The 57671-nt window shown below is 70.8% G+C and carries 53 protein-coding genes and 1 tRNA gene (1 of these 54 only partly in view); 31 read left to right on the forward strand and 23 right to left on the reverse strand.

The features are described 5' to 3' along the window. The 4 genes from EAO72_RS32900 to EAO72_RS32915 form a co-directional block, all read right to left on the reverse strand. Window positions 1-1323, reverse strand: a 1323-nt coding sequence (locus EAO72_RS32900) for a protein kinase domain-containing protein (protein WP_148022177.1), incomplete at its 3' end; no start/stop codon positions are given. A gap of 83 nt (window positions 1324-1406) precedes the next feature. Beyond that, entirely contained in the window at window positions 1407-1673 is a 267-nt protein-coding gene (locus tag EAO72_RS32905) for a hypothetical protein (RefSeq protein WP_148020706.1), read from the reverse strand. Window positions 1674-1690: 17 nt separating this feature from the next. After that, a complete protein-coding gene (locus EAO72_RS32910) occupies window positions 1691-2443 on the reverse strand; it encodes a TetR/AcrR family transcriptional regulator (protein ID WP_148020707.1) in 753 nt (250 codons plus the stop codon). Between the two features lie 26 nt (window positions 2444-2469). Then, window positions 2470-3405 (reverse strand): AurF N-oxygenase family protein, encoded by a 936-nt coding sequence (locus EAO72_RS32915; protein WP_148020708.1) that lies wholly within the window; start codon window positions 3403-3405, stop codon window positions 2470-2472. 179 nt (window positions 3406-3584) lie between these two features. Between EAO72_RS32915 and EAO72_RS32920 the strand changes: the two genes are divergently transcribed. After that, complete coding sequence (locus tag EAO72_RS32920) at window positions 3585-4694, forward strand: ferritin-like domain-containing protein (RefSeq protein ID WP_148020709.1); 1110 nt, start codon at window positions 3585-3587, stop codon at window positions 4692-4694. Window positions 4695-4742: 48 nt separating this feature from the next. Here the strand turns inward: EAO72_RS32920 and EAO72_RS32930 are convergent, their stop codons facing one another. The 3 genes from EAO72_RS32930 to EAO72_RS32940 form a co-directional block, all read right to left on the reverse strand. After that, a complete protein-coding gene (locus EAO72_RS32930; RefSeq protein WP_148022178.1) occupies window positions 4743-5213 on the reverse strand; it encodes a DinB family protein in 471 nt (156 codons plus the stop codon). 62 nt (window positions 5214-5275) lie between these two features. Next, on the reverse strand, window positions 5276-5677 hold the full coding sequence (locus EAO72_RS32935) for a VOC family protein (protein ID WP_187285300.1): 402 nt from the start codon (window positions 5675-5677) through the stop codon (window positions 5276-5278). Between the two features lie 12 nt (window positions 5678-5689). Further along, entirely contained in the window at window positions 5690-6226 is a 537-nt protein-coding gene (locus EAO72_RS32940) for a GNAT family N-acetyltransferase (RefSeq protein ID WP_148020710.1), read from the reverse strand. Between the two features lie 196 nt (window positions 6227-6422). On the opposite strand from EAO72_RS32940, the gene EAO72_RS32945 reads away from it, so the two are divergent. Next, window positions 6423-7331: a hypothetical protein gene (locus EAO72_RS32945; RefSeq protein WP_148022180.1), complete on the forward strand. Its 909-nt coding sequence runs from the start codon at window positions 6423-6425 to the stop codon at window positions 7329-7331. Between the two features lie 23 nt (window positions 7332-7354). Here EAO72_RS32945 and EAO72_RS32950 read toward each other — a convergent pair whose 3' ends face one another. The 8 genes from EAO72_RS32950 to ligD form a co-directional block, all read right to left on the reverse strand. Next, a complete protein-coding gene (locus tag EAO72_RS32950) occupies window positions 7355-8422 on the reverse strand; it encodes an amidase family protein (RefSeq protein WP_148020711.1) in 1068 nt (355 codons plus the stop codon). A gap of 4 nt (window positions 8423-8426) precedes the next feature. Beyond that, entirely contained in the window at window positions 8427-9884 is a 1458-nt protein-coding gene (locus tag EAO72_RS32955) for a peptidoglycan D,D-transpeptidase FtsI family protein (protein ID WP_148020712.1), read from the reverse strand. 34 nt (window positions 9885-9918) lie between these two features. Beyond that, window positions 9919-11298, reverse strand: a complete 1380-nt coding sequence (locus EAO72_RS32960) for an FtsW/RodA/SpoVE family cell cycle protein (protein WP_148020713.1) — start codon at window positions 11296-11298, stop codon at window positions 9919-9921. A gap of 155 nt (window positions 11299-11453) precedes the next feature. Beyond that, window positions 11454-12800, reverse strand: a complete 1347-nt coding sequence (locus EAO72_RS32965; RefSeq protein WP_148020714.1) for a sensor histidine kinase — start codon at window positions 12798-12800, stop codon at window positions 11454-11456. Next, window positions 12797-13600 carry a hypothetical protein gene (locus tag EAO72_RS32970; protein WP_148020715.1) on the reverse strand — a complete coding sequence of 268 codons (804 nt, stop codon included), beginning with the start codon at window positions 13598-13600 and terminating at the stop codon, window positions 12797-12799. Before EAO72_RS32970 ends, EAO72_RS32965 begins: the two co-directional genes overlap by 4 nt. A gap of 97 nt (window positions 13601-13697) precedes the next feature. Further along, on the reverse strand, window positions 13698-14033 hold the full coding sequence (locus EAO72_RS32975) for a zinc ribbon domain-containing protein (protein ID WP_148020716.1): 336 nt from the start codon (window positions 14031-14033) through the stop codon (window positions 13698-13700). Further along, entirely contained in the window at window positions 14030-16162 is a 2133-nt protein-coding gene (locus EAO72_RS32980) for a HEAT repeat domain-containing protein (protein ID WP_148020717.1), read from the reverse strand. Before EAO72_RS32980 ends, EAO72_RS32975 begins: the two co-directional genes overlap by 4 nt. 147 nt (window positions 16163-16309) lie before the next feature. After that, on the reverse strand, window positions 16310-17206 hold the full coding sequence (gene ligD, locus EAO72_RS32985) for a non-homologous end-joining DNA ligase (protein ID WP_148020718.1): 897 nt from the start codon (window positions 17204-17206) through the stop codon (window positions 16310-16312). 60 nt (window positions 17207-17266) lie between these two features. Between ligD and ku the strand changes: the two genes are divergently transcribed. Further along, on the forward strand, window positions 17267-18436 hold the full coding sequence (gene ku / locus EAO72_RS32990; protein ID WP_148020719.1) for a non-homologous end joining protein Ku: 1170 nt from the start codon (window positions 17267-17269) through the stop codon (window positions 18434-18436). A 210-nt stretch (window positions 18437-18646) separates the two neighbouring features. On the opposite strand, the gene EAO72_RS32995 is transcribed toward ku, so the two are convergent. Further along, entirely contained in the window at window positions 18647-20557 is a 1911-nt protein-coding gene (locus EAO72_RS32995) for a S53 family peptidase (RefSeq protein ID WP_187285411.1), read from the reverse strand. A gap of 485 nt (window positions 20558-21042) precedes the next feature. Between EAO72_RS32995 and EAO72_RS33000 the strand changes: the two genes are divergently transcribed. Then, window positions 21043-22338: a serine hydroxymethyltransferase gene (locus EAO72_RS33000; RefSeq protein ID WP_261991706.1), complete on the forward strand. Its 1296-nt coding sequence runs from the start codon at window positions 21043-21045 to the stop codon at window positions 22336-22338. Between the two features lie 42 nt (window positions 22339-22380). Here EAO72_RS33000 and EAO72_RS33005 read toward each other — a convergent pair whose 3' ends face one another. Then, window positions 22381-22584, reverse strand: a complete 204-nt coding sequence (locus tag EAO72_RS33005) for a DUF397 domain-containing protein (protein ID WP_148020721.1) — start codon at window positions 22582-22584, stop codon at window positions 22381-22383. Beyond that, window positions 22581-23375, reverse strand: coding sequence for a helix-turn-helix domain-containing protein (locus EAO72_RS33010; protein ID WP_148022182.1), 795 nt, complete (start codon window positions 23373-23375; stop codon window positions 22581-22583). The genes EAO72_RS33005 and EAO72_RS33010 overlap by 4 nt, the downstream gene beginning before the upstream one ends. A 384-nt stretch (window positions 23376-23759) precedes the next feature. Between EAO72_RS33010 and EAO72_RS33020 the strand changes: the two genes are divergently transcribed. Further along, window positions 23760-24140: a type II toxin-antitoxin system VapC family toxin gene (locus EAO72_RS33020; protein WP_148020722.1), complete on the forward strand. Its 381-nt coding sequence runs from the start codon at window positions 23760-23762 to the stop codon at window positions 24138-24140. 213 nt (window positions 24141-24353) lie between these two features. Here EAO72_RS33020 and EAO72_RS33025 read toward each other — a convergent pair whose 3' ends face one another. Beyond that, a complete protein-coding gene (locus EAO72_RS33025) occupies window positions 24354-26468 on the reverse strand; it encodes a LamG domain-containing protein (protein ID WP_187285301.1) in 2115 nt (704 codons plus the stop codon). 520 nt (window positions 26469-26988) lie between these two features. Further along, window positions 26989-27060: transfer RNA gene (locus EAO72_RS33035), tRNA-Arg, on the reverse strand. A 227-nt stretch (window positions 27061-27287) separates the two neighbouring features. On the opposite strand from EAO72_RS33035, the gene EAO72_RS33040 reads away from it, so the two are divergent. The 25 genes from EAO72_RS33040 to EAO72_RS33160 all read left to right on the forward strand — a co-directional run bounded on the left by EAO72_RS33040 (window position 27288) and on the right by EAO72_RS33160 (window position 53451). Continuing rightward, window positions 27288-27701 carry a response regulator gene (locus EAO72_RS33040; RefSeq protein WP_148020724.1) on the forward strand — a complete coding sequence of 138 codons (414 nt, stop codon included), beginning with the start codon at window positions 27288-27290 and terminating at the stop codon, window positions 27699-27701. Between the two features lie 55 nt (window positions 27702-27756). Further along, a complete protein-coding gene (gene nrtL / locus EAO72_RS33045) occupies window positions 27757-28836 on the forward strand; it encodes an ArgS-related anticodon-binding protein NrtL (protein ID WP_148020725.1) in 1080 nt (359 codons plus the stop codon). Window positions 28837-28857: 21 nt separating this feature from the next. Then, window positions 28858-30249 (forward strand): diaminopimelate decarboxylase, encoded by a 1392-nt coding sequence (lysA, locus tag EAO72_RS33050; RefSeq protein WP_148020726.1) that lies wholly within the window; start codon window positions 28858-28860, stop codon window positions 30247-30249. A gap of 125 nt (window positions 30250-30374) precedes the next feature. Next, a complete protein-coding gene (locus EAO72_RS33055) occupies window positions 30375-31706 on the forward strand; it encodes a homoserine dehydrogenase (RefSeq protein ID WP_187285302.1) in 1332 nt (443 codons plus the stop codon). A gap of 6 nt (window positions 31707-31712) precedes the next feature. Continuing rightward, the gene (gene thrC / locus EAO72_RS33060; RefSeq protein WP_148020727.1) at window positions 31713-32783 is read left to right on the forward strand and encodes a threonine synthase; all 1071 of its coding nucleotides are present in this window, start codon (window positions 31713-31715) and stop codon (window positions 32781-32783) included. A gap of 459 nt (window positions 32784-33242) precedes the next feature. Further along, a complete protein-coding gene (gene thrB / locus EAO72_RS33065; RefSeq protein WP_148020728.1) occupies window positions 33243-34160 on the forward strand; it encodes a homoserine kinase in 918 nt (305 codons plus the stop codon). A 387-nt stretch (window positions 34161-34547) separates the two neighbouring features. Continuing rightward, window positions 34548-36602: a transcription termination factor Rho gene (gene rho / locus EAO72_RS33070; RefSeq protein WP_148020729.1), complete on the forward strand. Its 2055-nt coding sequence runs from the start codon at window positions 34548-34550 to the stop codon at window positions 36600-36602. 356 nt (window positions 36603-36958) lie between these two features. Next, on the forward strand, window positions 36959-38059 hold the full coding sequence (locus EAO72_RS33075) for an LCP family protein (RefSeq protein WP_148020730.1): 1101 nt from the start codon (window positions 36959-36961) through the stop codon (window positions 38057-38059). A gap of 154 nt (window positions 38060-38213) precedes the next feature. Next, window positions 38214-38438, forward strand: coding sequence for a 50S ribosomal protein L31 (gene rpmE, locus EAO72_RS33080; RefSeq protein WP_136328765.1), 225 nt, complete (start codon window positions 38214-38216; stop codon window positions 38436-38438). Between the two features lie 151 nt (window positions 38439-38589). After that, window positions 38590-39666, forward strand: coding sequence for a peptide chain release factor 1 (prfA, locus tag EAO72_RS33085; protein ID WP_148020731.1), 1077 nt, complete (start codon window positions 38590-38592; stop codon window positions 39664-39666). Between the two features lie 64 nt (window positions 39667-39730). Continuing rightward, the gene (prmC, locus tag EAO72_RS33090; protein WP_148020732.1) at window positions 39731-40576 is read left to right on the forward strand and encodes a peptide chain release factor N(5)-glutamine methyltransferase; all 846 of its coding nucleotides are present in this window, start codon (window positions 39731-39733) and stop codon (window positions 40574-40576) included. A 46-nt stretch (window positions 40577-40622) separates the two neighbouring features. Beyond that, a complete protein-coding gene (locus tag EAO72_RS33095; protein WP_148020733.1) occupies window positions 40623-41270 on the forward strand; it encodes an L-threonylcarbamoyladenylate synthase in 648 nt (215 codons plus the stop codon). Further along, window positions 41267-41908 (forward strand): arsenate reductase/protein-tyrosine-phosphatase family protein, encoded by a 642-nt coding sequence (locus tag EAO72_RS33100; RefSeq protein WP_148020734.1) that lies wholly within the window; start codon window positions 41267-41269, stop codon window positions 41906-41908. The genes EAO72_RS33095 and EAO72_RS33100 overlap by 4 nt, the downstream gene beginning before the upstream one ends. Window positions 41909-42085: 177 nt before the next feature. Next, complete coding sequence (locus EAO72_RS33105) at window positions 42086-43348, forward strand: serine hydroxymethyltransferase (RefSeq protein ID WP_148020735.1); 1263 nt, start codon at window positions 42086-42088, stop codon at window positions 43346-43348. Between the two features lie 115 nt (window positions 43349-43463). After that, entirely contained in the window at window positions 43464-44849 is a 1386-nt protein-coding gene (locus EAO72_RS33110) for an MraY family glycosyltransferase (RefSeq protein ID WP_148020736.1), read from the forward strand. Between the two features lie 259 nt (window positions 44850-45108). Continuing rightward, window positions 45109-45546 (forward strand): hypothetical protein, encoded by a 438-nt coding sequence (locus tag EAO72_RS33115; protein WP_148020737.1) that lies wholly within the window; start codon window positions 45109-45111, stop codon window positions 45544-45546. A 226-nt stretch (window positions 45547-45772) separates the two neighbouring features. Then, window positions 45773-46594 (forward strand): F0F1 ATP synthase subunit A, encoded by an 822-nt coding sequence (gene atpB, locus EAO72_RS33120; protein ID WP_148020738.1) that lies wholly within the window; start codon window positions 45773-45775, stop codon window positions 46592-46594. 67 nt (window positions 46595-46661) lie between these two features. Further along, complete coding sequence (gene atpE / locus EAO72_RS33125) at window positions 46662-46910, forward strand: ATP synthase F0 subunit C (RefSeq protein WP_018102636.1); 249 nt, start codon at window positions 46662-46664, stop codon at window positions 46908-46910. A gap of 37 nt (window positions 46911-46947) precedes the next feature. Beyond that, complete coding sequence (locus EAO72_RS33130) at window positions 46948-47493, forward strand: F0F1 ATP synthase subunit B (RefSeq protein WP_148020739.1); 546 nt, start codon at window positions 46948-46950, stop codon at window positions 47491-47493. Next, a complete protein-coding gene (locus EAO72_RS33135) occupies window positions 47490-48305 on the forward strand; it encodes a F0F1 ATP synthase subunit delta (protein WP_148020740.1) in 816 nt (271 codons plus the stop codon). The genes EAO72_RS33130 and EAO72_RS33135 overlap by 4 nt, the downstream gene beginning before the upstream one ends. Window positions 48306-48445: 140 nt before the next feature. Further along, on the forward strand, window positions 48446-50017 hold the full coding sequence (atpA, locus tag EAO72_RS33140; RefSeq protein ID WP_136328755.1) for a F0F1 ATP synthase subunit alpha: 1572 nt from the start codon (window positions 48446-48448) through the stop codon (window positions 50015-50017). Between the two features lie 3 nt (window positions 50018-50020). Further along, window positions 50021-50938 carry a F0F1 ATP synthase subunit gamma gene (locus tag EAO72_RS33145; RefSeq protein ID WP_148020741.1) on the forward strand — a complete coding sequence of 306 codons (918 nt, stop codon included), beginning with the start codon at window positions 50021-50023 and terminating at the stop codon, window positions 50936-50938. Then, window positions 50938-52380 carry a F0F1 ATP synthase subunit beta gene (gene atpD, locus EAO72_RS33150; protein ID WP_136328753.1) on the forward strand — a complete coding sequence of 481 codons (1443 nt, stop codon included), beginning with the start codon at window positions 50938-50940 and terminating at the stop codon, window positions 52378-52380. The genes EAO72_RS33145 and atpD overlap by 1 nt, the downstream gene beginning before the upstream one ends. Window positions 52381-52489: 109 nt before the next feature. After that, a complete protein-coding gene (locus EAO72_RS33155) occupies window positions 52490-52864 on the forward strand; it encodes a F0F1 ATP synthase subunit epsilon (RefSeq protein ID WP_148020742.1) in 375 nt (124 codons plus the stop codon). 140 nt (window positions 52865-53004) lie between these two features. Next, complete coding sequence (locus EAO72_RS33160; protein ID WP_148022185.1) at window positions 53005-53451, forward strand: DUF2550 domain-containing protein; 447 nt, start codon at window positions 53005-53007, stop codon at window positions 53449-53451. 98 nt (window positions 53452-53549) lie between these two features. On the opposite strand, the gene EAO72_RS33165 is transcribed toward EAO72_RS33160, so the two are convergent. The 3 genes from EAO72_RS33165 to EAO72_RS33175 all read right to left on the reverse strand — a co-directional run bounded on the left by EAO72_RS33165 (window position 53550) and on the right by EAO72_RS33175 (window position 57447). Further along, complete coding sequence (locus EAO72_RS33165; protein ID WP_148020743.1) at window positions 53550-55424, reverse strand: glycoside hydrolase family 18 chitinase; 1875 nt, start codon at window positions 55422-55424, stop codon at window positions 53550-53552. 179 nt (window positions 55425-55603) lie between these two features. Further along, the gene (locus EAO72_RS33170; RefSeq protein ID WP_148020744.1) at window positions 55604-56254 is read right to left on the reverse strand and encodes a response regulator; all 651 of its coding nucleotides are present in this window, start codon (window positions 56252-56254) and stop codon (window positions 55604-55606) included. Beyond that, window positions 56251-57447 (reverse strand): sensor histidine kinase, encoded by a 1197-nt coding sequence (locus tag EAO72_RS33175; RefSeq protein WP_261991707.1) that lies wholly within the window; start codon window positions 57445-57447, stop codon window positions 56251-56253. Before EAO72_RS33175 ends, EAO72_RS33170 begins: the two co-directional genes overlap by 4 nt. Window positions 57448-57598: 151 nt before the next feature. Here EAO72_RS33175 and EAO72_RS33180 point away from each other — a divergent pair, with 151 nt between their 5' ends. Further along, window positions 57599-57671, forward strand: the start of a protein-coding gene (locus EAO72_RS33180; RefSeq protein ID WP_148020745.1) for a hypothetical protein. 497 nt of this gene lie beyond the right edge of the window; only the first 73 of its 570 coding nucleotides appear in the window; it begins with the start codon at window positions 57599-57601; the stop codon falls past the right edge of the window.

The following is a 57671-nucleotide window of genomic DNA, read 5'->3' on the forward strand; positions in this document are numbered from 1 at the left end:
GCACCCCGCTGGCGGACGGCCCGGCCGAAGAGGCCGCGGAACGGATCGCGAACACCGAGCCCCGGCTGGACGCCGTACCGGACGCGTTGCGGAGGCTGGTCGCCCGTTGTCTGGCGAAGGACCCGGCCGACCGTCCCACCGCGGGCACGGTGGCGGCGCGGGCAGCGCGGGCCGCTCACGCGGCATCGAGAGCTGGGTCGTCGCCCTGTCCGGCCGGGGGGCCTGGTGGTCGATGACGCCCAACTGCGCGGTCCTGGTGTCGCGGTGGGGCGTGAGGGACGCGGTCGGGGACGCCGGGGCCTGCGCAGCGTCCTCGGAGGCGGCGGGGACGGCGTCCTGTACGTCGTCGGGGACGTCCGCCACAGGCACCGCGGGCCGGGCCGGGGCGTCCGCCTCGGCCTCGTCGGCGGACGCCGCGACCGCCGCCTTCCGTGCCCGGGCCCTCTGCTCGGCCACGGCGGCCGCGAGCAGCCCCGGCAGCCAGCCGCCCTTCGCCAGTCCGGCCGCACCTTCCAGTGCCAGCTCCGCCGCCACCGTGCCCGCGGTGGGACGGTCGGCCGGGTCCTTCGCCAGACAACGGGCGACCAGCCTCCGCAACGCGTCCGGTACGGCGTCCAGCCGGGGCTCGGTGTTCGCGATCCGTTCCGCGGCCTCTTCGGCCGGGCCGTCCGCCAGCGGGGTGCTGCCCGTCGCCGCGTACGCGAGGAGCAGGCCCAGCACGAAGAGGTCGGAGGCCGGTCCCGCCTCCTGGCCCGCGACCTGCTCCGGGGTCAGATAGCCGAGCCGTACGGAGAGCTGGCCGCCCGGCCGGGCCTCGGCGTCGGCCGCCGCGCCCAGCGGCCCGAACGCGGTGAGCCGCGGCCCGTCCGCGGCCAGCAGCACGGTCCTGGGGGACAGCCCCTGGAGCACGGCCCCCGTCGCGTGGACGCGGGAGAGCGTTTCGGCGATGCCCGCGCCCAGTATCCGTACCGCACGCTCGGGCAGCGGACCGGCCAGGTCGACGGCCTCGGCGAGGGTCAGCGCCGGCACGTACGCCGAGGCCGTCCACAGCAGGTCCTCGTCCTCGGAGCCGTCGGCGGACGTGGCCGGCCGCGGCTCCACCCAGCCGCCGGCCAGCCGGTCGGCGGTCCGGGCCTCCGCGTGGAACCGCCGCCGGAACGCGGGCAGTGCGGCCAGCTCCGGCCGGGCCGCCGTGACGACGACGAGGCCGTCCGGATCCGTGCCGTGCGCGAGGTACTGGACCGCGGCGGCGGTCTCACGGAACCGCGTCAGCGCCGTGTACGGACCGAAGCGGCGTGGATCGTCCTGACGCAGCGCCTCCATGGCGCACCCCCCTTGTGACCGTCCCTCGGACCAGAGCGTCGATCTTAGACCGACCGGCAACGCCCCATTCCGCCCCGGACGTCCTACCCCGACTTCGACCAGGGCCACTTGGGCCGGTGGCGTTCCCGGCCGGCCGGGGCGTACTCGTACACCCAGCCGCGCTGGATCCGCAGCCGTCTGGTGTATCCGGCGGGGGCCCGCAGGTACGCGTGCACGGTTGCCGGTCCGCCGTCGGCGGCCGGGACCGGGACCTCGTACCACTTGGGCGGGTGACCGGTCGCGCCGACCAGGACGGGCAGGACCCGCCCGTCCAGCGGGCCGCCGGTGAAGGGGACGTTCTCGCTTCTCACCGCCCCAGTCTGACCGATCAGTCCGGCGGCAGCAGATGCGCCGCCGCGCCGATCAGCGGTGCCAGCCGGTCCGCCAGCCGGCCGGCCGGGCCCGCCGCGGTCTCCAGCGGCAGCAGCTCGGCCACCGCGGACGCGGTCTCCGGGTCGGTGGCCGCGGTGACGGCGAGGAGCCCGATGAACTGGTCGACCAGCCAGTCGCGCAGCTCGGACGCGGCCGGCTGCTTGCCCTCGTCCAGCCAGATCAGCGACGCCGCCTCGACGGCGGCGATCCAGGTGCGCACCATCATCCGCAGCCGCGGCGCGGGTTCGCTGCCGGTGCCGCGGCCCAGGTGCAGCAGGATCTGCTCGGCCGCCGCCCGCCGCACCTCGTCGACGATCGTGCTCGTACGGGACGTCTCGGCGACGCTGCCGCCGCGCAGCAGGGCGCTGAAGCCGGTGTCGTGCTCGTCGACGAAGGCGAGGTAGCGGTCGAGCACGCGCGTCACCCGTTCCGTGGGCGGGCCCACGGCCGGTTCGGCGAAGCACAGGATCAGCGCCTCCGCGGCGGACCTGAGCGCCGCCTCGTACAACTGCTGACGCCCGCCGGGGAAGTAGCGGTAGACCAGCGGGCGCGACACCCCGGCCACCGTCGCGACCTCGTCGAGCGAGACCTCGTCGGGGGCCCGGTGCGCGAAGAGGGTGAGTGCCGCACCGAGGAGCTGGGTGCGGCGCTCCTCGACGCTGAGCCTTCGGTACGCACGGGTCGGCGGCGCGGCTGCGGCAGGGGTCATACCCGCCAGCCTAACGACAGGCACCGTCAGGCCAGCAGGCCCGAGCGCTTCCACAGCCTGCGCCCCACCCCGCTCAGGACCCCGATGTCGTCGAAGAAGTCCGTCAGCCGTTTGGCGCCGGACTGCATGACCTCGGCCCGGTGGCCGCTGGCCTTCACCTGGGCCACGGCCTCCTGGCGGTCCAGGCCGACGTTCTCGTACACCTGCGGGTTGACGAAGCAGACGGAGAAGACGCGGGCCGCCTCCCCGCAGCTCACCCGGGTGAGTTCGCGCTCCCAGCGCGGGGCGGTCACCATCTGGCGGCGCAGCTCCTCGCGGGCGTACCGGACGTGCCGGGCCTCCTCGACCACATGGATGCGGGTGACCCCGCGCACCAGGGTCTGGACGCGCTCGTCGGGGAAGGTCAGGCGCTGCATCCAGTCGAGGATCTCCTCGCCGAGCAGCGTCGCAGCGAACGAACCGGGCGTCGTGGAGACGGTCTTCAGGACGCGGGCCAGATTGTGGTAGCGGCGCGGCACCGGGTAGCAGGGCGAGCCGCCCCAGGTGATCATCCGGCCGAACATCATCGAGTGCCGGCACTCGTCGGCGATCTCGGTGAGTGCGTAGCGGACGTGGTTGCTGACCACCGGCTTGTCGTAGATGTGGCGGACCAGCAGCTGCATGAGGATGATCTCGAACCAGATGCCGAGCGAGGCGAGCGAGGCGGCCTCGTGCCGGGCCAGTTCCTGCCGCTGCTCCTGCGACATCCGCTTCCACATCGGGGTGTCGTAGAGGGAGATCAGCTCCGGAGGCCAGAACCACTTGCCGTCCTCGGCCGGCGCGTCCCAGTCCAGCTCCTTGTCCGGGTCGAAGGAGTGCTTGGCCGAGGCCTCCAGGAGCCGTTCGGCGATCTGCTCGCGGTCACGGAGGGGGCCGAGTGCGTCGCGGAGCATCTGCACATCGCGTGCGGTCACGGTCGTCATGGCTGGACGGGCCTCTCCCATGGGTTACCGACGGTCACCCATTATGAGACTACTTGTCAGCAAGGCCGTCAATCCCTTGTGCACGACTTGTTGACCGGGCGTCTACCAACGTGTGAACCTGCCAACTGAGCCACACGCCAGGTGACTTACCCGGGCCCCGAGAGGCGAAGGAGCCGTCCGTGTCGACACACGACCTCTACACCACCGCCCCCGAGCAGCCGCTGTGGACGGTGCCCGCCTCGGGTGCCGCCCGGTTCAGCTGGGACTACGACGACGGCCGTGAGCGCCTTCTCGCCCTGTACCAGAAGGGCAAGGACAAGCAGTGGGACGGCAACAAGCGCATCGACTGGAGCATCGAGGTCGACCCCGCCGACCCTCTCGGCACCCCCGACGACGCCCTCACCCTGTACGGCACCCCGCACTGGGCGAAGATGACCGAGAAGGACCGGGGTGATCTGCGCAGGCACTACACCTCCTGGCAGTTCAGCCAGTTCCTCCACGGCGAGCAGGGCGCCATGGTCTGCGCCGCCCGCATCGTGGAGTCCGTCCCCGACCTGGACGCGAAGTTCTACTCCGCGACCCAGACCATGGACGAGGCCCGGCACGCGGAGATCTACGGCCGGTTCCTGCACGAGAAGGTCGGGATGCTGTACCCGATCAACGACAACCTCCAGGGGCTGCTCGGCGACACCCTGCGCGACTCGCGCTGGGACATGCCCTACCTCGGTATGCAGGTCCTCATCGAGGGCCTGGCCCTGGCCGCGTTCGGCATGATCCGCGACACCACGACCCAGCCGCTGCCCAAGCAGATCCTCGCGTACGTGATGCAGGACGAGGCCCGCCATGTCGCCTTCGGCCGGATGGCGCTGCGCGACTACTACAAGCAGCTGAGCGATGCCGAACTGCGCGAACGCGAGGAGTTCGTCATCGAGGGCTGCTACCTGATGCGCGACCGGCTCAGCGGGGTCGAGGTGCTGGAGAACTTCGGCATCGCCAAGCAGGAGGCGAAGGACCTCTCCGAGCACTCGGAGTTCCTCCAGCTCTTCCGCAAGCTGCTGTTCAGCCGCATCGTCCCGTGCGTCAAGGACATCGGTCTGTGGGGCGAGCGCCTGCAGAAGGCGTACGTCGACATGGGCGTCTTCGACCTCGGCGACTCGAACCTGGACCTGCTGATGGCCCAGGACGAGGAGATCGCCGAGCAACTGGACCGGGAACGCTTCGAGGCGGAGGAGCAGGAGCGGGTGGCGGAGGTCGCGGCGGCCATCGCGGAGGGCGGGGACGGCCAGTAGGGCAGGGCCAAGGGGGGAGCCGGCAGGGCCGCGCCGGGGGCCGAGGCTCTACGTCAGCACCAGCCACTGCCGTCCGTCGAGGAGTTCGCATGCCGCGTCGAGATGGCCGGCGTGGCACGCGGTCTCGGTGATGACGTGCAGCAGGACGTCCCGCAGCGTGTGCAGATGCGGTGCGCCGAACTGGTCGTGGGGCCACCAGGCCAAGGGCGCGTCGGCCTCGGCCGAGGCGATCACGGCGTCCGCGAGGGCCGCTTCGTCGCGGTAGCGGCCGAGGATCTCGGCGGCGCTGCTCCCGGGGTCCACCTGCCAGGCGTCGTCGATGTCGTCCAGGGCGGCGATCACGGCCCGGTCACCCGTGAACACGGCACGGAACCAGAACCGTTCGACATCGAGCGCCAGATGCTGGACGAGCCCCAGACAGCTCCACCCGGACGGCAGTACGGGCTGCCGGAGCGCCTCGGCGTCGAGTCCTTCGAGGATGCCGAGGACATGGCGGCGCCGGCCGTCCAGAGAGGACATGAGGGCACGGATCTCGGTGCCGGGGGCGATGGCCGCGGCCTCCCGGGCGGCTTCGGCCGCGGTCACCGCGCGATCTCCCAGATGTGCCCGCCCGGGTCGCGGAAGCTGGCGGTCCGGATACCCCAGGGCCGGTCCACCGGCCCGTTCAGCAGCGTCACACCGCGGTCGGCCAGCACCTTGCACACGGCGTCCACGTCGTCCACGGTCAGCGTGAGCTGCATCCGGGCACCGCCGGCCGGGCCGGCGACGTCCGCCGGTTCGATCAGCCCGTGCGCGGCGGTGCTCCGCAGCAGATTGATGAGCGTGTTACCGAAGGTGAACACGGCGGAGTTGTCGTCCTCGTAGGTCACCGGCAGCCCGAAGACCTCCCGGTAGAACCGCTTGGTCTCCTCCAGGTCCTCGGTGAACAGGGTGAGAGCGCTGATGCTGCCGGGCCAGTCGGTCGTGCCGTTCGTCTCTGTCACGGCATTCACGATCTACGAACGGGCCGGCTCTGTACAGGGGTTTGGTTCCTCCACTGCCCGTTCCGTGCAGACCAGGCCCTCGCGCTCGTCCCACGACGCGGTGAGGGAGAAGCCGAGCCGCTCGTAGAGGGAGACCGCTCCCGTGCGCCATCGCCACACCGACAGCCGCACGGTGCGGACCCCGCTGCGCGCGGCGTGCGCGAGCGCGGCGTCGAGGAGCGCGGAGGCGACGCCCCGGCCACGGAACTCCGGCGCCGTCCACAGCCGCTTGATCTCCGCCCGGCCGTCCACGGGCGCGGTGACCACGACACAGCCCGCCGCGGTGTCCCCGTCGCGCGCGACGAGCACGGCGGCACCGTCGAACGCGCCGTCCGGATCCTCCACCTCCGCGCGGTACGCGGCGGGCAGCGCGGCCGCGTCCTCGACGGGCCGGCCCTTCTCCGCCTCCGTCTGCAGGTGGTAGTCGGCCAGCAGCGCCGACAGCCCGAGCACGGTGGCGAGTGAGCCTGCCGGAGGCCGTACGACGGCAAGGCCACGTCGATCGTTCATGGCCCCAGGATCACATGGCGCCCCCCTGACCCGAACACGGCCGAAATCCGGTGTACGGCGCCGGGCCGGCGGCGGGACGATGGCCCCCGCCTCGGACGCGTGGCTGCGCCGCCGCGAACCGCTGAGCTGACGCGGGGCCGCAAGCTCCGGCGCACGAAAGGGTGTTCCCGTATGGCGTAACTTTGGCGCCATGAGCATGCCGCCGCCCCAGCCCCCGCAGGGCCCGTACGGAGCGCCGCAGGGCCCCTACGGCCCCCCGCAGCAGCCCCTGCAGAATCATCCTTACGGCCAGCAGCCGGCACCGGGGCAGCAGCAGCTGGGCGGGTATCCGCAACAGCCCAACGGGTACCCCCAGCAGCCCCACGGCTATCCGCAGGCGCCCCAGCCGTGGGGCGCCCCGGCCTCCGGTGCGCCCGGCTGGCCCGGGATGCCGCCGCCCCGGCGGAACAGGACCGGACTCGTCGTCGGCATCGTCCTCGGCGCCCTGGTGGTGGCCGGTGGCATCGCCTTCGGCGTCTCGCGCCTGGTGGACGAGGTGGACAAGGCCGGCGGTATCCCGTCGGCCGGGGACTTCCCGGAGGCCGAGTACCGGCTGACCGTGCCGAAGAAGCTGCTGGACGACGAGTACACGCTGCTCAAGGACTCCTCGTCGACCGACGGGAAGGACATCGAGGGCACCTACGACCCGACCATCCGCGACGCGAAGGCCGTCGTCACCCAGTACACCTCCGGGAGCGGCGGCACCCTGGTCATCTCCGGGATGTGGGGCCGGATCAAGGGACCCGAGTTCACCCGGGACAAGATCCTGGAGGGGGCGGTGCAGAACGAGGGCATGACCATCGCCGTACCCGCCCGGGAGTTCACCCCCGCGGGATACGGGATCACGGTGTCCTGCCAGGTCGTCCGGTCGAAGGAGGGCGGCGTCACCAGCACCCTCCCGATGTGTGCCTGGGGCGACGACAACACCGCGTCCTTCGTCGCCGTCATCACCGCCGAGACCGCGCTCCAGGACCCGCAGGAGGTCGACCTCGACAAGGCCGCCCTGGACACCGCCAGGGTCAGGGCCGAGTCGCGCAAGCCGATAGCCGCGGCCGAAGCCGGCTGACCGGGCCCCGGTCCCGGCGGCCCTCACAGCCGAACGGGACCCAGCGCCTCCTCCACCGCGCAGGCCATGGCGAGTAGCTGGGCGTCCGCGCCGCGCCGCGCCACCAGGTGGAGCCCGACCGGGCAGCCGTCCGGGGTGAATCCGGCGGGCACGCTCGCCGCCGGATGTCCGCTCAGGTTGAACGCCCAGGTCAGCGAGGTGGAGTAGAGCGCGCCCGGACCGTCGTGGCCGTGCGGGCGGTTGGGGGTGACGGGCGTGAGCAGCAGCGGCGTGGCGGCGAAGAAGGCGTCCAGTCTGCGGTCGTTCTCGCGCCGGATCGCGTCGGGGCGCGGCTCCGCCCGCCCGTCCCGTACGGCCTGCCACGTCGCCCCCGGGTCCAGCAGCGCGCAGCCGCCGTCCGCGAGCCGCACCACACCCGCGGCGACCAGCCGCCGTACCGCGTCCCGCACCACCGCCGCCACCTCCGGGTCGACGTCCGCGAACCCCAGGCCGGTGCTGTGAGCGGCGGTCAGGGGCAGTTCCGCGGCGGCCGGTTCGTAGCCGTCCAGGACGTGCGCCAGATACGTCCGCGCCTCCGCGGCCGTCCGGGTCAGGACCCCGGCGGAGGCGAGGCCGGACCGGTCGGGCGACGGCAGCAGTCCGTTGGTCGTTTTCAGCCCGAACACCCCGCACCACGCGGCCGGGATGCGCACCGATCCCGCCCCGTCGCTGCCGGTCGCCAGGGGCACCAGCCCCGCCGCGACCGCGACCGCCGAGCCCGCCGACGAGCCGCCCGGGGTCCGGTCCGGCCGCCACGGGTTGACGGTGCGCCCGTGGGCGCCGAGACCCCAGGTCTTCCAGTACGTGCCGGGGCCCGGTACGGACGTCGAGCCGACCGGGACGCCGCCCGCCGCGATCAGCCGCCGCGCGGCGTACGAACGGATGCCGGCCGGGCCCTTCACCGCGAACGGCAGCCCGGCCAGGGGCAGCCGGGCCGCCTCCGGCAGCCGGGCGAGCGCCTCGTCGCGCCACACGTCGAGGAACGCGCAGAGCCGCGGGTCCTCCCGCTCGATCGCGGCCAGCGTCTCGGAGACCTCCCGGAAAGCCGTCATCGGCTCAGTCTTCCAGGGCCGCTTCCATCACGGAACGGGCGATCGGCGCGGCGCTGCCGCCGCCGCTGATGTCGGCCCGGTCGGCGGAGGCGTCCTCGACGACCACGGCGACGGCGACCGCCGGCCGTCCGGAGTCCGCCGCCTGGGCCCAGGAGATGAACCAGGCGTAGGGCAGGCCGGAGTTGTCGATGCCGTGCTGGGCGGTGCCGGTCTTGCCTCCGACCGTCGCGCCGTCGATCGCCGCGTTGGTGCCGGTGCCGTCCCGCACCACGTCGATCATCATCTGCCGCAGCCGCATCGCCGTCATCGGGTTCATCGCCCGGTGGTACGCACGCGATCCGGTGGTGCGGACGGTGGAGCCGCTGTGCGTGGTCGTACGGTCCACCAGGTGCGGATACATGAGGTCGCCGCCGTTGGCCACGGCCGAGGCCACCATCGCCATCTGGAGCGGAGTGGCCGTCGTGTTGAACTGGCCGATCGAGGACAGTGCCAGCTGGTCGTCGCTCATGTCCGTGTCGAAGTTGCTCTTCGCCACCCCGGAGGGGATCTTCAGCCCGGAGTCGTTGAAGCCGAACTTCCCGACCGCCTCCACCATGCCGTCCAGCCCGACCTCCACCCCGAGGTGCGCCATCACGGTGTTGCAGGAGACCCGGATCGCCTCGGCCAGCGACGCCCTCTCGCAGCCCCGGGCCTCGTTGGGCAGCGTGGTCGAGGTGCCCGGCAGGACGTAGGGGGAGGGGGTGTCGGTCTCGGCGTCCGGATCCGTGACGACCTCCGCGTCCAGTGCCGCGGCGGCCGTCACGATCTTGAACGTGGAGCCCGGCGGATACGTCTGCCGGATCGCCCGGTTGAGCATCGGCCGGCTCGTGGACGCGTTGAGCTCGCGCCAGGCGTCGGTGACGGACGAACCGGTGCCGGAGAGCCGCCCGGGGTCGTACGACGGCGTCGATACCAGGGCCAGGATCTTGCCGGTCGTCGGCTCGACGGCCGCGACCGCGCCCCGCCGGCCGCCGAGTCCCTCGTAGGCGGCGCGCTGCATCGAGTCCTTGATCGTGGTGACGACATCGCCGCCCGGCTGCCGGTCGCGGGTGATCTCGTTCCAGAACGGGAGCGGCGCGAGCATGGGGTCGGTGCCGGAGAGGACCTCGTCCTCGGCGTTCTCGATCAGCGTGGTGCCGTACGTCTGCGAGGCGTACCCCGTCACCGGCGCGTACAGCGGGCCGTCGCGGTAGGTGCGTTCGTACGCGAGCTGCTCGCCGGTGTCCTTCGAGCCGGTGACGGACCGGCCGTCGACCAGGATGTTGCCGCGCGGCCGGTCGTAACGGTCGATGCTGGTACGGCGGTTGGCGGGGTTGTCGTCGAGGGTGTCGGCCTCGAAGACCTGGACGCGGGCGGCGTTCACCAGGAGTGCCACGAGCAGCAGCAGACAGAACGCGGCGGCGCGGCGGATGTAGCGGATCATGTCCGGGCCCCCAGGGCGGTCGGCGGATGCGGGATCACCGTTCGTTCTCCGGGACCGGTGCGACGACGCCGGTCTCCACCTCGTCGGGGTGCGGTCTGCGGGCCACGTCGCTGACCCGGATCAGCAGCGCCACGATGATCCAGTTGGTGACGACCGACGAGCCGCCCTGCGCGAGGAACGGCATCGCCATACCGGTCAGCGGGATCAGCCCCATCACGCCGCCCGCGATCACGAACACCTGGAGTGCCAGGATCGAGGCGAGTCCGATCGCCAGCAGCCGCCCGAACGCGTCGCGCAGGGCGAGCCCGGCCCGGTAGCCGCGCGCCACCAGCAGCGCGTACAGCATGAAGAGCGCGGTCAGCCCGGTCAGGCCGAGCTCCTCGCCGGCCGTCGCCAGGATGAAGTCGGACTTGGCGGCGAAGCCGATGAGGATGGAGTGGCCGAGTCCGAGACCGGTGCCGAGCATCCCGCCCGCGGCGAAGGCGAACAGCGACTGGGCGAGCTGCCCGGGGCCCCGGCCGGCGTCGATGGAGGCGAACGGGTCGAGCCAGTCCTGCACCCGGCTGTGCACATGCGGTTCGAAGGAGCCGACGGCGAACGCGCCGACGGCGGCCAGCAGCAGCCCGACCGCGATCCACCCGGTCCGGCCGGTCGCCACGTACAGCAGGATCACGAAGAGGCCGAAGAACAGCAGCGAGGTGCCCAGATCGCGTTCCAGGACCAGGACGCCGACGCTGATCAGCCAGATCGCCACGATCGGACCGAGCACCCGGCCGGTCGGGAGCTGGAGCTTCCAGATCCTGCGGCCGGTGTACGCGAGGGCGTTGTGGTTCGCCGCGAGGTAGGCGGCGAAGAACACGGCGAGCAGGATCTTGGCGAACTCGCCCGGCTGGAAGGAGAATCCGCCGACCCTGATCCAGATCCTGGCGCCGTTCACCGCGGGGAAGAAGATCGGCACGATCATCAGGACGAGGGCGGCGGCGACCGAGAGGTACGCGTAGCGCTGGAGGACCCGGTGGTCGCGCAGGAACACCACCACCGCGATGAAGAACGCGACGCCGAGCGTGGACCAGATCAGCTGGGTGGGCGCCGCCTGGTCCTTCGGGGTCTCCAGGTCGAGCCGGTAGATCAGCACCAGGCCCATGCCGTTGAGCAGCACGGCGATGGGCAGCAGCAGCGGGTCGGCGTACGGGGCGCGGAAGCGGACGGCGAGATGGGCGAGGAGGGCGAGCAGCCCGAGTCCGCCGCCGTATCCGGCGACGTCGGGCGGGACCGCGTCGTCGTGGGCCAGACCGACGGCGGCGTAGCCGTAGACGGAGATGAGGACGGCCCCGATGAGGAGCGAGAGTTCTACGCCGCGCCGCTTGGGCAGGCGCAGCTCGGGCGGGGGTGCGTCCGCCGTCGTTGCGGTCATGCCACGCAACGTAGCAAGAGGTGGGTGTTATTTCCCTTATGTCCTTACGGAAGGTCTGTGGGGTCCTTACGGAAAGTGCGGGGGGTCGGGACGGAAGGCGCGGGGGCCGGGTGCCGTTCCGCCGTCAGGCGCGGGGGCCTGGTGCCGTCCGGCCGTCAGGTGCCGGCGGAGGAGCGCGGCGGGGCCTCGTCGCCGTCGTCCAGGCCTACGTACTCCGGCAGCGTCAGCCGGGCCAGCGCTCCACCGTCCGGCGCGTTCTCCAGGACCAGCTCGGCGCCCATCACCTCCGCCTGCCCGACGGCGATGGTCAGACCCAGGCCGTGGCCCTTGGTGTCGCCCTCCGTGCGGAAGCGCTGTGGGCCGCCCGCGATCAGATAGTCCGGGAAGCCCGCGCCGTGGTCGCGTACGGTCACCACCGGCCCGTCGACCGTCAGCACCACCGGCGGGCGGCCGTGCCGGTGCGCGTTGCCGATCAGATTGCCGAGCACCCGCTCCAGGCGCCGCCGGTCCGTCTCGACCCGCACCGGCGGTCCGTCCCCGACGACCCTGACCTCGGTGCCGCCGCCCGAGCCGCGCGCCACCCGCTCGGCGAGCGGCGCCAGTTCGTGCACATCGAGGTCGACGTGTTCGGTACGGGCGTCGAGCCGGGAGATCTCCAGCAGGTCCTCCGTCAGCGCGCGCAGCGCCCGGACCCGGTCCCGCACCAGCTCCGAAGGGCGGCCCGGCGGCAGCAGCTCGGCGGCGGCCGACAGACCGGTCAGCGGGGTGCGCAGCTCGTGGGCGACATCGGCGGTGAAGCGCTGCTCGGCCACGAGCTTGCGCTGGAGCGTCGAGGCCATGGTGTCCAGCGCCCCGGCGACGATCGCGACCTCGTCCGGCCGGCGCGAGGGGTCGGCCGTGCGCGGGTCGTTGACCCGGGCGTCCAGATCGCCCGCGCCGATCCGCCGGGCCACCTGCGCGGTCTGGTGCAACCGCCGGGTGACCCGGGTGACGGAGAACGCGCCGACGAGCAGGGTGGCGCCGATCGCCAACAACGAGGAGCCGATGATGGCACCGTCCAGGCCGTTGATCGTGCGGGCGCTCTGGCTGTAGTCGACCTGCGTCGCCAGGGCGTGCCCGTCCGCCGGGGCGGCCGCCCACATCGTGGGGCGGCCGAGATGGTCGGCGACCATGGTGCCCCGTTTCCCATCCTTGACCGCCAGGGCGCGCAACGACGCGGGCAGCCCCGGCGGGTCGAGCCCGGAACGCGGCGGCAGCGCCCCGCCCCTCTCGTAGGCGGCGGTGGCGGTCTCCAGCCGGGCGAGCGCCTTCTCCCGGGCGTGGCCGACCGTCTGCCGGGTGACCGCGGTGTGCACCAGCACGCCCAGCAGGGCGGCGAGGACGCAGCACATCACAGTGATGAAGACGGCGGACTTCCAGGTCAGCGTCGCGGTCCAGGCGGGCAGCCGCGGCCGCCGCCCGGGACGGCGGACCCGGCTCGCGCCCGTCCGCCGGCCTCTCACCGGCGCTCCGCGGTCACGGCCGGCGAGGGCGCCGGAGTGGGTGCGGCCGTGCCGGGGGCCGGGGTCGCGTCGGCGGTCGGCGGGGTGGACAGCCGGGCGCTCGGGGTGCGGCGCCGGTCCGGACCGGTGCGCGGGGCCGTCCGCAGGATCTCCTCCTGGGTCGGCAGCATGGCGCGCTGCTGGTCGTCCCAGGACCAGGCCGTGCGGTACTCGTACCCGGTGATGGCGGAAGGAGCCCGCATGACCAGGGTCCGGCCCGCCAGCTCCACGCTGATCACGGCGTCCGAGGTCGACATGATCCGGGTGAGCCCGCTCGGCTCCGGCATGTAGACGCGTACGGAGAGCTGCCGGGCGGCCAGCTGGATGCCGAGGATCATCTCGTCCCGGCCGTCGCCCGTCAGATCGCGGTAGTACGGCTTCAGCACCGGGCAGGAGGCGGGCGCGGTCGGGCAGGCGTTGATCCGCCGTACGGCCGCGTCCGGGAGCGCGTCCGTGCCGCTGGAGCGGTCAGGCCGGGCGTTCAGCCCCGCCCGCACCACCGCCACCGGGTCCAGCCGGCGCACGTCGCCGCCCGGGACGGTGATCCCGGGGATATGGGCGGTCTCGCCCTCGCCGTAGTCGTACGGTGCGGCGGAGGCGGGCGGCAGTTCCGGCCAGAGGCGGGCGGGGCCGATGGCCGCCGGAGGCCGTCCGGCGCTCTTCAGCTCGCCGCCGGTGCCGCAGCCGGCCAGCAGGACGGCGCCCGTGAGCACCGCGACGGCGGCAGCCGTGCCTCGCCCCGTCCGATGCTGCGGACGCATGTCTTCCTCCCGTTCGGACGGCCGGACCGGGTCACGCGTGATCGCGCACGGTCCCGGCTCCGTAGACCTTATTCGGAAGGAAGTCCTCTATGCGTATTTACTGCTGATAGGGGTTCTGGCCCTGCGTCTGGCCGTGCGAGCCCGGAGCGTGACCCGGCTGCTGCGGAGACTGGCCGAAGGGGTTACCGCCCTGCGCGGCCACGTGCTGGGCCAGCAGCTGATCGGCCTGCTCCTTGGGGATCTGCTGCTCCCCGCCGCAGAACGTGCACTGAGTCGCGTACTTCGTCGAGAAGGGGAACAGCGGCACGAAGAACAGCGTGAACTTCGTCACCCGCTTGCGCAGCGTGTGCGCCGCCGGGTTCCCGCACCAGCCGCAGACCAGCGTCAGGATCGCCAGTTGGTAGAGATAGCCTCGCGTACCGAAGATGATCATGTCGTGGGTTCCTTCCCCGAATTCCCCAGGAGCGCCCGGCGGCAGAGCGCCAGCAGCTTTTCGTCCTCGTACGTGTCATGGCTGCCGTACCCGCCGTCCATCGCGTTGTGACGGCGTACGGAGGCGAGTTCGGCGCGCAGCACGTGCGCCGCCTCCGACCCTGCACCAGCGGCCCCCGCCCGCGCCAGGCATTCGGCCACCCGAACCCGGACATGACGGTTCTGCTCCCAGGCCGCGAGGAGTACCGGAACGGACTCCTCGGCCCGGCCGGAAACCTCCCACAGAGCGATCGCCGCGTCCACCCGCAGCCACAGCTCCTCGTGCCGCAGCAGCGCCCGCAGCCGCGGCGCGGTCACCGCCGCGTGCGCGCCGAGCCGGCCCAGCGCGCTCGCCGCCGCCCGCCGCTCGCCCGCGTGATCCGCCTGAAGCCCCTCGATCAGGACCGGCAGCGCCGCCCCCGCGTCCCCGTCGACGGCCCAGAGCGCCTCGGCCGCCTCCGTGGCCCCCGCCGTCCCGGCGCGCCGGATCAGCGCCCGCAGCTCCGGGACCGCGCACTGCGCCGCGGGCCCGAACGAGCCGAGCGCCCGCAGCGCCGCCGTACGCAGCCACTCGCCCCGGTACTCCGGCGCCCCGCGCAGGATCCGCAGCACCTCGGGCGCCGCCTCGCCCGCCCGGAGCGCGGTCAGCCCGGCCAGCAGCGGGCTCGCCCGGTCGTACGCCTCCTCGTCCAGCCCGACCTCGCCCAGCCGGCGCCGCAGCACACCGGCCAGCGGCGCGGCCGCCGGCCCCAGATACCCGATGGCGAACCCCACGTCGTGCGGCACCTCGGGCCGCTCCAGCGCCGCCGCCAGCGCCGGTACCGCGCGCGCGTCGCCCAGCCGGGCCAGGGCCTTCACCGCGCTGCCGAGCCCCGGCGGCCCGCTCGCCCACTCCCTCACCCAGGCACCCGGATCGGCAGCCACGCGGGCCGCCAGCGCGTCGCCCGCGGGTGCGGCCAGGCCGAAGAGCTCCTCCAGGACGTGCGAGGCGGCCTCGGCCAGTTTCGGCTCGTCCGAGACCAGCTGATCGCCCACGAGCCGCACGAGCTCCCCGTAGGAACCGCGCCAGGCCCTGATCAGTCCGCTGCTCATCCGGACCGCGTCGATGCGCTGCCCCGGGTCGGGGCTGCACAGCTGATCGGTCAGCAGCGCCGTCCGCTCGGCGACCCGGTCGTCGAGACCGACGTGCAGCGTGCGCAGCAGAGCGGCCGTCCAGGGCGCCGCGCGACCTGCCCCGTCCTCGGCCGTCGGCGCCCGCAACTGCCCGACCAGGGTCATCGGCGCGGCCTCGGCGCAGCCGGGCTCCGCCGGTGCCCCGAGGACCCGGGACCCCGCCTCGGAGACCTCCGCCGCCCCGGGGGCCGAGCGCATCTGCCGCAGCAGACCCGCCACCACCCGCACCACATCGCCCGGCAGCGCATCGGGCGCGCATCGCGCCAGCTGGGCCAGGGCCGCCAGCCGCAGCCCCGGCGGGTTCGCCTCGGCGGCCAGCCGGCTCAGCCAGTCGGCGATCCGGCCGGCCAGCGGTCCATGGCGCAGCGCGACCCGGCCCGCGGCCTCGACCAGGGCGAGCCGCACCTCGTCGTCCGGTTCGATCGGCAGCCGCTCGCACAGCAGGGCCAGGACCCGGGCCGGACTGCCGTGCAGCGTGGCCAGCGCCAGCGGGGCGGAGACCCGCACCCCCGGATCCTCGTCGGCCATCAGGGCGAAGAAGACCCCGGCGCCCGCGCTGACGGCCGCCGCCGCCATCGCGTAGTTCGCCGCGCCCTCCGCGTCGTCCTCGGCCTCGGCCTCGCCGATGTCCTCCTCGTCGATGTCGATGCCGCCGATGCTGGTCAGCAGCTCGACGATGCCCCCGCGGTCCGGGACCAGCGGATCGACGACCAGCTCGAAGAGAAACGGGATGCAGGCGAGCGTGCAGGCGTAGACGTCGCCCTGGTGGTGGACCGCCCCGTACATGCCGTCCAGCGCGGCCTCGCGCTCCGACGGGTCGGCGGACGCCAGGCCGCGGAGCAGGGCCGGCACGTCGTCGGCAGGCCCGTAGGCATGCTCCATCGAGGCCCAGTCGACCTCGTCGATCCCCGCGAACACGCCATCGCCTCCCCACGGTTTCCCACGAAGCAGTGTCTTGCGCAGAGTGTGCACCACCGCTCGGACAATCCACCCGCCCCATGCCGCCTTTTGCTCTTGAACATGACAACACCTGCACCGATGCGGTATGTCCCGGCCACCGGACCCCTACAGGGTGTCCGGAATCGGCCGCCCCCGGTCCGGCTCGGTGAGCGGTGCGAGCAGATCGCCGTACCGGGCCAGCCGCTCCGCCATGGCACCGGCCAGGAAGACCAGCGCCCCGGGCCTGCGGCACGCCTCGATCTCCGCCCAGGTGACCGGCGCGGAGACGGCCGGCTCGGCCCGCGCCCGCAGGGTGTACGGGGTGGCGGTCGTCTTCGCCGCCGCGTTCTGGCTGAAGTCGACGAACACCTTGCCCGGCCGCAGCGCCCGCCTCATCCGGTGCACCACCAGATCCGGAAGCTTCTTCTCCGCCTCGACGGCGAGCGCCTTCGCGTACGCCGACACCCGCTCGGAGGGGGTGGGCTCCAGCGGGACGAGCAGATGCAGCCCCTTGGACCCGGACGTCTTCCCGTACGCCTCCAGCCCGTCCGCAGCCAGCCGCTCCCGCAGCCAGAGGGCGACGGTGCAGCACTCCACGACCGTCGCGGGCGCTCCCGGGTCCAGATCGAACACCATCCGGTCCGCCACCCCCGGCGCCTCGGCCCGCCACTGCGGGGTGTGGAACTCCACCACCAGATTGGCCGCCCACATCAGCGAGGCGAGGTCCTGGACGACAACCTGCCGGGCCTGCTCCTTCTCGTGGTGCGGCACCGGGGCGGTGTGTACCCAGGACGGCGTACCGGCCGGCGGGTTCTTGGTGAAGAACAGCTGCCCGTCCGGCCCGTCCGGATAGCGCAGGAAGGACAGGGGCCGGTCCCGCAGGTGAGGCAGCAGGACCTCGGCCGCGGTGGCCGCGTAGTAGTGCAGCACCTCGCCCTTGGTGGTGCCGGTGGCCGGGTACAGCACCTTGTCCAGGTTGCTGAGCGGCACCCGCCGCCCCTCCACCACGGTGATCGGCGTCATACGATAAGAATCACACGAAATACGGATCTGTACGGATATCACGCACGTAAGGGGTGACCGGTGAGGTCCATCTGGAACGGCGCCATCTCCTTCGGACTGGTCAGCATCCCGATCAAGCTGGTCAACGCCACCGAGAACCACTCGATCTCCTTCCGCCAGATCCACGCCGCCGACGGCGGCCGCATCCGCTACCGCAAGGTGTGCGAGCTGGACGGCGAGGAGGTGACCGCGTCCGACATCGGCAAGGCGTACGAGGACGCGGACGGCACGATGATCCCGATCACCGACGAGGATCTCGGTTCGCTCCCGCTGCCCACCGCCAAGACCATCGAGATCGTCGCCTTCGTGCCCGCCGACTCCATCGACCCGCTCCAGATGGACGCGGCGTACTACCTGTCCGCCAACGGGGTGCCGGCCGCCAAGCCCTACACCCTGCTGCGCGAGGCGCTCAAGCGGAGCCAGAAGGTGGCCCTCGCCAAGTACGCGCTGCGCGGGCGGGAGCGCCTGGGGATGCTGCGGGTGGTCGACGACGTGATCGCGATGCACGGACTGCTCTGGCCGGACGAGATCCGCGCGCCCGAGGGGGTCGCTCCGGAGAGCGACGTGTCGGTCCGCGACGCCGAGCTCGATCTGGCGGACGCGCTGATGGACACGCTCGGCGAGGTCGACATGGACTCGCTGCACGACGACTACCGCGAGGCGGTCGAGGAGCTCATCGCGGCCAAGGCATCCGGCGAGACCCTGGAGCCGCCCGAGACCGGCGGCGCCGGTGGCGGCAAGGTCATCGACCTCCTCGCGGCCCTGGAGAGCAGTGTCCGGGCGGCGAAGGAGGCGCGCGGCGAGGACGGGGACGAGAAGGACGGGGACGAGAAGGACGGGGCGGACGAGGAGAAGGCGTCCGTCACCTCGCTCTCGGACCGCAAGCCCTCCGCCTCCACCACGCACAGGACGCCCACGGGCAAGTCGGTGTCGCGTACCTCGTCGTCCGGCGGCGGGACCCGGAAGACGGCCTCCTCGCCCAAGTCCTCGGGAGCGAAGAAGTCCACCGCGAGTTCGGGCAAACCGGCGGCGAAGAAGGCCGCGTCCGGCAGCCGGTCCGGCGCGAAGAAGACCGCGTCCAAGGCGGGCGCGACCAAGAGCACCACGTCCAAGAGCACGACGACCAAGAAGACGGCGGCCAAGAAGCAGAGCGGCACGAAGACGGCCTCCCGCAAACGGGCTTCCGCATGACGAGGCTGCCGGCCCCGTGAACGGGCTTCCGCGCGACGAAGTGGGCCTGCCGTGCACGGGCTTCCGCGTGACGAAGTCGGCTTGCCCTGCACGGGCTTCCGCGTGACGGAGCCGGCCCCGCGAACGGGCCTGGCATGACGAAGCCGGCCGTCACGGGGCTGTATCCCCGCGACGGCCGGCGGCGCGCACATCCCGTCCCGTACCGCCGCTTCAGCGCCTGCGGTACGAGCTCACATAGCCGGAGGCCGGCGTGCCGACACCCGTCACGTCGTCGTACCCCCGCACCGCCGACAGCGAGGCGTCCTTGCCGAGGCTGCGCACCGAGGTCCGCAGGCCGTCCGCCGCGTCTGCCCCGTTGACGAAGTCCACCCGGGCGACCGCCAGGTCACGCCCCGCACCCAGCGGGTGGTCCGTCACGTCGTGGTACGCCTTCGAGTCGTAGCGGGAGTAGATCGCCGGGTTGGCGAAACCGATCGGGCGCCCGTGCTGCGCCTGCTGCGCCAGGGCCTGGACACCGGCGATGACCGGCGCCGCCAGCGACGTACCGCCGATGCGGTACTCGTCGTAGCCCAGCGATCCGTCCGGCAGCGTCTGCGTCTGGCCCACCAGGAAGCCGGTGTTCGGGTCCGCGACGGCAGCGATGTCGGGGGCGGTCCGCATCCGGGTCGTCCCGTTCGCCTTCGCCAGCGAGTCCGGCACGATGCCGCGCTGGTAGAACGGCTGCTTCACCGTGGAACTGGTGCCGCCGCCCGCGCCCGAGGTGTACGCCCCGGGGAAGCCCGTCCAGCTCCTGCCGTCCGCCGCCAGCGGAGCGTTCAGCGTGCCCCAGCCGGTCTCCCACTGGTACGTGTCGTGCTTGCCGACCGCCAGCGACGTACCGCCGACCGAGGTCACCCAGGCGGAGTTGGACGGGACGTCGATCTGCTTGGTGCCGGTCGACGCGACGTTGTCGCCGTCGTCGCCCGAGGAGAAGTAGAAGCCGATACCCTCGACCGCGCCCATTTTGAACACCTGGTCGTAGGCGAGCGCCAGGTCGGGGGTCTGGTTGGCCTCGATGTCGCCCCAGGAGTTGGAGACGATGTCGGCGAGCCGGTGGTCGACGACCTTGTTCAGCGAGTCCAGCAGGTCGTTGTCGTAGCAGGACGCGCCGCCCACGTACACGATGTCCGCGGCGGGCGCGACGGCGTGCACGGCTTCGACGTCGAGGGTCTCCTCGCCGTACCAGCCGGAGGCCCCGCACTCCTCGGTCTTCGTGTAGTCGTCCGGCAGTACCTGGCTGAGCTGCCCGCGCCGGTAGGGCGCGTCGCCGTTGCGCTTCGCGTACTCCGCGGCGTCCTTGGCGATGGTGGGCGAGGCGTACGCGTCCGTGATCGCGACGGTGACGCCCTTGCCGGTGTAGCTCCCGGCCCCGTACGCGGCACGCAGCTGCTTGCCGGTGTACCCCTTGACGGCGTACGGCACCTTGGCGCCGTACGCGCTCGGCAGGGTGGAGGCGGTCTTCGACCCGAAGTACGAGGAGAACGGCCCGGAGTTGCGGAACACCGCGTCCGGCGGTGGCAGTACCTCGTCGTGACTCGACCGGTGCGGCGCGTTGTCCAGACCCGAGACGGCCAGCACGGCGTCGCTCAGCGCGGCGGGCACGGAGGCCGTGGCGGCGGGCGCGCGGTAAGTGCGGCTGCCCTTGCGGTAGTTCCGCAGCTGGGTGCCGAACGCCTTCTCGGCCTGCCCCACTTCGCCGGTGGCCGAAACGTAGTGCTGGTTGGCACCGGTGACGGTCAGCCCACTGGCCTCCAGCCACTGGCTGACCCGGTCGATCTGGTCCCGGGTGGCCCCGAACCGCGCCTGCGCCTGTGCGGCGCTCAGGTACTTCCCGTACGAGGGTGACTGCGGGTCCGAGACGGCGGCCGCGTAGGCGGCCAGCCCCTTCGCGTCCCGTCCGGCGAGGTGGATCCGGACGGCGACCTTTCCGCTGTCGGCCGTGGCCCCCTGATCGGCCGAGGCGGTGGCCCAGGCCGGCTTGGTGCCCTGCAGCGCGTCCCGGCCGCCCGGCGCGGCATCCGCGCTGGCGTCGGTTATCCCGAAGGCGAGCGCACCGGCGAGCAGTGGCAGCGTCGCCGCCATGCTCAGCGCGGCGCGTCGTCGGGTGCGGCTGATTCTCAAAACAACCCCCTGCGATGTGGGTCTCGCGTGTGGCGCATGTGCCGAATGTTGTGCACATGTAATGCGCCACTCTGGCGAGGAACGCCTCATGTAGGGGGCATGCAATGACCAAGAATGGGCCAAAGGCTGCTCAACGCGGGGGAGTTCGCGCCGATTGGCCGAGGATCGGACCTTGTCGACGGGTGACTCCCGATAGATCCGGATGATTCCGGGCGCCCGCCGCGCCGGCCGCCTCCCCGTCCTGACGGAATTCCGGGCCCATGACCCCGCCGCCCAGTAGGGTACGAATCGCTGCGACTGGCGCGCGCCCCTGCCGGGGTGCTCAGTGGAATCGACCACGAGGGAGCGGCACACCCCGGGCCCGCCCGGGGCGTCATCTCCGGAGAGCCGTCCGCCTGGGCATCCGGGTCAACGCCGCGGCAACGCGGCCGACCCGGGAGGACCCCGTGACAGTGACCGCATCCGCATCCGCACCCTCGAACCACCGCCACCGCGCTCTGGCGGCAGCCGATCCGGAACTCGCCGCGCTGGTGGCCGCCGAGGAACAGCTCCAGGCCGACACCCTCCGTCTGATCCCCAGCGAGAACTACGTCTCCGCGGCCGTGCTCGAAGCGTCCGGCACGGTCCTCCAGAACAAGTACTCCGAGGGTTACCCCGGCAAGCGGTACTACGAGGGCCAGCAGATCATCGACCAGGTCGAGACCCTCGCCGTCGACCGGGCCAAGGCGCTCTTCGGCATGGACCACGCCAACGTCCAGCCGTACTCGGGCTCACCGGCCAACCTCGCCGTCTACCTGGCCTTCCTCAAGCCCGGCGACACCGTGCTCGGCATGTCACTCCCGATGGGCGGCCACCTGACCCACGGCTGGGGCGTCTCCGCCACCGGCACCTGGTTCAACGGCGTCCAGTACGGGGTACGGCGCGACACCGGCCGCGTCGACCTGGACGAGGTCCGCGACCTGGCCCTCGCCGAGCGCCCCAAGCTGATCTTCTGCGGCGGCACGGCCGTCCCCCGCGCGATCGACTTCGCCGGCTTCGCCGAGATCGCCCGCGAGGTCGGCGCGGTCCTGGTCGCGGACATCGCCCACATCGCGGGCCTGATCGCCGGCGGCGCGCACCCCTCGCCGGCCCCACACGTGGACGTGGTCTCCACCACCACCCACAAGACGCTGCGCGGCCCGCGCGGCGCGATGCTGCTGAGCCGGGCCGAGTACGCCCGCGCCCTCGACCGCGCCGTCTTCCCCGGCCTCCAGGGCGGCCCGCACAACCAGACGACGGCGGCCATCGGCGTGGCGCTCCGCGAAGCCGCCGCACCGGACTTCCGCACCTACGCCCACGACGTGGTGACCAACGCCCGCGCCCTGGGCGAGGAACTGGCGGCCCGCGGCTTCGATCTGGTCTCGGGAGGCACGGACAACCACCTCCTCCTGATCGACCTCACGAACAAGGACGTCCCCGGCAAGACGGCGGCCAAGGCCCTGGACCGCGCCGGCATCGTCGTCAACTACAACACCGTCCCGTACGACACCCGGAAGCCCTTCGACCCCTCGGGCATCCGCATCGGTACCCCGGCCCTGACGTCACGGTCCATCCCCGCGTCGGAGATGGCCACCGTCGCCGCCTGGATCGACCGCGTGGTCGATGCCGCCCGCACCGGCGACGAGTCCGCCGTCACGAAGGTCCGCGCCGAGGTGAAGGCCCTGATGGACGGCTACCCGGCACCGGGGCTGCGGGTGGGGTGACCCCGGCGGGGGCAGTGCGCTACCGGGCTGCCCCCGGCCGGCTCAGCCGAGCTCGGCGACGAACGCGCGCCAGGCGTCGGACCCGAAGGCGATCACGGGGCCGGCGGGGCGCTTGCTGTCGCGGACGGGGGTGAGGTGGGGGATGTTGTCGGCGACTTCGACGCACTCGTTGTTGCCACCGCTGTACGTGCTGGTGCGCCACCGCGCGCCTGAGAGGTCCGGCGTGTTGGGGTGTGCGCTCTTCATGTCGTGTGCTCCTTGGCCCGGCGGTGGATGACAGCGCGGGACTCTGTCGGAGAGAGCGCGGACGTGCGCGCGGCGTCGAACAGATCCTGGTAACGGGAGACGTCCTCTTCCCGCTCCAACCACATGGAGCCCGACGGGTTGTCGGCCAGCACCACGTCGAGAGCCCCCTCTTCGGGAAAACCCAGCACTACGTAAGGGCCGAACATACTCGCATGGGCTCCACGGGAGAACGGCAGTACCTGGACCGTCACGTTGGGGTTCTCGGAGCTGGCCAACAAGTGCTCCAGCTGAGCCTTCATGACCTCTGCGCCCCCGACCTGCTGGAGAAGGACAGCCTCGGAGAGTACCGCCCAGACGTGCAAGGGTTGTTCGCCCGCCAGACGTTCCTGACGGGCCAGCCGTACCTGGACGAACTTGTCGATCTCATCCGCCGTCTCCCACTGTCGGGAAGCCACGGTCACAGCCCGGATGTACTCGGGGGTCTGTAGCAGTCCGGGGACGAGCTGTGCCTGGAAGGTGCGGATCGAGCCTGCCATCGCTTCCAGCGCGATGTAGTCCCGGTAGGTATCGGCGAGGACAGACCCGTACTGGTTCCACCACCCCTCCCGGCGCCTGCGGTTGGCCTTGCGGGCCAGTGCGCCGAGGCGATCGCAGAGCTCCTGGTCGGACACCTCGAACGCATGCAACATCGCGGTCAGGTCAGGAAGTCGTACCGCGACGCGGCCGTTCTCAATGCGGCTGATCTTGCCTTTGGTGCAGTCGAGCGCCTCTGCTGCCTGGGCGGTGGTCAGCACGGGCACTGGCTCCGGCCGGCCGGGCGGGCTCACCGTGAAGACGTTCTGGAAGAGGCTGCTCCGGCGCGTGGCGCCCGACCGTGCGCCCCGCTTCACGGGCACGCTGACGCAGGTGCTCGACGGGCGCCCCGTCGTGATCGGCGACGCCGCCCGGCCGGCGCCGAGAACGCCGGCGCCGAGAACGCCGGCGCCGAGAACGCCGGCGCCGAGAACGCCGGCGCCGAGAACGCCGGCGCCGAGAACGCCGACGCCGAGAACGCCGGCGCCGCCACGGCCGCAGGTGCGGCGGCCGGGCCTGGGCTCGCTCCGGGGCCGTATCCGTATCCCCGCCGCCTTCGACTACGCGCACGCCTCGGTGGCCGACGCTCTGGGGATGCGCTGATGCGGCTTCTGCTCGATACGACCGTGGTGATGTGGTGGATCGCGGACGCGCCTCAACTGTCCGCCTCGGTCAAGGAACTCCTCGAAACGGAACCGGCCATGTACGTCAGCGCGGTGTCGCCCTGGGAGATCACCGTCAAGCAGTTCCTCGGCACCTTCGAAGGCCCCGGAGACCTGGTCGAGCAGGTAAGGGATCTGGACTTCAGGAGCCTGCCCCTCGCGGCCGCCCACGGGGTTCGGGCAGGCCGGCTGCCGATGGTGCACACGGACCCCTTCGACCGGCTCCTGATCGCGCAGGCGCAGGCGCAGGCGGAAGGAATCACCCTGGTCACCCGGAACCGCTGGATCCCGCAGTACGACGTACCGGTGCTATCGGTCTGACCCTGCACGCCCGCCCGGGATCGCCGTGTGGGACGACGACAAAGAACCGGACCGACTCACTCGCGATCTGTGACACACGACGACAACGGCTGAGCTGCAACGACGATGGACCCGGACACACTGTCCGGGTCCATCGTCGTTTCCGCGCGCAAGCTGTCGGACAGCCGGGGCTCCGACCTCTGGATTCAGAACGGACGGATCAGAACGGACGGATCAGCACAGGCAGGGATTCGTACCCCAGCCCAGGCTGGATACGTCCCTGTCCCGCAGCGCACCGGAGTAGGCCTGCACTTCGTCCACATCGCCATGGAGGTACTCGCCCCATCCGTCACCGGCTTTGGTCCGGCCGATCTGGAGGTCACCGGTGCTGTGCCAGCCGTTGGGGAGGGGCGCGGTCGCTTCAGCGTTGGTGTAGCCGTCGAGGTAGAGCTTGATCGTGTCGGTCCCGTCGTCGTAGATCACGGCGAGACGATGGCCCTGGCCCTCGCCGCCGTCCGCGCCCGCGATCCGGGACACCACCTTCTCGGGAGATCCGGCCTCGTCCTTCTCCGGCATCACGAGTTGCCAGGTGTGCGTGGACGGCTCGTAGCGCACCTTGAACGCGTTGGTGTGCTCGCCGGCCTGCGAGAGCACGGTCATCGGGTGGGCCGGCGCGGAGTCCGCGAGGCGCACGACGACGCCGAGGGTGAAGCTGTCGCCGGTGTCCACGACCGGTCCGTCGGCAGCGGCGTACCCGGTCTCGCCGTCCAGGCGCATATGCCCGTCGCCGACGAGCGGCGGCGGCACGTAGGTGCAGTCGGGGTCGATCTCCGGGATGCAGGAGTTGTCGGAGCCCCGGTAGATCGAAGCTCCCGTGCCGAGCCGCAGCGGCACGCCGTCCGACTGTTCGGGGCTCGCGCCGTCTGTCGCGTCGTCCATCGACCAGTGACCGAGCAGCTTCGGCTTGCGCAGTGCCAGTTCGGATACCTCGCCCGGTACCACGACCCGGTCGTGGACCCGTACGTCGCCGATGTCACCGTGCCACCGGTCGCGGTAGCCGGTAGTCCCACGGGCTCGTCCGATCTGGAACGCGCCGGCCGCCTCCGCGGGAGTCGCCTCCGCCGCGGTGCCGACCTCCTGGCCGTTGACGTACAACTGCGCGCGACCTGTCTCCGCGTCGTACAACCCCAGCAGATGGGCCCACTCGCCCGTCTCGGGCGTACCACCGGACACCCGTGCGCCCCCGATCGCGAACGACCAGACAGGGCCGGGGTCCTGGCTGCGCATCCCGAGGCCGAAGCCGGGCTTCCCGTCCGCGTCCTGGCTGGCGACGGTCATGGTCCGGCCGGTTTCGGCGGGCCGCGCCCAGGCGCTGATGGCGAAGGACGTGCGGATGTCGGTGGCCGGGGCGTCCGTGGTGAGGAAGCCGTGGCCGCTGCCGTCGAGGCCGACCGTGGCGGTGGTTCCTGTGCCCGCAGGCGCCGGGCCGCCGAAGGTCACGCCGGTGCCGGCACGGGCGACGCTGCCCGTCTCGGCATGGGCCGTGCGGGAGCCTGCCGGGTCGTCCAGCTTCCAGCGAGCGACAGGGGCACGCCCGTTCTGCACGTTGAAGTCGTACGACGAACTACCGCTGCTTCGGCCCGCCCGGTCGAGTGCGCGGACCGTCAGCCGCTGGGGACCTGCAGTGAGCGGCAGGTACGGAACGGTCACAGCTGCGCCCGGCCGCTCGGCGGAGACGGTCCCGTATGGGCCGCCCAGGAAGCCGTACGCGTACGCCACCACGTCGTCCGAGGGCGAGTCCATGGTGAAGTGGCCGTAGACGCCCACCCCGTCCACCCAGAACACGTCCTCGGGGTTGGGGTATTCGGGGGAGCTGATCGTCGCCTTCTCAGGATTCACGTCGTCGTACACGAACGAGCAGACCGAGCCGTCGCCCTCATCGCTCCATGCGGAGGTCGCCTCGCCGTCGTTCGCGCGGACGTGCCAGGACACGACCGTGTTCGCCGGGATGTCGTCCGGCATCGTCCAGTTGAAGCGCACCCCCGACGACAAGGTGATGGTGGTGTAGGTACGACGCTGCTCAACTCCTGCTGCGTCCGTCCACCAGGTTTCGAACTCGCCCTTGACCGGGCTGGATTCGGAGGGCTGGTTGTCCTCCTCCGGGTCGTACAGCAGGGCGCTGAGCCTGGGTGACTCCGGGACGTATGGCGTGTCGTCGCCGGTGCCGCAGGCTTTGCCCTCCGTCTGGAGGTCCTGGATCAGCGGCTGCTTCGGCGGCAGGTTGTCCACCGCATTCGCCGTACCGGCAGACGTGGCGAGCAGCGCTGCCGCGCAACTCCCCACCACCATCCGTCTGTATCTGACCGTTCTTCCGAACCTGGTCAATGTCCCCCCCTGTAAGTGTTTGAGCCTCGTGGATCACACGAGCGCATGAAGCTAACAGAGATGTCTGACAACGCAGACGAGGATTTCTCCCCTTCGCTCAGCTGGTAGCGGGTAGCAGCTCCGGTAGAACGATGAGTCGTCCGGCGGTGACCAGAGGGTGGTCGGGGCCCGGTGACCTGTTCCAGCTCGGCACGGCCGAGGACGGTCGGCTCTTCGCCAACGAGCCTGGGGGAGTCCTCGGCTCCACCAGCTACTGGTGGGTGCCGCAGGAGGCCAGGCCGTTCGCACCAGGATCGAGAAGTCCATGGGGTGGGGTGAGGGGATCGGCCAGTAGGCGTGCGGCGGTCATGAAAACCCACTCGCCACTCACTCGCGATCAGTAGTGGACAACGACAGAGAGCCGGACCCAGTGACACTGGGTCCGGCTCTCGAAGTCTGGCACTTTCGCCTGCTCAGCGGCTTGATCGCGCTGTTCTGGCGGAAGTGCCCCCGGCAGGATTCGAACCTGCGCACCCGGCTCCGGAGGCCGATGCTCTATCCCCTGAGCTACGGGGGCGTATCGCTGTGCTGCTCTGCGACGGGTGAAACACTACCAGCTTCCACCGGGTGCCCGTGAACAGGTATTTCCGCGTCGCCACCGAGCGGCCGTACGCCCCGCACGGCCGCTCGCACGCACATCCGGCCACACCCCGCCCCATCCGTCCGGGGGCGGAAGTGGGCAAAACCCGGACGCAGCCACGGGGCCCCGCCTACTCTCGAAGAGTGTCAGGGGCATGCGGCCGCGTGCTTGTTGTCGACGACAACAAGGTCATCCGGCAGTTGATCAGGGTCAATCTCGAGCTGGAGGGCTTCGAGGTCGTGACCGCGGCCGATGGTGTCGAGTGTCTGGATCTCGTGCACCGGGTCAGCCCCGATGTGGTCACGCTCGACGTCGTGATGCCCCGGCTGGACGGTCTCCAGACGGCCACCAGGCTGCGTTCCGACCCGCGCACCCGGCATCTGCCCGTGGCGATCATCAGCGCGTGCACGCCGTACGAGGTGGACAACGGGGTCGCGGCGGGCGTCGACGCGTTCCTGGCGAAGCCCTTCGAGCCGAGCGAGCTGGTGCGGGTCGTACGGCAGTTGCTGGAGCGCGGGCGGCCGCCGGTGCTCGACGGCAGGCAGGGGGCCGGACGGGCGGAGAGCGCCGCCGGGTGACCGGATGGCGAAACGCGTTGGCGAAAGGCCCCCCTTTCTCCCATACGCTTGTCCCGTGACCCCCGCCGATCTCTCCCGGACCGTGCTGCGCGCCGTGCGCCGCGCGGTCGACGAGAACGCTTTGCGCGCGCCCGTGCCCGCGCGCGTGCGAGTGGAGAGGACACGGCCCGGGGGACGCGGTGACTACGCCAGCGCCGTCGCGCTCCAGCTGGCCGGGCCCGCCGCCCTGTCCGCGCGGGAAGTGGCCGAGATCCTGCGGGAACGGGTCGCCGGGGCGCCCGGCATCGGGCGGGTCGAGATCACCGGGCCCGGATTCCTGAACTTCACGCTCGACGCCTCCGCCGACGCGTACGGGGCGCTGCTGTCCCGGGTGCGCGCGCAGGGGCCGCGGTACGGGCACGGCGACGCGCTCGCCGGTGACCTGCTGCGATTCAGCCACGCACGCGAGGTCCGGGCGGCCGTCACCGCCGACGCGGTGGGCAGGCTCGCACGGGCGCAGGGCGCGCGCGTACGCATCGGCTGCGACGGGGGACCCGACCCGGACTGGGCGCGGCTCGGCATCACCGTGGAGGCCGGGGAACCCGTCCCCACGGAGATACGGCCCGTCCCCGCCGGCGCCACCGCGGCCGAGCTGCTCGACCGGCTCGGGCCCGACGCGGCCCGCTGGGGTCTGCTGCGGCCCGCCGGGCACGACCGGGCGTCCCTCGGCGACGACCTCCTCGTCCAGGGCGAGGGCAACCCCCTGTTCCTGGTCCGCTACGCACACGCCCGCGCCCACGCGCTGACACGCGGCGCCGCACTCCTCGGTTTCACGAGCGGTTTCACGAGCACGCCCGGCCGGGAGGCCACCGACCTCGCCGGCGACGCGGCGGACGCCCTCCTCGCGCTCCTCGCCGACCACCCCGCCGCGCTGCTCGCCGCCGCACGCCATCGCGCTCCCGACCGCCTCGCCCGGCAGCTCGAAGCCGTCGCGCACGCCCTCCTCGACTTCCACGACGCCGCCTCACCGCTTCCCGTCGGGGACGAGAAACCCTCGGCCGCCCACCGCTCCCGGCTCGCCCTCGCCGAAGCCGCCGGGACGGTGCTGGCCGGTGGCCTGTCCCTGCTCGGTGTCAGCGCACCCGAACACCTCTGAGAGACCCGAGAGAGCATCACGATGAGCCGATCCGCACACCCCGCCGGGCCCCGTCACGCCGACGTCATGACGGAGGGCCACTACAGCGCCCCCGCCGAAGACCTCAACGTCCTGGACGAGAAGGTCTGGGCCCGCACGGTCACCCGGGACGAGCACGGCGCCCTGACCGTCGGCGGGATCGAAGTCGCCCGGCTGGCCGAGGAGTTCGGCACCCCGGCCTACTTCCTCGACGAGTCCGACTTCCGCGCCCGCTGCCGCGCCTGGTCCGACGCCTTCGGACCGGGCGCCGACGTCTTCTACGCCGGCAAGGCCTTCCTCTCCCGTGCCGTCGTGCGCTGGCTCCGGGAGGAAGGGCTCAACCTCGACGTCTGCTCCGGCGGCGAGCTGACCACCGCGCTGGACGCCGGGATGCCGGCCGAGCGCATCGCCTTCCACGGCAACAACAAGACCGTCGACGAGATCGAGCGGGCCGTCTCGGCCGGTGTCGGCCGGATCGTGCTCGACTCCTTCCAGGAGATCGTCCGCGTCGCCCACATCGCGCAGCGCCTCGGCCGGCGCCAGCCCGTACAGATCCGGGTGACCGTCGGCGTCGAGGCGCACACCCACGAGTTCATCGCCACCGCGCACGAGGACCAGAAGTTCGGCATCGCGCTGGCCGACGGTCAGGCCGCCGAGGCCGTCCGGCGGGCGCTGACCCTGGACGGGCTCGAACTCATCGGGATCCACTCCCACATCGGCTCGCAGATCTTCGACATGGCGGGCTTCGAGGTCTCCGCCCGCCGCGTGGTGCAACTGCTGGCCGAGGTGCGCGACGAGCACGGCGTCGAACTGCCCGAGATCGACCTCGGCGGCGGCCTCGGCATCGCGTACACCTCCGACGACGACCCGCGCGAGCCGCACGAGATCGCCAAGGCGCTCGGCGACATCGTCACCCGCGAGTGCGAGGCCGCCGGTCTCGCCACGCCCCGAATCTCCGTCGAGCCCGGCCGCGCCATCGTCGGCCCCACGGCCTTCACGCTGTACGAGGTCGGCACCATCAAGCCCCTGGAGGGGCTGCGTACGTACGTCAGCGTCGACGGCGGCATGTCGGACAACATCCGCACCGCGCTGTACGACGCCGAGTACAGCGTCGCCCTCGTCTCGCGGACCTCGGACGCCGAACCGATGCTCGTGCGGGTCGTCGGCAAGCACTGCGAGAGCGGTGACATCGTGGTCAAGGACGCGTTCCTGCCGTCCGACCTGGCCCCCGGCGACCTGATCGCGGTCCCCGCGACCGGTGCGTACTGCCGCTCGATGGCGAGCAACTACAACCACGCCCTGCGTCCGCCGGTCGTCGCCGTGCGCGACGGACAGGCCCGGGTCATCGTCCGGCGCGAAACGGAGGAAGATCTTCTGCGTCTCGACGTCGGATGACGCCGTATTTCCGGGCGGATACCACCGGAACCCGCTAAACATCTCAGGATCCGGACGGGTGGCGGAAACGCCCGTCCGGTGAGTGAGACTGGTTCACACATCAGATGTAAAGGAAACGAGGTCGGATGATGCGTACGCGTCCGCTGAAGGTGGCGCTGCTGGGCTGTGGAGTGGTCGGCTCAGAGGTGGCCCGCATCATGACGACGCACGCCGACGACCTCGCCGCGCGCATCGGCGCACCGGTGGAGCTCGCCGGCGTCGCCGTGCGCCGGCCCTCGAAGGTCCGCGAGGGCATCGACCCCGCGCTGATCACCACCGATGCGACCGCCCTGGTCAAACGGGGCGACATCGACGTCGTCATCGAGGTCATCGGGGGCATCGAGCCGGCCCGCACGCTCATCACCACCGCCTTCGAGCACGGCGCGAGCGTCGTCTCCGCCAACAAGGCCCTGCTCGCCGAGGACGGCGCCGCCCTGCACGCCGCCGCCGAGCAGCACGGCCGGGACCTCTACTACGAGGCCGCCGTGGCCGGTGCCATCCCGCTCGTACGGCCGCTGCGCGAGTCCCTCGCCGGCGACAAGGTCAACCGGGTCCTCGGCATCGTCAACGGCACCACGAACTTCATCCTCGACAAGATGGACACCAGCGGCGCCGGATACTCCGAGGCGCTCGACGAGGCCACCGCCCTCGGATACGCCGAAGCGGACCCGACCGCCGACGTCGAGGGCTTCGACGCCGCGGCCAAGGCCGCGATCCTCGCCGGAATCGCCTTCCACACCCGGGTGAGGATCGGCGACGTGCACCGCGAGGGCATCACCGAGGTCACCGCCGCGGACATCGCCTCCGCCCGCCGCATGGGCTGCACCGTCAAGCTCCTCGCGATCTGCGAGCGGGCCGCCGACGGCCAGTCCGTCACGGCCCGCGTGCACCCCGCGATGATCCCGCTCAGCCACCCGCTGGCCTCCGTCCGCGAGGCGTACAACGCGGTGTTCGTCGAGGCCGAGGCCGCCGGGCAGCTGATGTTCTACGGCCCCGGCGCCGGTGGCGCGCCGACCGCCTCCGCCGTTCTCGGCGACCTCGTGGCCGTCTGCCGCAACAAGCTCAACGAGGCCCCCGGGCCCGGAGAGTCCGCGTACACGCGTCTGCCGGTGAGCCCCATGGGCGACGTCGTCACGCGGTACCACATCAGCCTCGACGTGGCCGACAAGCCTGGCGTACTCGCCCAGGTCGCGACGGTCTTCGCCGAACAGGGCGTGTCGATCGACACGGTCCGCCAGCAGAGCCGGAATTCGAGCAGCGGCGACGAAGCCGGTATCGAACAGGACGGCGGCGAGGCCTCCCTCGTCGTCGTCACCCACCGCGCGCCCGACGCCGCCCTCTCCGGGACCGTCGAGGCGCTGCGCAAGCTCGACACCGTGCGCGGTGTCGCCAGCATCATGCGTGTTGAAGGGGAGTAAGGACCCATGACCACCAAGGGCACCCACCAGTGGCGCGGCATCATCGAGGAGTACCGGGACCGTCTTCCGGTCACGAGCACGACGCCCGTCGTCACGCTCCGTGAGGGCGGCACGCCGCTCGTTCCCGCTCAGGTCCTCTCCGAGCGCACGGGCTGCGAGGTGCACCTCAAGGTCGAGGGCGCCAACCCCACCGGGTCCTTCAAGGACCGCGGTATGACGATGGCCATCACCCGGGCCAAGGAGGAGGGCGCGCAGGCCGTCATCTGCGCCTCCACCGGCAACACCTCCGCCTCCGCCGCCGCGTACGCGGTACGGGCCGGAATGGTCTGCGCCGTCCTCGTGCCGCAGGGCAAGATCGCACTCGGCAAGATGGGCCAGGCGCTCGTCCACGGCGCCAAGATCCTCCAGGTCGACGGCAACTTCGACGACTGCCTGACGCTGGCCCGCCAGCTCTCGGACAACTATCCCGTGGCGCTGGTCAATTCGGTCAACCCGGTGCGTATCGAGGGCCAGAAGACCGCCGCCTTCGAGATCGTCGACGCGCTCGGCGACGCCCCGGACATCCACGTCCTCCCGGTCGGCAACGCGGGCAACATCACCGCGTACTGGAAGGGATACACGGAGTACGCCGGGGACGGCCTGTCCACGCACAAGCCGCGGATGTGGGGCTTCCAGGCCTCCGGTTCCGCGCCCATCGTGCGCGGCGAGATCGTCAAGGACCCGTCGACCATCGCCACCGCGATCCGGATCGGCAACCCGGCCTCCTGGCAGTTCGCGCTCAACGCGCGGGACGAGTCGGGCGGCTTCATCGACGAGGTGACGGACCGCCAGATCCTGGCGGCCTACCGCCTGTTGGCCTCGCAGGAGGGCGTCTTCGTGGAGCCCGCGTCGGCCGCATCCGTCGCCGGTCTGCTCAAGGCCGCCGAAGAGGGCAAGGTCGACCCCGGCCAGAAGATCGTCTGCACGGTCACCGGCAACGGCCTGAAGGACCCGGACTGGGCCGTCGCCGGCGCCCCCCAGCCGGTCACCGTCCCGGTCGACGCGGTCACCGCCGCCGAGAAGCTGGGCCTCGCGTAGCCGTACCCCGCCCCAGGGCGGCCGCACCCCCGGACCGGACGACGGACCCCGGGTGCGGCCGCGGTGACGGCTCATCGGAAAGCAGCTCAAACGCCTCTTTCAGGGGCAGAGAGCGCATCGAAGGGGTGCGACACGCATCGTGCGCCTCCTGTGCGCCCTATGTCGCGACAGAACCTTCCTTCGATAAGCTGTACCCAACCCGCCCCGCCGTATGAGCCGGGGTGCTCGGGCCGTTGCGGCCGTCGGTTCATTCCCGGGATCAGGGCCGTAGTCGCCGCCGCACACCCCGAAGAATCCCCACACAGCCGCAGACCCTGGAAATCCCCAGCCCCCAGCAGAACCCCGAAGAAGCAGAACCAAGAAGCCGCACAGAGCAGAACCCGAAGAGCCGCGAGAGCCCCGAAAGACCCCGCAGCTCCTCGTATTCCCCGCCGCCTCACAAGGAGAGTCGTCAGAGCGATGGCCGGTCCCGCCTTCCGAGCCGCCGCCGTCCGGGTGCGCGTCCCCGCGACCAGCGCCAACCTGGGCCCGGGTTTCGACGCCCTCGGCCTGTCGCTGGGCCTCTACGACGACGTGGTCGTCCGGGTCGCCGACTCCGGACTGCACATCGACATCGCCGGAGAGGGCGCGGACACGCTGCCCCGCGACGAGAAGCACCTGCTCGTACGGTCCCTGCGCACGGCCTTCGACCTGCTCGGCGGACAGCCCCGCGGGCTGGAGATCGTCTGCGCCAACCGCATTCCGCACGGCCGCGGCCTCGGTTCCTCCTCCGCCGCCATCTGCGCCGGAATCGTCGCCGCCCGCGCCGTGACGACCGGCGGCGACGCCCGGCTCGACGACGCGGCCCTGCTGGAGCTCGCCACCGAGATCGAGGGCCACCCCGACAACGTCGCGGCCTGCCTGCTGGGCGGCTTCACCCTCGCGTGGATGGACGGCGGATCGGCCCGCGCCATCAGGATGGATCCCGCCGATTCCATCGTCCCGGTGGTTTTCGTTCCCGGCAAGCCGGTGCTCACCGAGACCGCCCGCGGACTGCTGCCGCGTACCGTCCCGCACGTCGACGCCGCCTTCAACGCCGGCCGCGCCGCGCTGCTCGTCGAGGCCCTGACCAGGCGCCCCGAGCTGCTGCTCACGGCCACCGAGGACCGGCTCCACCAGGAGTACCGCGCACCGGCGATGCCGCAGAGCGTGGAACTCGTCAACCGGCTGCGCGCCGATGGCGTACCCGCGGTGATCTCCGGTGCCGGGCCGACCGTGCTGGCGCTGGCCGAGGACGGTGCGGCCGACAAGGTCGCACGGCTGGCGGGCGAGGGATGGGCGGCCAACCGGCTCGCTCTCGACGCCCGGGGTGCGAGCGTGCTGCCGCTCGCGCCTTAGCGAGAAGTGATTGCCGGTGAGTGAGAGGGGGAATGTTTGTTGGAGCCGGTAGTGTTAACCTCAAGTCTGCAATCGACGTCTATGTGGCGCGTTGCTTCGTGTCCCTTTCCGGGACCACCATTTCTTCCGGGAGCCTCCCCAACTGCCTGAGCAGCCTGCCTGAGCAGTTTCGAGCACGCTCCGGAACCGGCACGACACCCCTCGCTTGTCCAGGAGTGGGCCGAGCAGGGGGATGCTCGCGCCGGGCCCCATGCACACGTTCATCTCTCCGCCGTACCTATCCGGCGGACCACCGCCCCGGCACGGTCCGTACCGAAGACCGCAGTCGGACAGCACAACCGGTCGCCGAGCCAGAAGGCCGACGTCCGCTCCAGGGAAGGACCCTTCGTGAGCGACACCACCGATCTGATGGGCGTGACTGCCGACAAGAGCGTCGACAGCGCCGCGCCCGCCGAAGGTGCTGCCACTGGCACCACCGCACGGCGCCGCCGCTCCGGCACCGGCCTTGACGGCATGGTCCTGGCCGAGCTGCAGCAGGTCGCGTCCGGCCTCGGGATCAAGGGCACTGCGCGGATGCGCAAGAGCCAGCTGATCGAGGTCATCAAGGAGACCCAGGCCGGCGGCTCCTCCGCGCCCAAGGCCAAGGCCGCCGCGGCCCCCGCCGAAGAGGCGGAGACCAAGCCGAAGCGCCGGGCCACCTCCAAGGCGCGCACCGGCACCGGGGACGAGACCCCGGCCGCCGCACCCGCCGAGAAGGCCACGGCCCAGCAGCAGATCGACATCCCCGGTCAGCCGGCCAGCGACGACCAGCCCACGGGCGAGCGTCGTCGGCGCCGTGCCACCGCCCAGGCGGGCAGCCCGGACACCAAGGCGGACGCCAAGGTCCAGGTCAAGGAGCGGACGCAGGACGAGCCGAAGCACGAGGCCCCTGCCGAGGACCGTTCCGAGTCCAAGGCCGAAGCCGCCGCGGACAACGCCGAAGGCCGTCGTGGCGAGCGCCAGGACCGCGGCCAGCGCGGTGAGCGGGGCGAACGCGGCGAGCGCCGTGAGCGTCAGCGCGACCGTCGCGGCAAGGGCGACGAGCAGGGCGGCGGCCAGGGCGGCCAGCGCCAGCGCCAGGGCGGTCAGGGCGGCGGCCAGGGCGGCCAGGGGCAGAACCAGGGCCAGCAGGGCGGCGGCGGACCGCAGGACGACTTCGACGACGAGGGCGGCCGTCGTGGCCGCCGGGGCCGCTACCGCGACCGCCGCGGCCGTCGTGGCCGTGACGACTTCGCGAGCGACGCACCGCCGGTCACCGACGACGACGTCCTGATCCCCGTCGCGGGCATCCTGGACATCCTCGACAACTACGCGTTCATCCGGACCTCCGGCTACCTGCCGGGCCCGAACGACGTGTACGTCTCGCTCGCCCAGGTCCGCAAGAACGGGCTGCGGAAGGGTGACCACGTCACCGGCGCCGTGCGCCAGCCCAAGGACGGCGAGCGCCGCGAGAAGTTCAACGCGCTGGTCCGCCTCGACTCGGTCAACGGCATGGCGCCCGAATCCGGCCGCGGCCGCCCGGAGTTCCAGAAGCTGACGCCGCTCTACCCGCAGGACCGGCTCCGTCTGGAGACCGACTCCAACATCCTGACGACGCGGATCATCGACCTGGTCGCCCCCATCGGCAAGGGCCAGCGAGGCCTGATCGTGGCCCCGCCGAAGACCGGTAAGACCATGATCCTCCAGGCGATCGCCAACGCGATCACGGTCAACAGCCCCGAGTGCCACCTGATGGTCGTCCTGGTCGACGAGCGTCCGGAAGAGGTCACCGACATGCAGCGGTCGGTGAAGGGCGAGGTCATCTCCTCGACCTTCGACCGTCCCGCCGAGGACCACACCACCGTCGCCGAGCTGGCCATCGAGCGCGCCAAGCGTCTCGTCGAGCTGGGTCACGACGTGGTCGTCCTGCTGGACTCGATCACCCGACTGGGACGCGCGTACAACCTCGCCGCCCCGGCCTCCGGACGCATCCTGTCCGGTGGTGTCGACTCGACCGCGCTCTACCCGCCGAAGCGCTTCTTCGGTGCGGCGCGCAACATCGAGGACGGCGGTTCGCTGACCATCCTGGCCACCGCGCTCGTCGAGACCGGCTCGCGCATGGACGAGGTGATCTTCGAGGAGTTCAAGGGCACCGGCAACATGGAGCTCAAGCTCGACCGCAAGCTCTCCGACAAGCGCATCTTCCCGGCGGTGGACGTCGACGCGTCCAGCACCCGTAAGGAAGAAATCCTGCTCGGCAGCGACGAGTTGGCGATTGTCTGGAAGCTGCGCCGGGTGCTCCACGCGCTGGACCAGCAGCAGGCGATCGAGCTCCTCCTGGACCGGATGAAGAAGACCCAGTCCAACGCGGAGTTCCTGCTCCAGATCCAGAAGACGACGCCGGCCCCGGGCAACAACGACTAGTCGCAGCCCGTCGGCAGTACACAGGGCCGCCCCCGGCACTTCGGTGCCGGGGGCGGCCCTGTGCCGTCGCCGTCCCGAGACCTTCGCCACACGGCCGGTGGGCCCCGGGCCGCGTCCCGTTGCCTGTAGCAGGCAAGAAACCGCAGGTGAGCGCCGGGTGACCGGCTGTTCCCGCACTCCGTGCACCCGCCTCGGGCCCGCCCCGGTGCCACAGGCCCCTGTGCAACCCTTCTTGTCGCCGCCGCGTCGTAACCAAGAGCGACACCGCGCGTGACGTCATGGGGCGACAAAGCGGCATACAGACCCGCACACCATCGCAGGGGGTAGCCGGGAGCAGTCGAGGAACGAGGAGACGGATGAGCGACCAGAGCGGGAGCAGCAGCCGAATACGGGCCACCGGCAAACGCCGGAGGAAGCCGTCCCGCCGCCGCAGGGCGACCGTCATAGCCGCGTGGAGTCTGGCCGGCCTCGTCGTCGTCGGCGGATCCGGCCTCGGCTACGCCTACTTCCACCTCAACGGCAATCTCAAGGCCGTCGACATCAACAACGCGCTGGGCAAGGACCGCCCCGACAACGTCGACAACGGCTCCGAGGACATCCTCGTCCTCGGCTCCGACTCCCGTTCCGGCGCCAACGCGCAGTACGGCGAGGACCAGGGCGGCGCCCGCTCGGACACCGCGATGGTCGTGCACGTCAACAAGGGTCACAAGACGGCGAGCGTCGTCTCCATCCCGCGCGACACCCTCGTCACCCGCCCCGAGTGCACCGGCGACGAGAGCGGGCAGGCCGTCCCCGGCGAGCGGCGGGCGATGTTCAACACGGCGTACGAGGTCGGCGGACCGGCCTGCGCGGTGAAGACCGTCGAGTCGATGTCCGGGATCCGCATGGACCACTACATCGAGGTCGACTTCACCGGGTTCAAGAAGCTGGTCGACAAGCTCGGCGGCGTCGAGATCACCACCAAGCAGGCGATCAACGACTCCAAGAGCCATCTGAACCTCGAACCCGGGACCCACACCCTGAACGGCGAGCAGTCGCTCGGTCTCGTCCGCACCCGCAAGAGCGTCGGCGACGGCAGCGACCTCGGCCGCATCCAGCTCCAGCAGGCCTTCATCAAGGCGCTGATGGAACAGGCCAAGAGCGTGGGCATCCTCAACGGCACCAAGCTGTTCGGCATCGCGGACACCGCGACCAAGGCCATCACCACCGACTCCGACCTCGGCTCCGTCAAGGAACTCGCGTCCTTCGCGAGCGGCCTGAAGGGGCTCGGCTCGGACGACGTCCACATGGTGACCCTGCCCGTCGAGTACGACCCGGCGGACCCGAACCGCGTCATTCCGCAGGAGGAGGCAGGCAAACAGGTGTGGCAGGCGCTCCTGGGCGACCGGCCGATCCCCGCCTCCGCCACCGAGAAGTCGGCGGGCGACAAGGGCGACGCCGGACAGATCGTGCAGTGACGGACCCACCCGCGCACGACAGCGGGAATAGCGGGCGGCCGCCCCTCGTTTTGGGAGATACGGCCAGTCCTGGCAGACTGGTACGTCGGCCCCGGTTCACGGACGCGCAATCCGCGCGTACGACCCGGCGCCCTCCCGAACCTAGGAGAAACCCTTGAAGCGCGACATTCACCCCCAGTACGTCGAGACGCAGGTCAGCTGCACCTGTGGCGCGTCGTTCACCACCCGGTCGACTCTGGACAGCGGCGCCATCCGTGCCGACGTCTGCTCCGAGTGCCACCCGTTCTACACGGGCAAGCAGAAGATCCTCGACACCGGTGGCCGCGTGGCCCGCTTCGAGGCCCGCTTCGGCAAGGCCGCCGGCTCCGCCAGCAAGTAGCGAGCCGCTGCGCCGGTCCTTGGCGCCCTCTTCCCGGGGGCGCCGGGACCGGCGTTTTTTTCCGGCCGGGACGACGGCGAACCCGTCATCCCGCCCGGCAGGCACCCGCCGGCCGGCACGCACGACGAGCGAAGAAACCAGGAGCCCGAAGATGTTCGAGGCGGTCGAGGAACTGATCGGCGAGCAGTCCGATCTCGAGAAGAAGCTCGCGGACCCGTCGGTCCACGCCGACCAGGCCAACGCGCGCAAGCTCAACAAGCGCTACGCCGAGCTGACCCCGATCGTCGCCACGTACCGCTCCTGGAAGCAGACGGGCGACGACATCGAGACGGCCCGCGAGTTCGCCGCCGACGACCCCGACTTCGCCGCCGAGGTCAAGGACCTGGAGAAGGAGCGCGAGGAGCTCACCGAGAAGCTCCGCCTCCTGCTCGTACCCCGTGACCCCAGCGACGACAAGGACGTGCTCCTGGAGATCAAGGCGGGCGCGGGCGGCGACGAGTCCGCCCTGTTCGCCGGTGACCTGCTGCGCATGTACCTGCGCTACGCCGAGCGCGTCGGCTGGAAGACCGAGATCATCGACTCCACCGAGTCCGAGCTCGGCGGCTACAAGGACGTCCAGGTCGCCGTGAAGACCAAGGGCGGCAACGGGGCGACCGAGCCCGGCCAGGGCGTCTGGGCCCGGATGAAGTACGAGGGCGGCGTGCACCGCGTGCAGCGCGTGCCCTCCACCGAGTCCCAGGGCCGCATCCACACCTCCGCCGCCGGTGTGCTCGTCACGCCCGAGGCAGAGGAGGTCGACGTCGAGATCCACGCCAACGATCTCCGTATCGACGTGTACCGCTCCTCCGGCCCCGGCGGCCAGTCCGTCAACACGACGGACTCCGCGGTCCGCATCACGCACCTGCCCACCGGTGTCGTGGCCTCCTGCCAGAACGAGAAGAGCCAGCTCCAGAACAAGGAGCAGGCCATGCGTATCCTGCGGTCGAGGCTTCTCGCCGCGGCCCAGGAAGCCGCCGAGCAGGAAGCGTCCGACGTGCGCCGCAGCCAGGTGCGCACGGTCGACCGGTCCGAGAAGATCCGTACGTACAACTTCCCGGAAAACCGCATCTCGGACCATCGCGTCGGCTTCAAGGCGTACAACTTGGACCAGGTGCTCGACGGGGAGCTGGACGCCGTGATCCAGGCCTGTGTCGACGCCGACTCCGCAGCCAAGCTCGCCGCCGCGTAACGGTCGCCCTGAGCCCTGACCCCGAGCCCCACCGCCCCGCTCGTAACCCGTACGGAGAACCGCGATGAACCTGCTGCTCGCCGAGGTGGCCCAGGCCACCCAGCGGCTGGCCGACGCCGGTGTCCCTTCACCGCGATTCGACGCGGAGGAACTCGCCGCGTTCGTGCACGGCGTCAAGCGGGGCGAGCTGCACAACGTGCCGGACGCCGACTTCGACGCCCGCTACTGGGAGACCATCGCCCGGCGCGAGGCCCGCGAACCGCTCCAGCACATCACCGGCCGCGCCTTCTTCCGCTACCTGGAGCTCCAGGTAGGACCCGGCGTCTTCGTGCCCCGGCCGGAGACCGAGTCGGTCGTCGGCTGGGCGATAGACGCGGTCCGCGCGATGGACGTCGTCGAGCCGCTGATCGTCGATCTGTGCACCGGATCGGGCGCCATCGCCCTCGCCATGGCCCAGGAGGTGCCGCGCTCGCGCGTGCACGCCGTGGAGCTGTCCGAGGACGCCCTCAAATGGACCAGGAAGAACGCCGAGGAGTCCAGGGTCACCGTGCACCGCGGAGACGCCCTGACGGCCCTTCCCGAGCTCGACGGCCAGGTCGACCTGGTCATCTCCAACCCGCCGTACATCCCGCTCACCGAATGGGAGTACGTGGCCCCCGAGGCCCGTGACCACGACCCGGAGATGGCCCTCTTCTCCGGCGAGGACGGCCTCGACACCATCCGCGGCATCGAGCGCACCGCCCACCGTCTGCTGCGTCCCGGCGGCCTCGTCGTCATCGAGCACGCCGACACCCAGGGCGGCCAGGTGCCGTGGATCTTCACCGAGGAGCGGGGCTGGGCCGACGCGGCCGACCACCCCGACCTCAACAGGCGCCCCCGGTTCGCCACGGCCCGTAAGGCCATGCCGTGACCGGAGGAAACCACCCCTACCCGTACATGCTTGAGGAGGCCGGCTGATGGCACGGCGATACGACTGCAACGACGCCACGGACCGTACGACGGGTCTGCGCGAGGCCGCGTCCGCCGTCCGCCGCGGCGAACTGGTCGTGCTGCCCACCGACACCGTCTACGGGATCGGTGCGGACGCCTTCAGTTCCGAGGGCGTCGTCGACCTCCTGGAGGCCAAGGGCCGCGGCCGCAACATGCCGACGCCCGTCCTCATCGGCTCGCCGAACACCCTGCACGGCCTGGTCACCGACTTCTCGGAGCAGGCGTGGGAGCTGGTCGACGCCTTCTGGCCGGGCGCGCTCACCCTCGTCGCCAAGCACCAGCCCTCGCTCCAGTGGGACCTCGGTGACACCCGTGGCACCGTCGCCATCCGGATGCCGCTGCACCCGGTCGCCATCGAACTGCTCACGGAGGTCGGCCCGATGGCCGTCTCCAGTGCCAACCTCACCGGACACCCCTCGCCCGAGGACTGCGACGCCGCGCAGGAGATGCTCGGCGACTCCGTGTCCGTGTACCTCGACGGCGGCCCGACCCCGGGCATCGTCCCGTCCTCGATCGTCGACGTCACCGGCAAGGTGCCGGTCCTGCTGCGCGCCGGCGCGCTCTCCGCGGAGGAGCTGCGCAAGGTGGTACCCGACCTCGAGGTGGCCAATTGACCGCCCCTGAGGGGCGTGGCATAGCGGGGCAGACCGACACCTTCCGCATCCTCCACGTCAGCACCGGCAACGTCTGCCGCTCACCGATCACCGAGCGGCTGACGCGGCATGCCCTCGTGGACCGCCTGGGCGACCCGCTCCAGGGCGGGCTGATCGTGGAGAGCGCGGGCACCTGGGGGCACGAGGGCGCCCCGATGGAGGCGAACGCGGAGGTGGTCCTCGCCGACTTCGGCGCCGACGCCACCGGCTTCGTCGGCCGCGAACTGCTCGACGAGCACGTGATCCGCGCCGACCTGGTGCTCACCGCCACCCGCGACCACCGGGCCCAGGTGATCTCGATGGGCCACTCGGCCGGACTGCGCACCTTCACGCTCAAGGAGTTCACCCGGCTGGTCCGGGCGATAGACCCCGCGACGCTGCCCGACGCGCGCGACGAGGGCGTCGTCGAGCGCGCCCGCGCCCTGGTCCGTGCCGCCGCCGCGCTGCGCGGCTGGCTGCTGGCCCCGACGGCCGAGGCCGATGAGGTGTACGACCCGTACGGCGCCCCCATCACCTTCTTCCGGTCCATCGGCGACGAGATCAACCAGGCCCTGGACCCGGTCGTCACCGCGCTGACGGGCGTCTCGGCGCCACGCTGAAACGTGCCGGGGAGGCCGTCCGCGCCGCTCTGAGGGCCGTACACCCGGCCCCGGGCCTTCCGGTAGGCCGGGCGGGTGGGCCACGACCCAGGACAGCGGGCAGCGGCCCCGCCGCGGGCCTACATTGGAGCTGACGCCACCGCCGGGCGTCGCCCCTCCCCAGGCCCGGAGCCCCCGATGCCGGTCACCACTGCTGCTGCCGCACCCTCCGCCACCGTCACCCTGCCGCAGGACTTCGGCGCTCTGCTCCGGGAGGATCCGGAGATCGCCGACGTCCTGGTGGGAGAGCTGGCCCGGCAGTCCGAGACCCTCCAGCTCACGGCCGCTGAGAACTTCACCTCACCCGCCGTCCTGGCCGCGCTCGGCTCCCCGCTCGCCAACAAGTACGCCGAGGGATACCCCGGCGCCCGCCACCACGGCGGCTGCGAGCAGGCGGACGCCGCCGAACGCATCGCGATCCGCCGCGCCACCGCGCTCTTCGGCGCCGAGCACGCCAATGTGCAGCCCCACTCCGGATCCTCGGCGGTCCTCGCGGCGTACGCGGCGCTGCTGCGGCCCGGCGACACGGTCCTCGCGATGGGACTCCCGTACGGCGGCCACCTGACGCACGGCTCGCCCGCCAACTTCTCCGGCCGCTGGTTCGAGTTCATCGGGTACGGGGTGGACTCCGAGAGCGGCCTGATCGACTACGACCAGGTCCGCGCCCTGGCCCGCACGCACCGGCCCAAGGCGATCGTCAGCGGCTCGATCTCCTACCCCCGCCACCCCGACCACGAGCTGTTCCGGGAGATCTGCGACGAGGTGGGCGCCTACCTCATCGCCGATTCCGCGCACCCGATGGGACTGATCGCCGGGGGAGCGGCGCCGAACCCCGTGCCGTACGCGGACGTCGTCTGCGCCACCACGCACAAGGTGCTGCGGGGGCCGCGCGGCGGCATGATCCTGTGCGGCGCGGAGCTGGCGGAGCGGATCGACCGGGCCGTCTTCCCGTTCACGCAGGGCGGCGCCCAGATGCACACGGTGGCGGCGAAGGCCGTCGCGTTCGGCGAGGCGGCCGCGCCGGCCTTCGCCGCGTACGCCCATCACGTCGTCAACCACGCCCGGGTCCTGGCGGCCGGCCTGGAGGCCGAGGGCTTCGACGTCACGACCGGGGGCACCGACACCCACCTGATCGTCGCGGACCCCGCCCCGCTCGGCGTCGACGGCCCCACCGCCCGGACCCGGCTGGCCGCGGCCGGCATCGTGCTGGACACCTGCGCGCTGCCGTACGGCGACGCCCGCGGCATCAGGCTCGGCACCGCGGCCGTCACCACGCAGGGCATGGACGACAAGGACATGGCGCGCCTCGCGGTGCTGATGGGGTCCGCGGTGCGCGAGGAGGGCGGTGTCGCCGAGGAGGTACGGGAGATGGCCGCGCAGCACCCGCCGTACTCCGGGTGACATGGTCGCTATGTCCGCAATGGTGGCCGCCTGTGCAACCATCGCGGAGGCCTGGGTGTCCTCAACCATGAGGCCGACCTAGTTAAGGTGTGGGCTGAGATGGCCGGCGATATTTCTGGGGCAGCCCGTGCGTGATTACCTGCTGACGCTCTGTGTCACGGCCGCGGTGACGTATCTGCTCACCGGCCCGGTGCGTAAGTTCGCCATCGCGGTCGGGGCGATGCCCGCGATCCGTGCGCGCGACGTCCACCGCGAACCGACACCGAGGCTCGGCGGTATCGCCATGTTCGGCGGGCTGTGCGCCGGGCTGATCGTCGCCGATCATCTGGCCAACCTCGACGGTGTCTTCGAGCTCTCCAACGAACCCCGCGCGCTGCTCTCCGGAGCGGCTCTGATCTGGCTGATCGGCGTCCTGGACGACAAGTTCGAGATCGACGCCCTGATCAAGCTGGGCGGTCAGATGATCGCCGCGGCGGTCATGGTGCTCCAGGGACTCACGATCCTGTGGCTGCCGATCCCGGGTGTCGGCACGGTCCCGCTCACCCAGTGGCAGGGCACGTTGCTGACGGTCGCGCTCGTCGTCATCACCATCAACGCGGTCAACTTCGTCGACGGCCTGGACGGCCTGGCGGCCGGCATGGTGTGCATCGCCTCGGCCGCCCTCTTCCTCTACACCTACCGGCTCTGGTACGGCTACGGGATCGAGGCGGCTGCCCCCGCGACGCTCTTCACGGCGATCCTGATGGGCATGTGCCTCGGCTTCCTGCCGCACAATATGCACCCTGCGCGGATCTTCATGGGGGACTCCGGGTCGATGCTGATCGGCCTCGTCCTCGCCGCCGGTGCGATCTCCGTCACCGGACAGGTCGACCCGGACGCGATGAAGCTCTTCGCGGGAAGCGAACGGCAGGCGACCCACGCGATGCTGCCGGTCTTCATCCCGCTGCTCCTGCCGCTGACGATCATCGCCATCCCCGCGGCGGACCTGGTGCTGGCGATCGTGCGGCGTACCTGGAACGGCCAGTCGCCGTTCGCCGCGGACCGCGGCCATCTGCACCACCGGCTGCTGGAGATCGGCCATTCGCACAGCCGGTCGGTGCTGATCATGTACTTCTGGTCGGCCCTGATCGCCTTCGGCGCGGTCGGTTACTCGGTGCACTCGACGTCGATGTGGATCGTGCTCCTGATCGTGGGGCTGAGCGCGCTCGGCCTGATCCTGCTGCTGATGCCCCGGTTCACCCCGCGCGCCCCGCGCTGGGCGGAGCGCTTCGTACCGCCGCGGTACCGCCGACGCCGGCGCCAGGCGGAGCCCGGGACGGGGTCCTCGCAGGAGCCGGAGAGCCAACAGGCGCCCCTGGATGATCAGATGGGGCAGAATGGGCACGAGGCCGCTCCGCAGGCCCCGATCGCCGCAGGAGTGTCCGGCGTCAACGGAGCGACGGCGATCGGCCACCGTTCGCGCTTCGCGGACCGGCGCAAGGCCGATTCGACACGTCGTTGATTCGGACGCCAAGGGGCAATACCAGGCAAGTCGTTGAGTTGTCTTGCTCACACGCGCTGATTAGCTCTCACGTGTGACAGCAAGCACACTTTCTAGGTAAAGACCTCATCAAATAGTTTGTGATACCGTTCACGAACCCGGTGACAGAGCCGAAGGACCTGAGTAGCACGGTCCCTTGGCCCCGAGGCATCGACTCGGACCGGGCCTACGCTCGTCCATGACGACACACTGCCCACCCCCAGCAAGCGGAGCTGCCGCCATGCCGTCCAACGACGTCCGGACTCTCCTCCAGACCGCCGTACCCACCGCTGTCGCCGGCGCAGTCGCCGCCGCGGTCAGCGCTGGCGTCGCCGGTGGCAAGGGAGCCCTGGGCGCGATCGTTGCGACGATCGTGGTCATCCTCTTCATGGGGATCGGGCTGCTGGTCCTGCAACGGACCGCCCGGTCCATGCCCCACCTTTTCCAGGCGATGGGTCTCGCGCTGTACACGGCGCAGCTCCTGCTGCTGTTCATCTTCGTCGCCGTATTCAAGAACACCTCGCTGTTCAACCCGAAGGCCTTCGCGATCACTCTGGTCGTGACGACACTCGTGTGGATCGGCGCACAGGCGCGTGCGCACATGAAGGCCAAGATCCTTTACGTGGAACCCGAGTCCGACAAGGACGAAAAGCCCCAAAAGCCCGGGTCCGCAGCGTGAAGGGTAGGGGCGGAATAAGTGCAGGTTCGCGACCCTGCTATCGTCCGGTTCCAACTGCGGCACTGCGGGCGCGGGCATGTGAGCTGACGCCTGCTCGATCGCGAGGCTCAAATGCCTGACTGCCGCTCACACATCCGAAACACCAGTCCAGTGCCGAACCGCGGCTGCGCGCCGCGCCGACACAACGAGGTTGCCGTACCTATGCGCCACGCTGAAGGAGCCCGCGGTGAGTGCTGACCCGACACAGGTGCTCGCCTTCGAGACCGATTGCCACATCTTCGACGGTTGTGGTTTCCCGGCACCCGGCCTGCACTCGTTCCTGTTCGAGCCCCTCTGGGGCGACGCGGACAGCAACTTGTACTTCAACAAGACGATGCTGCTGGCCCTGCTCGGCTCGGTCATCATCGTTGGCTTCTTCTGGGCCGCCTTCCGTAAGCCGAAGTTGGTGCCCGGCAAGCTTCAGATGGTGGCCGAGGCCGGATACGACTTCGTCCGCCGCGGCATCGTCTACGAGACGATCGGCAAGAAGGACGGCGAGAAGTACGTCCCGCTGATGGTCTCCCTGTTCTTCGTCATCTGGATGATGAACCTCTGGTCCATCATTCCGGTTGCCCAGTTCCCCGTGACGGCGATCATTTCGTATCCGGCGGCTCTCGCCGGGATCGTCTACATCCTGTGGGTCGTCCTGACCTTCAAGAAGCACGGTTTCGTCGGAGCGTTCAAGAACTTCACGGGCTACGACAAGAGCCTCGGCGGGGTCCTGCCGCTCTCGATGACCATCGAGTTCTTCTCGAACCTGCTGGTCCGGCCGTTCACGCACGCGGTCCGACTGTTCGCGAACATGTTCGCGGGGCACACGCTCCTGCTGCTCTTCACGATCGCCAGCTGGTACCTGCTCAACGGCATCGGCTTCGCCTACGCAGGCGTGTCGTTCGTGATGGTCATCGTGATGACCGCCTTCGAGCTCTTCATCCAGGCTGTCCAGGCCTATGTGTTCGTGCTGCTGGCCTGCAGCTACGTCCAGGGCGCTCTCGCCAAGGGCCACTGAGCACCCACCTCCTGAAGCACCCGGTGGCCAACCCCCACCGGACATTGAAAGAGAAGGAAGAACCGGCATGTCCGCTCTCCAGACCCTCGCCGCCGGCGTCGAAATCAAGGGCAACCTCGGCTCGATCGGTTACGGCCTCGCCGCGATCGGCCCCGGTGTCGGCATCGGCATCATCTTCGGTAACGGCACCCAGGCGCTCGCCCGTCAGCCCGAGGCTGCCGGTCTCATCCGCGCCAACCAGATTCTCGGCTTCGCCTTCTGTGAGGCGCTCGCCCTGATCGGTCTGGTCATGCCGTTCGTCTACCCGACCTCCTGACCGGTCGCGAACAGCCCATTCGACGGAAGGCACTGACGTGAACCCCCTGGTTCAGCTCGCGGCGGAGGAAGCGGAAAACCCGCTCATTCCGCCGATCCCTGAGCTCGTCATTGGCCTCATCGCTTTCGTCATCGTCTTCGGCTTCCTCGCCAAGAAGCTCCTCCCGAACATCAACAAGGTTCTGGAAGAGCGCCGCGAGGCCATCGAAGGCGGTATCGAAAAGGCCGATGCGGCCCAGACCGAGGCCCAGAGCGTTCTTGAGCAGTACAAGGCTCAGCTCGCCGAGGCCCGCCACGAAGCCGCTCGTCTGCGCCAGGAGGCGCAGGAGCAGGGCGCCGTGATCCTGCAGGAAATGAGGGCGGAAGGCCAGCGGCAGCGCGAGGAGATCGTCGCTGCCGGCCACGCCCAGATCGAGGCCGACCGCAAGGCCGCTGCTTCGGCGCTGCGTCAGGACGTGGGCACGCTCGCCACCGCCCTGGCCGGCAAGCTCGTCGGCGAGTCCCTCGAGGACCACGCCCGGCAGAGCGGCACCGTCGACCGTTTCCTCGACGAGCTCGAGGCGAAGGCCGAGGCAGTCCGATGAACAGCGCGAGCCGCGAGGCACTGGCTGCCGCACGCGAGCGGCTCGACGCGCTGACCGACAACACGTCGGTCGACGCGGCGAAGCTCGCCGAGGACCTGGCCGGCGTCACGGCGCTGCTGCACCGCGAGGTGTCGCTGCGCCGGGTCCTGACCGACCCGGCGCAGGCCGGCGAGGCCAGGGCCGAGCTGGCCGGACGGCTGCTGGGCGGCCAGGTGGGCGGCGAAGCCCTCGACCTGGTCTCCGGCATGGTCCGCTCGCGCTGGTCGCAGTCGCGTGACCTGGTCGACTCGGTCGAGGAGCTGGCGAACACCGCCGACCTCACCGCCGCCCAGCGCAGCGGAGACCTCGACGACGTCGAGGACGAGCTGTTCCGGTTCGGCCGGATCGTGGCCTCGGACACAGGGCTGCGCTCCGCGCTGACCAGCCGGACCGCGACCCCCGCCGCCAAGGGCGAGCTGCTGCGCAGCCTGCTCGGCGGGAAGGTGCGGCCCGCCACCGAGCGCGTCGTCGTGCGGCTTGTGACCCAGCCCCGTGGACGTAGCCTGGAAGCGGGACTCGAGTCCCTCTCCAAGCTCGCCGCGGACCGCCGGGACCGCGTGGTGGCGGTCGTCACCTCGGCCGTGCCGCTCAGTGACCGGCAGAAGCAGCGTCTCGGCGCCGCGCTGGCGAAGATCTACGGCCGGCAGATGCACCTGAGCCTGGACGTGGACCCCGAGGTCCTCGGCGGGATCGCGGTGCGGGTCGGCGACGAGGTCATCAACGGCACCATCGCGGAGCGCCTCGACGAGGCGACCCGTCGCATGGCCGGCTGACGCAGCGCGACGTACCAAACAGAACAGAGCAAGACCAGCGGCCCGGTTGGGCCGTGCAGAAATTGCAGAAGATTCCTGGGGGTCGGCCCCCAGACCCCCTTAAGAAACTTCGGGCCCAACAAGGAGAGCAGGGAACCCAGATGGCGGAGCTCACGATCCGGCCGGAGGAGATCCGGGACGCACTGGAGAACTTTGTCCAGTCGTACCAGCCGGACGCGGCCTCGCGCGAGGAGGTCGGAACGGTCAGCGTTGCCGGCGACGGCATCGCGAAGGTGGAGGGCCTGCCCTCCGCCATGGCGAACGAACTGCTGAAGTTCGAGGACGGAACCCTCGGTCTCGCCCTCAACCTCGAAGAGCGCGAGATCGGTGCGATCGTCCTCGGCGAGTTCAGCGGAATCGAGGAGGGCCAGCCGGTGCAGCGCACCGGTGAGGTGCTCTCCGTCGGCGTCGGCGAGGGTTACCTCGGCCGCGTCGTCGACCCGCTCGGCAACCCGATCGACGGCCTCGGCGAGATCGCGACCGAAGGCCGTCGCGCCCTCGAACTGCAGGCCCCTGGCGTCATGGTCCGCAAGTCGGTGCACGAGCCGATGCAGACCGGCTACAAGGCCGTCGACGCCATGGTGCCGATCGGCCGCGGCCAGCGTCAGCTGATCATCGGCGACCGTCAGACGGGTAAGACCGCGCTGGCCGTCGACACGATCATCAACCAGCGCGACAACTGGCGCTCGGGCGACGTGAACAAGCAGGTGCGCTGCATCTACGTCGCCATCGGTCAGAAGGGCTCCACCATCGCCTCCGTGCGAGGTGCCCTGGAAGAGGCCGGTGCGCTCGAGTACACGACCATCGTCGCCGCCCCGGCGTCCGACCCGGCCGGCTTCAAGTACCTGGCGCCGTACACCGGCTCGGCCATCGGCCAGCACTGGATGTACGACGGCAAGCACGTCCTCATCATCTTCGACGACCTCTCGAAGCAGGCCGACGCCTACCGCGCCGTGTCGCTTCTGCTGCGCCGTCCGCCGGGCCGCGAGGCCTACCCGGGCGACGTCTTCTACCTGCACTCGCGTCTGCTGGAGCGCTGCGCCAAGCTCTCCGACGACATGGGCGCCGGTTCGATGACGGGCCTCCCGATCGTCGAGACCAAGGCGAACGACGTGTCGGCGTTCATTCCGACCAACGTCATCTCCATCACCGACGGCCAGTGCTTCCTGGAGTCCGACCTGTTCAACGCGGGTCAGCGTCCGGCGCTCAACGTCGGTATCTCGGTCTCCCGAGTCGGTGGCTCCGCCCAGCACAAGGCCATGAAGCAGGTCTCCGGCCGACTGCGCGTGGACCTCGCCCAGTTCCGTGAGCTGGAGGCGTTCGCCGCCTTCGGTTCCGACCTGGACGCGGCCTCCAAGGCGTCGCTGGAGCGCGGTAAGCGCATGGTCGAGCTGCTGAAGCAGCCGCAGTACGCCCCGTTCCCGATGGAGGAGCAGGTCGTCTCCGTCTGGGCCGGCACCACGGGCAAGATGGACGACGTCCCGGTCGAGGACATCCGTCGCTTCGAGAGCGAGCTGCTGGAGTACCTGCGCCGTGAGCGCAAGGACCTCCTGACCAGCATCGCCGAGGGCGGCAAGATGTCCGACGACACGCTGCAGTCGATCGCCGACGCGATCGCCGCCTTCAAGCAGCAGTTCGAGACCTCGGACGGCAAGCTCCTGGGCGAGGGCTGATCGATGGGCGCTCAGCTTCGCGTTTACAAGCGCCGCATCCAAGCCGTCACCGCGACCAAGAAGATCACCAAGGCGATGGAGATGATCGCCGCCTCGCGCATCGTCAAGGCGCAGCGCAAGGTGACGGCGTCGATGCCGTACGCGACCGAGCTCACCCGCGCGGTGACCGCGGTGGCGACCGGCTCCAACACCAAGCACCCGCTCACCACCGAGGCCGAGTCCCCGGTCCGGGCCGCGGTCCTGCTCCTCACGAGCGACCGCGGTCTGGCCGGCGGCTACTCCTCCAACGCCATCAAGGCCGCGGAGAAGCTGCGTGAGCGGCTGGCGGCCGAGGGCAAGGAGGTCGACACGTACATCGTCGGCCGCAAGGGTGTCGCCTACTACGGCTTCCGCGAGCGCAAGGTCGTGGAGTCGTGGACCGGCTTCACCGACAGCCCGGAGTACGCGGACGCCAAGAAGATCGCCGCGCCCCTGATCGAGTCCATCACCAAGGACACGGCCGAGGGCGGCGTCGACGAGCTGCACATCGTCTTCACCGAGTTCGTGTCGATGATGACGCAGAACGCGGTCGACGGCCGGATGCTGCCGCTCTCGATCGACGAGGTCGCGAAGGAGAGCACGGAGAAGGACGAGATCCTTCCCCTGTTCGACTTCGAGCCGTCGGCGGAGGACGTCCTGGACGCCCTCCTGCCGCGCTACGTCGAGAGCCGCATCTACAACGCACTGCTGCAGGCTGCCGCTTCCGAGCACGCCGCCCGCCGCCGCGCGATGAAGTCGGCGACCGACAATGCCGGGGATCTGATCAAGAGCCTCTCCCGGCTTGCCAACGCGGCCCGCCAGGCCGAAATCACCCAGGAAATCAGCGAGATCGTCGGCGGTGCAGGTGCGCTGGCCGACGCGTCCGCGGGGAGTGACAAGTAATGACGACGACAGTTGAGACGGCCGCTGCCACGGGCCGCGTCGCCCGGGTCATCGGCCCGGTCGTCGACGTGGAGTTCCCCGTCGACGCGATGCCGGAGATCTACAACGCCCTGCACGTCGAGGTCGACGACCCGGCCGAGGCCGGCGCTCGTAAGACGCTGACCCTCGAGGTCGCCCAGCACCTGGGTGACGGCGTGGTCCGCGCGATCTCGATGCAGCCCACCGACGGTCTGGTCCGCCAGGCCCCGGTGACCGACACGGGTGCGGGCATCACCGTTCCCGTCGGTGACATCACCAAGGGCAAGGTGTTCAACACCCTCGGTCAGATCCTGAACGAGCCGGAGGCCGAGGCGCAGATCACCGAGCGCTGGCCGATCCACCGCAAGGCCCCGGCCTTCGACCAGCTCGAGTCGAAGACCGAGATGTTCGAGACCGGCCTGAAGGTCGTCGACCTGCTGACCCCGTACGTCAAGGGCGGCAAGATCGGTCTGTTCGGTGGTGCGGGCGTCGGCAAGACGGTCCTCATCCAGGAAATGATCATGCGTGTGGCGAAGCTGCACGACGGTGTGTCGGTGTTCGCCGGCGTCGGTGAGCGCACCCGTGAGGGCAACGACCTCATCGACGAGATGACGGACTCGGGCGTTCTGGAGAAGACCGCGCTGGTCTTCGGCCAGATGGACGAGCCGCCGGGCACGCGTCTGCGTGTGGCCCTGTCCGCCCTGACCATGGCGGAGTACTTCCGCGATGTGCAGAAGCAGGACGTGCTGCTCTTCATCGACAACATCTTCCGCTTCACGCAGGCCGGTTCCGAGGTCTCCACGCTGCTCGGCCGTATGCCGTCCGCAGTGGGTTACCAGCCGACCCTGGCCGACGAGATGGGTGTGCTCCAGGAGCGCATCACCTCGACGCGTGGTCACTCGATCACCTCGATGCAGGCGATCTACGTCCCCGCGGACGACCTGACCGACCCGGCCCCGGCCACCACGTTCGCCCACCTCGACGCGACGACGGTTCTCTCCCGTCCGATCTCCGAGAAGGGCATCTACCCGGCCGTGGACCCGCTGGACTCCACGTCCCGCATCCTGGACCCGCGCTACATCGCGCAGGACCACTACGACACGGCCAGCCGTGTCAAGGGGATCCTGCAGAAGTACAAGGACCTCCAGGACATCATCGCGATCCTCGGTATCGACGAGCTGGGCGAGGAGGACAAGCTCGTTGTCCACCGTGCCCGTCGCGTCGAGCGCTTCCTGTCGCAGAACACCCACGCCGCCAAGCAGTTCACCGGCCTGGACGGTTCGGACGTTCCGCTCGACGAGTCGATCGCCGCGTTCAACGCGATCTGCGACGGGGAGTACGACCACTTCCCCGAGCAGGCGTTCTTCATGTGCGGTGGCATCGAGGACCTGAAGGCCAACGCCAAGGAGCTCGGCGTCTCCTGAGCCTCCGGCTCACCGAGGGGGGTGGGTGTGTCCCGCCCCCCTCACCACGCCCCGTAGAATTGACCCAACACCCGGCATCACCGCCGGGTGGTGACCCGAGGAGCCACCCTTGGCTGCTGAGCTGCATGTCGAGCTGGTCGCCGCGGACCGCAGTGTCTGGTCCGGCGAGGCCACCCTCGTTGTCGCACGTACCACGTCCGGCGACATCGGCGTCATGCCCGGTCACCAGCCGCTCCTGGGTGTGCTGGAATCGGGCCCGGTGACGATCCGTACGAGCGAAGGCGGCACTGTCGTCGCCGCTGTGCACGGTGGTTTCATCTCCTTCGCCGACGACAAGCTCTCGCTGCTGGCGGAGATTGCCGAGCTGGCGGACGAGATCGACGTCGAGCGCGCGGAGCGTGCGTTCGAGCGTGCGAAGTCGGACACGGACAGCGCTGCCGAGCGCCGCGCCGATGTGCGACTGCGTGCGGTGGCGGTGCACTAGTCACCCCGCGAAACGGCTTTACCCTCAGCCGCGGCCCGAGCTGGAGACCCCTCCAGACCGTGTCGCGGCTGAGGCGATGCAGGTGCAGGTGAAGTTCGTGCGGTATCCGTTTACTCGATGACGCGAGGAGGTCGGTGGAGATGTACCTCGCGCTGTGGGTGGGCGGGCTGATCGTCGCACTGGTCCTGTTGGGGCTGTTCGTCTTCGGTCTGCGCCGGCGGCTGATTCAGCGTTCCGGCGGGACGTTCGACTGCAGCCTGCGATGGGACGTCCCGGAGGAGCCCGATCTCACGGGCAAGGGCTGGGTGTACGGAGTCGCCCGGTACAGCGGCGACAAGGTGAACTGGTTCCGGGTCTTCAGCTACTCCCCGCGCCCGCGCCGGGTGCTGGAGCGCGCCTCGATCGAGGTGGTCGCCCGCCGGCTGCCCGAGGGAGAGGAGGAGCTCGCGCTTCTCTCCGACGCCGTCGTGCTCGGCTGTCTCCACCGGGAGACCCGCCTGGAGCTGGCGATGACCGAGGACGCCCTCACCGGATTCCTCGCCTGGCTGGAGGCGGCACCGCCCGGCCAGAGGGTGAACGTGGCCTGAGGCCGCGGGTACCCGCGGCGGAGCAGACGAAAACCGGGGAGACAGGGGGCGGACCTGTCTCCCCGGCGCTTTTTCGGGGTGCGACTGCCTCGTGGGGGTTAGCTGAGGCCGCTGTCCATCGCACTCACGAGTTCACCGTTCGCGGTGTCACCGCTGAACTCCCAGAAGAACGCCCCGCCCAGACCCTGGCCGTTCGCCCAGGCCATCTTCGACTTGATCGTCGCCGGGGTGTCGTAGCTCCACCAGTTGGTGCCGCAGTACGCGTACGCCGTGCCGGCGATCGTGCCGGTGGCGGGGCAGCTGTTCTTCAGGACCTTGTAGTCCTCGATGCCCGCCTCGTACGTACCCGGTGCCGCGCCGGTGGCCGTGCCGCCCGGTGCCGCCTGGGTGACGCCGGTCCAGCCGCGGCCGTAGAAGCCGATGCCGAGCAGCAGCTTCGAGGCGGGGACGCCCTTGGCCTTCAGCTTGGCGATGGCGTCGGCGGAGTTGAAGCCGGCCTGCGGGATGCCGCTGTACGACGTCAGCGGGGAGTGCGGGGCCGTCGGGCCCTTGGCCGCCCAGGCGCCGAAGAAGTCGTACGTCATCACGTTGTACCAGTTCAGCGACTGTGCGGCGCCCGCGTAGTCGGCCAGGTCGATCTTGCCGCCCTCGGAGCCGTCGGCCGTGATCGCCGCGGTCACCAGGTTGCTGCTGCCGAACTTCGTGCGCAGCGCCGAGGTGATGTTCTTCAGCGCGGCGGGGCCGCTGGTGTCACAGGTCAGACCGCAGGCGTTGGGGTACTCCCAGTCGATGTCGATGCCGTCGAAGACATCGGCCCAGCGGGGGTCCTCGACCAGGTCGTAGCAGGACTGGGCGAACGCGGCCGGGTTCTGTGCCGCCTGGCCGAAGCCGCCGGACCAGGTCCAGCCGCCGAAGGACCACAGGACCTTGATGTGCGGGTACTTCGCCTTGAGCTTCCGCAGCTGGTTGAAGCTGCCGCGCAGCGGCTGGTCCCAGGTGTCGGCCACGCCGTCGACGGACTTGTCCGCGGTGTAGGCCATGTCGTAGTCGGCGTACGAGTCACCGATCGTGCACTTGCCGCCCTGGACGTTGCCGAAGGCGTAGTTGATGTGCGTGATCTTCGCGGCCGAACCTGAGGTGTCCAGGTTCTTGACGTGGTAATTGCGGCCGTAGACGCCCCAGTCGGTGAAGTACCCGAGGTTGATCTTGTCGCCGCCCGGGCCGGGGTCGGTGCCCCCGCCGCCGGTGGTGTGCACCTTGACGGCGCCACTGACCGGTCCGGTCTGGTCGGCGGTGTCACGGGCCTGGACGGTGTACGAGTAGTCGGTACCCGCGGTGAGGCCGCTGTTCGTGTACGTGGTGCCGGTGACCGTGGCGACGACGGCGCCGTCCCGGAGGACGTCGTAGTTCTTGATGCCGTGGTCGTCGGTGGCGGCGCTCCAGCTGAGCTTCGCCGAGGTGTCGGTGATGGCGCTCGCGGTGGGGGTGCCCGGCGCCGAGGGGGCGTTGTCGCCGGGGACGCTGCCGCCGTCGCAGGAGGCGCCGTTCAGCTTGCAGCCCGCGGGGGCGCCGGAGCCGGTGCCGTTGAAGCCGAAGCTGATGCTGGCTCCGGGGGCGACCGTGCCGTTCCAGCCGAGGTTCTTGGCGGTCCAGTGGGTTCCGGAGCTGGTGACGGTGGCGTCCCAGGCGGAGCCGACCGCGGTGCCGGAGGGGAAGTCCCACTCGATGGTCCAGGAGGACAGGGAGGTGGTTCCGGTGTTCTTCACCGTCCACTGGCCCTCGAAGCCGCTGCCCCAGTCGGACTTCTTGAGGTACGTGGCGGTGGCGGAGGTGGCGGCCTCGGCGGGGGAGGCCAGGCCGACCATCGCGGCGAGCGGAAGGAGCAGTGCGGTGAGGCCCGCGACTGCTCGGGATCTGGTGGCTTTTCCGGCCCCGAATCTGAATCGGGTCCGGCGGGGGGTCTCAGTGCTCAACGGTGCTCCTCGGGTGAGGTCCGGACAAACGGGGATGGTCCGTGGACTGCAAACCCTGCGCCGCCCTGAGCCCGCTTTGTCATGGCGGGCTCACCGCAGTGTGCTCGGTGAGATTAGGAAGGTCTGGACCAATCGTCAAGAGGTCCAGACCAAAGTTCGGAGTCGGGCGCGGATAAACCTCAGACGCCCAACTCCTGTGCCAGCACGGCCGCCTGGACCCTGCTGCGCAGCTCCAGCTTCCCCAGCAACCGGCTGACGTGCGTCTTCACCGTCGCCTCGGCCATCGACAGACGCACCGCGATCTCCGCGTTCGACATGCCCTCCCCGAGACAGCCGAGCACCTCGCGCTCGCGCCGGGTGAGCGCCTCCAGAACCGCCCGGCCGGGACCCTGCGACGGTCCGTGCGGCGTGGTCCCCGCGAACTCCGCGATCAGCCGGCGCGTCACCGACGGGGCGATCAGGCCCTCGCCGCGCGCCACCGTGCGGACGGCGTCGAGCAGGCCGCGCGCCTCGGTATCCTTCAGCAGGAAGCCCGAAGCCCCGGCCCGCAGCGCGCCGAACACGTACGCGTCCAGGTCGAACGTCGTCAGCACCAGGACGTCCGCCAGCCGCTCCGCCACCACCTGCCTCGTCGCGGACACCCCGTCCAGCCGGGGCATCTGGATGTCCATCAGCACCAGATCGGGTCGCAGTTCCCGGGCCAGCCGAACGGCCTCCTCGCCGTCACCGGCCTCTCCGACGACCTCGATGTCCGGCGCGCTGCCCAGGATGAGGACCAGCCCCGCCCGTACGGCCGACTGATCCTCGGCGACCAGAACCCTGATGGTCATCGCCTCACGCTCCCTTCTCCCACGGGCAGTCGCGCCCGTACCTGCCAGATCCCCGGCCCGCCCCCGGTGGACACGGGCCCTGCCTCGAACTCCCCGCCGAGCAGCGCCACCCGCTCCCGCATCCCGATCAGCCCGGCCCCCGATCCCGGTGCGCGCGGCCCGGGCCGGTCCCCGAGGACGCTGGCCACCTCCACCGTCAGCAGCTCCTCCGACTGCTCCAGCCGTACGGTGACCGGGCCGGGAGCGGCGTGCTTGAGCGCGTTGGTGAGGGACTCCTGGACGATGCGGTAGGCGGCCAGTTCGACCGGTGCGGGCAGCCGGCCGGGGTCGGTGCGGGTGTCGTCAAGGGTGCAGACCAGTCCGCTGGAGGCCGCGTTCGTACGGTGCTGCTCGATGAGGGCGTCCAGTGAGCCGAGGGCCGGCGAGCTGCTCGGCTCCGGATCCGCGGCACCGGTGCGCAACAGCCCGATCAGGCGGCGCATTTCGGCCAGACCGTCGACGCTGTTCTCGCGGATGACTCCGAGCGCGTCGCGCGAGGTCTCCGGGTCGTCGATGGAGAGCGCGGCGGTGGAGTGGATGGCGATGGCGGAGAGGTGGTTGGCGACCATGTCGTGCAGTTCGCGCGCCATCCGGGCCCGCTCGGCGGTCACCGCCTGCGTGCGGTCCATCTCGGCCAGCAGCGCGGTCTGATCGGCCCGCAGCCGGGCGGTCTCGGCGGCGTCGCGGTGATTGCGCACGCTGACCCCGGTGAGCGCGGGGACGAACGAGATCAGACCGATGACGATGCCGACGAGCAGCGCCTGGGCATCACGGAACCAGGCCAGGAAGCCGATCGTGCCCCCGACGGTGATCAGGAAGGTGACCACCGGGATCCGGCGGGCGGCCGCCGGGGGCCCGTACAGGACGGCCGCGTACATGAGGTCCGTGTACATCAGCAGGGTCGCCAGGTTTCCGCGGGTGAACTGGTCCGCGACCAGCGCGAGCGTCCCGACGGCCAGGGCCGTCAGCGGCGCGCTCCGGCGCAGCAGTTCCACCGCCGACATCACGGCGAGCGGGATGAGCGCGAGCCGGGGCGAGTCGAAGAGGCGGCCCGTCTGCATGTCCAGACCGACCAGCGCCAGGACCGTTCCGCCGAGCAGCCCGACGACGGCGATGAGGACGTCGCCGCGGTGGGGACGGGGAGGAGGGAACACGCTCCCATCCAACACGTCCGGACACCGCCGGGCGTCGGTACACGGAGTGAGCCGCGAGTACATCGAAGGATGCAGCGCCGGTTCGTCACTGCGGCCGACGACCGGGAGCGCCGCTGCGGGGAGCCTGGAGGGGAGGGAAAGGAGCCGGACCGTGATCGTCACGCTGATCGTTCTCTGCGAGATCGCCTTCTGGGTGCTGCTGGCCGCCGGGCTCGGGCTGCGCT

This window comes from Streptomyces sp. OR43 (assembly GCF_008042275.1).
GTDB lineage: Bacteria > Actinomycetota > Actinomycetes > Streptomycetales > Streptomycetaceae > Streptomyces.

What these genes read in the sequence shown, in the direction of transcription:
- EAO72_RS32910 (WP_148020707.1), bottom strand. Translation starts at nt 2,443, where the DNA reads ATGACCCCTGCCGCAGCCGCGCCGCCGACCCGTGCGTACCGAAGGCTC.
- EAO72_RS32915 (WP_148020708.1), bottom strand. Translation starts at nt 3,405, where the DNA reads ATGACGACCGTGACCGCACGCGATGTGCAGATGCTCCGCGACGCACTC.
- EAO72_RS32930 (WP_148022178.1), bottom strand. Translation starts at nt 5,213, where the DNA reads ATGTCCTCTCTGGACGGCCGGCGCCGCCATGTCCTCGGCATCCTCGAA.
- EAO72_RS32940 (WP_148020710.1), bottom strand. Translation starts at nt 6,226, where the DNA reads ATGAACGATCGACGTGGCCTTGCCGTCGTACGGCCTCCGGCAGGCTCA.
- EAO72_RS32945 (WP_148022180.1), top strand. Translation starts at nt 6,423, where the DNA reads ATGCCGCCGCCCCAGCCCCCGCAGGGCCCGTACGGAGCGCCGCAGGGC.
- EAO72_RS32950 (WP_148020711.1), bottom strand. Translation starts at nt 8,422, where the DNA reads ATGACGGCTTTCCGGGAGGTCTCCGAGACGCTGGCCGCGATCGAGCGG.
- EAO72_RS32955 (WP_148020712.1), bottom strand. Translation starts at nt 9,884, where the DNA reads ATGATCCGCTACATCCGCCGCGCCGCCGCGTTCTGTCTGCTGCTGCTC.
- EAO72_RS32960 (WP_148020713.1), bottom strand. Translation starts at nt 11,298, where the DNA reads ATGACCGCAACGACGGCGGACGCACCCCCGCCCGAGCTGCGCCTGCCC.
- EAO72_RS32970 (WP_148020715.1), bottom strand. Translation starts at nt 13,600, where the DNA reads ATGCGTCCGCAGCATCGGACGGGGCGAGGCACGGCTGCCGCCGTCGCG.
- EAO72_RS32975 (WP_148020716.1), bottom strand. Translation starts at nt 14,033, where the DNA reads ATGATCATCTTCGGTACGCGAGGCTATCTCTACCAACTGGCGATCCTG.
- ligD (WP_148020718.1), bottom strand. Translation starts at nt 17,206, where the DNA reads ATGACGCCGATCACCGTGGTGGAGGGGCGGCGGGTGCCGCTCAGCAAC.
- EAO72_RS32995 (WP_187285411.1), bottom strand. Translation starts at nt 20,557, where the DNA reads ATGGCGGCGACGCTGCCACTGCTCGCCGGTGCGCTCGCCTTCGGGATA.
- EAO72_RS33005 (WP_148020721.1), bottom strand. Translation starts at nt 22,584, where the DNA reads ATGAAGAGCGCACACCCCAACACGCCGGACCTCTCAGGCGCGCGGTGG.
- EAO72_RS33020 (WP_148020722.1), top strand. Translation starts at nt 23,760, where the DNA reads ATGCGGCTTCTGCTCGATACGACCGTGGTGATGTGGTGGATCGCGGAC.
- EAO72_RS33025 (WP_187285301.1), bottom strand. Translation starts at nt 26,468, where the DNA reads ATGGTGGTGGGGAGTTGCGCGGCAGCGCTGCTCGCCACGTCTGCCGGT.
- lysA (WP_148020726.1), top strand. Translation starts at nt 28,858, where the DNA reads ATGAGCCGATCCGCACACCCCGCCGGGCCCCGTCACGCCGACGTCATG.
- EAO72_RS33055 (WP_187285302.1), top strand. Translation starts at nt 30,375, where the DNA reads ATGATGCGTACGCGTCCGCTGAAGGTGGCGCTGCTGGGCTGTGGAGTG.
- thrC (WP_148020727.1), top strand. Translation starts at nt 31,713, where the DNA reads ATGACCACCAAGGGCACCCACCAGTGGCGCGGCATCATCGAGGAGTAC.
- thrB (WP_148020728.1), top strand. Translation starts at nt 33,243, where the DNA reads ATGGCCGGTCCCGCCTTCCGAGCCGCCGCCGTCCGGGTGCGCGTCCCC.
- EAO72_RS33075 (WP_148020730.1), top strand. Translation starts at nt 36,959, where the DNA reads ATGAGCGACCAGAGCGGGAGCAGCAGCCGAATACGGGCCACCGGCAAA.
- prfA (WP_148020731.1), top strand. Translation starts at nt 38,590, where the DNA reads ATGTTCGAGGCGGTCGAGGAACTGATCGGCGAGCAGTCCGATCTCGAG.
- prmC (WP_148020732.1), top strand. Translation starts at nt 39,731, where the DNA reads ATGAACCTGCTGCTCGCCGAGGTGGCCCAGGCCACCCAGCGGCTGGCC.
- EAO72_RS33095 (WP_148020733.1), top strand. Translation starts at nt 40,623, where the DNA reads ATGGCACGGCGATACGACTGCAACGACGCCACGGACCGTACGACGGGT.
- EAO72_RS33105 (WP_148020735.1), top strand. Translation starts at nt 42,086, where the DNA reads ATGCCGGTCACCACTGCTGCTGCCGCACCCTCCGCCACCGTCACCCTG.
- EAO72_RS33115 (WP_148020737.1), top strand. Translation starts at nt 45,109, where the DNA reads ATGCCGTCCAACGACGTCCGGACTCTCCTCCAGACCGCCGTACCCACC.
- atpE (WP_018102636.1), top strand. Translation starts at nt 46,662, where the DNA reads ATGTCCGCTCTCCAGACCCTCGCCGCCGGCGTCGAAATCAAGGGCAAC.
- EAO72_RS33135 (WP_148020740.1), top strand. Translation starts at nt 47,490, where the DNA reads ATGAACAGCGCGAGCCGCGAGGCACTGGCTGCCGCACGCGAGCGGCTC.
- atpA (WP_136328755.1), top strand. Translation starts at nt 48,446, where the DNA reads ATGGCGGAGCTCACGATCCGGCCGGAGGAGATCCGGGACGCACTGGAG.
- EAO72_RS33145 (WP_148020741.1), top strand. Translation starts at nt 50,021, where the DNA reads ATGGGCGCTCAGCTTCGCGTTTACAAGCGCCGCATCCAAGCCGTCACC.
- atpD (WP_136328753.1), top strand. Translation starts at nt 50,938, where the DNA reads ATGACGACGACAGTTGAGACGGCCGCTGCCACGGGCCGCGTCGCCCGG.
- EAO72_RS33160 (WP_148022185.1), top strand. Translation starts at nt 53,005, where the DNA reads ATGTACCTCGCGCTGTGGGTGGGCGGGCTGATCGTCGCACTGGTCCTG.
- EAO72_RS33170 (WP_148020744.1), bottom strand. Translation starts at nt 56,254, where the DNA reads ATGACCATCAGGGTTCTGGTCGCCGAGGATCAGTCGGCCGTACGGGCG.